Source organism: Spirillospora sp. NPDC052242 (genome assembly GCF_040679555.1).
Classification (GTDB): Bacteria; Actinomycetota; Actinomycetes; order Streptosporangiales; family Streptosporangiaceae; genus Spirillospora.
In genome coordinates this window covers 1-56,989 of sequence record NZ_JBFAUZ010000021.1, presented here as the reverse complement: position 1 = coordinate 56,989, position 56,989 = coordinate 1, and the positions used below count along the sequence as shown (strand labels likewise).

Annotated in this window: 48 protein-coding genes, 1 tRNA gene and 2 pseudogenes (1 of these 51 cut by a window edge); 29 read left to right on the top strand and 22 right to left on the bottom strand. The window is 72.4% G+C overall.

Annotated elements, in window-relative coordinates; translation table 11 throughout:
* Positions 1-2,595: the 5' portion of an indolepyruvate ferredoxin oxidoreductase family protein gene (locus AB0L25_RS18730; RefSeq protein WP_500173673.1), read on the bottom strand. It extends 939 nt beyond the left edge of the window; the window shows 2,595 of its 3,534 coding nt (coding positions 1-2,595); its start codon is at positions 2,593-2,595; the stop codon falls past the left edge of the window.
* 102 nt (positions 2,596-2,697) lie between these two features.
* Between AB0L25_RS18730 and AB0L25_RS18725 the strand changes: the two genes are divergently transcribed.
* A complete protein-coding gene (locus AB0L25_RS18725) occupies positions 2,698-3,198 on the top strand; it encodes an Lrp/AsnC family transcriptional regulator (RefSeq protein WP_500173671.1) in 501 nt (166 codons plus the stop codon).
* A 3-nt stretch (positions 3,199-3,201) separates the two neighbouring features.
* Here the strand turns inward: AB0L25_RS18725 and AB0L25_RS18720 are convergent, their stop codons facing one another.
* Positions 3,202-4,035 (bottom strand): phosphatidylinositol-specific phospholipase C/glycerophosphodiester phosphodiesterase family protein, encoded by an 834-nt coding sequence (locus tag AB0L25_RS18720; protein WP_500173669.1) that lies wholly within the window; start codon positions 4,033-4,035, stop codon positions 3,202-3,204.
* A gap of 234 nt (positions 4,036-4,269) precedes the next feature.
* On the opposite strand from AB0L25_RS18720, the gene AB0L25_RS18715 reads away from it, so the two are divergent.
* The 3 genes from AB0L25_RS18715 to AB0L25_RS18705 all read left to right on the top strand — a co-directional run bounded on the left by AB0L25_RS18715 (position 4,270) and on the right by AB0L25_RS18705 (position 6,226).
* Entirely contained in the window at positions 4,270-5,337 is a 1,068-nt protein-coding gene (locus AB0L25_RS18715; protein ID WP_500173667.1) for a beta propeller repeat protein, read from the top strand.
* 108 nt (positions 5,338-5,445) lie between these two features.
* The gene (locus tag AB0L25_RS18710; protein ID WP_500173664.1) at positions 5,446-5,814 is read left to right on the top strand and encodes a nuclear transport factor 2 family protein; all 369 of its coding nucleotides are present in this window, start codon (positions 5,446-5,448) and stop codon (positions 5,812-5,814) included.
* A 64-nt stretch (positions 5,815-5,878) separates the two neighbouring features.
* Positions 5,879-6,226: a DUF1330 domain-containing protein gene (locus AB0L25_RS18705; RefSeq protein ID WP_500173662.1), complete on the top strand. Its 348-nt coding sequence runs from the start codon at positions 5,879-5,881 to the stop codon at positions 6,224-6,226.
* 25 nt (positions 6,227-6,251) lie between these two features.
* Here the strand turns inward: AB0L25_RS18705 and AB0L25_RS18700 are convergent, their stop codons facing one another.
* The 3 genes from AB0L25_RS18700 to AB0L25_RS18690 form a co-directional block, all read right to left on the bottom strand.
* Positions 6,252-6,551 (bottom strand): cupin domain-containing protein, encoded by a 300-nt coding sequence (locus AB0L25_RS18700; RefSeq protein ID WP_500173660.1) that lies wholly within the window; start codon positions 6,549-6,551, stop codon positions 6,252-6,254.
* A gap of 54 nt (positions 6,552-6,605) precedes the next feature.
* The gene (locus AB0L25_RS18695; RefSeq protein WP_500173658.1) at positions 6,606-9,350 is read right to left on the bottom strand and encodes a helix-turn-helix transcriptional regulator; all 2,745 of its coding nucleotides are present in this window, start codon (positions 9,348-9,350) and stop codon (positions 6,606-6,608) included.
* A gap of 89 nt (positions 9,351-9,439) precedes the next feature.
* Complete coding sequence (locus AB0L25_RS18690) at positions 9,440-9,808, bottom strand: hypothetical protein (RefSeq protein WP_500173656.1); 369 nt, start codon at positions 9,806-9,808, stop codon at positions 9,440-9,442.
* 150 nt (positions 9,809-9,958) lie between these two features.
* Here AB0L25_RS18690 and AB0L25_RS18685 point away from each other — a divergent pair, with 150 nt between their 5' ends.
* The 3 genes from AB0L25_RS18685 (at position 9,959) to AB0L25_RS18675 (ending at position 15,203) form a co-directional block, all read left to right on the top strand.
* Positions 9,959-12,346 (top strand): Hsp70 family protein, encoded by a 2,388-nt coding sequence (locus tag AB0L25_RS18685; RefSeq protein WP_500173654.1) that lies wholly within the window; start codon positions 9,959-9,961, stop codon positions 12,344-12,346.
* 27 nt (positions 12,347-12,373) lie between these two features.
* Positions 12,374-13,390: a TIGR03617 family F420-dependent LLM class oxidoreductase gene (locus AB0L25_RS18680; protein WP_500173652.1), complete on the top strand. Its 1,017-nt coding sequence runs from the start codon at positions 12,374-12,376 to the stop codon at positions 13,388-13,390.
* Between the two features lie 184 nt (positions 13,391-13,574).
* A complete protein-coding gene (locus AB0L25_RS18675) occupies positions 13,575-15,203 on the top strand; it encodes a serine/threonine-protein kinase (protein ID WP_500173650.1) in 1,629 nt (542 codons plus the stop codon).
* Positions 15,204-15,349: 146 nt separating this feature from the next.
* On the opposite strand, the gene AB0L25_RS18670 is transcribed toward AB0L25_RS18675, so the two are convergent.
* Positions 15,350-15,775, bottom strand: a complete 426-nt coding sequence (locus AB0L25_RS18670) for a hypothetical protein (RefSeq protein ID WP_500173648.1) — start codon at positions 15,773-15,775, stop codon at positions 15,350-15,352.
* 246 nt (positions 15,776-16,021) lie between these two features.
* Here AB0L25_RS18670 and AB0L25_RS18665 point away from each other — a divergent pair, with 246 nt between their 5' ends.
* From AB0L25_RS18665 to AB0L25_RS18655, 3 genes are all read left to right on the top strand, one after another.
* The gene (locus AB0L25_RS18665) at positions 16,022-16,393 is read left to right on the top strand and encodes a YciI family protein (protein ID WP_500173646.1); all 372 of its coding nucleotides are present in this window, start codon (positions 16,022-16,024) and stop codon (positions 16,391-16,393) included.
* The gene (locus AB0L25_RS18660; protein ID WP_500173644.1) at positions 16,390-17,628 is read left to right on the top strand and encodes an RNA polymerase sigma factor; all 1,239 of its coding nucleotides are present in this window, start codon (positions 16,390-16,392) and stop codon (positions 17,626-17,628) included. The genes AB0L25_RS18665 and AB0L25_RS18660 overlap by 4 nt, the downstream gene beginning before the upstream one ends.
* An 85-nt stretch (positions 17,629-17,713) precedes the next feature.
* Entirely contained in the window at positions 17,714-18,211 is a 498-nt protein-coding gene (locus tag AB0L25_RS18655) for a hypothetical protein (RefSeq protein WP_500173642.1), read from the top strand.
* Between the two features lie 369 nt (positions 18,212-18,580).
* Here the strand turns inward: AB0L25_RS18655 and AB0L25_RS18650 are convergent, their stop codons facing one another.
* From AB0L25_RS18650 to AB0L25_RS18635, 4 genes are all read right to left on the bottom strand, one after another.
* On the bottom strand, positions 18,581-18,667 hold the full coding sequence (locus tag AB0L25_RS18650; protein ID WP_500173831.1) for a DUF4287 domain-containing protein: 87 nt from the start codon (positions 18,665-18,667) through the stop codon (positions 18,581-18,583).
* Between the two features lie 8 nt (positions 18,668-18,675).
* Positions 18,676-19,536, bottom strand: a complete 861-nt coding sequence (locus tag AB0L25_RS18645) for an alpha/beta fold hydrolase (protein ID WP_500173639.1) — start codon at positions 19,534-19,536, stop codon at positions 18,676-18,678.
* An 80-nt stretch (positions 19,537-19,616) separates the two neighbouring features.
* The gene (locus tag AB0L25_RS18640) at positions 19,617-20,294 is read right to left on the bottom strand and encodes a DUF998 domain-containing protein (RefSeq protein ID WP_500173637.1); all 678 of its coding nucleotides are present in this window, start codon (positions 20,292-20,294) and stop codon (positions 19,617-19,619) included.
* Positions 20,295-20,335: 41 nt separating this feature from the next.
* On the bottom strand, positions 20,336-20,569 hold the full coding sequence (locus tag AB0L25_RS18635; protein WP_500173635.1) for a hypothetical protein: 234 nt from the start codon (positions 20,567-20,569) through the stop codon (positions 20,336-20,338).
* Between the two features lie 115 nt (positions 20,570-20,684).
* Here AB0L25_RS18635 and AB0L25_RS18630 point away from each other — a divergent pair, with 115 nt between their 5' ends.
* From AB0L25_RS18630 to AB0L25_RS18620, 3 genes are all read left to right on the top strand, one after another.
* Positions 20,685-21,332, top strand: a complete 648-nt coding sequence (locus AB0L25_RS18630) for a winged helix-turn-helix transcriptional regulator (RefSeq protein ID WP_500173633.1) — start codon at positions 20,685-20,687, stop codon at positions 21,330-21,332.
* 375 nt (positions 21,333-21,707) lie between these two features.
* Positions 21,708-22,946, top strand: coding sequence for an MFS transporter (locus tag AB0L25_RS18625; RefSeq protein ID WP_500173631.1), 1,239 nt, complete (start codon positions 21,708-21,710; stop codon positions 22,944-22,946).
* Between the two features lie 162 nt (positions 22,947-23,108).
* On the top strand, positions 23,109-23,843 hold the full coding sequence (locus AB0L25_RS18620; protein WP_500173629.1) for an alpha/beta hydrolase: 735 nt from the start codon (positions 23,109-23,111) through the stop codon (positions 23,841-23,843).
* 36 nt (positions 23,844-23,879) lie between these two features.
* On the opposite strand, the gene AB0L25_RS18615 is transcribed toward AB0L25_RS18620, so the two are convergent.
* From AB0L25_RS18615 to AB0L25_RS18590, 6 genes are all read right to left on the bottom strand, one after another.
* Entirely contained in the window at positions 23,880-25,097 is a 1,218-nt protein-coding gene (locus AB0L25_RS18615; RefSeq protein WP_500173627.1) for an FAD-dependent monooxygenase, read from the bottom strand.
* A complete protein-coding gene (locus tag AB0L25_RS18610; protein WP_500173625.1) occupies positions 25,094-26,494 on the bottom strand; it encodes an MFS transporter in 1,401 nt (466 codons plus the stop codon). The genes AB0L25_RS18615 and AB0L25_RS18610 overlap by 4 nt, the downstream gene beginning before the upstream one ends.
* Positions 26,495-26,643: 149 nt before the next feature.
* Entirely contained in the window at positions 26,644-29,133 is a 2,490-nt protein-coding gene (locus AB0L25_RS18605; RefSeq protein ID WP_500173623.1) for an ABC transporter permease, read from the bottom strand.
* Positions 29,130-29,957, bottom strand: a complete 828-nt coding sequence (locus tag AB0L25_RS18600) for an ABC transporter ATP-binding protein (protein WP_500173621.1) — start codon at positions 29,955-29,957, stop codon at positions 29,130-29,132. Before AB0L25_RS18600 ends, AB0L25_RS18605 begins: the two co-directional genes overlap by 4 nt.
* Before the next feature lie 123 nt (positions 29,958-30,080).
* Positions 30,081-30,752 (bottom strand): response regulator, encoded by a 672-nt coding sequence (locus tag AB0L25_RS18595; protein ID WP_500173618.1) that lies wholly within the window; start codon positions 30,750-30,752, stop codon positions 30,081-30,083.
* Positions 30,749-31,963: a sensor histidine kinase gene (locus AB0L25_RS18590; RefSeq protein WP_500173616.1), complete on the bottom strand. Its 1,215-nt coding sequence runs from the start codon at positions 31,961-31,963 to the stop codon at positions 30,749-30,751. Before AB0L25_RS18590 ends, AB0L25_RS18595 begins: the two co-directional genes overlap by 4 nt.
* A gap of 50 nt (positions 31,964-32,013) precedes the next feature.
* On the opposite strand from AB0L25_RS18590, the gene AB0L25_RS18585 reads away from it, so the two are divergent.
* The 6 genes and pseudogenes from AB0L25_RS18585 to AB0L25_RS18560 form a co-directional block, all read left to right on the top strand.
* Positions 32,014-32,646 carry a TetR/AcrR family transcriptional regulator gene (locus tag AB0L25_RS18585; RefSeq protein ID WP_500173614.1) on the top strand — a complete coding sequence of 211 codons (633 nt, stop codon included), beginning with the start codon at positions 32,014-32,016 and terminating at the stop codon, positions 32,644-32,646.
* 191 nt (positions 32,647-32,837) lie between these two features.
* Positions 32,838-32,975: a hypothetical protein gene (locus AB0L25_RS18580; RefSeq protein ID WP_500173612.1), complete on the top strand. Its 138-nt coding sequence runs from the start codon at positions 32,838-32,840 to the stop codon at positions 32,973-32,975.
* Positions 32,976-33,403: 428 nt separating this feature from the next.
* Positions 33,404-35,785, top strand: a complete 2,382-nt coding sequence (locus AB0L25_RS18575; RefSeq protein WP_500173609.1) for a helicase-associated domain-containing protein — start codon at positions 33,404-33,406, stop codon at positions 35,783-35,785.
* 496 nt (positions 35,786-36,281) lie between these two features.
* The gene (locus tag AB0L25_RS18570) at positions 36,282-37,199 is read left to right on the top strand and encodes an MBL fold metallo-hydrolase (RefSeq protein WP_500173607.1); all 918 of its coding nucleotides are present in this window, start codon (positions 36,282-36,284) and stop codon (positions 37,197-37,199) included.
* Positions 37,200-37,585: 386 nt separating this feature from the next.
* A pseudogene (locus AB0L25_RS18565) lies at positions 37,586-37,972 on the top strand (dihydroxy-acid dehydratase); the annotation flags it as partial.
* 62 nt (positions 37,973-38,034) lie between these two features.
* A pseudogene (locus AB0L25_RS18560) lies at positions 38,035-38,577 on the top strand (SDR family oxidoreductase); the annotation flags it as partial.
* A gap of 146 nt (positions 38,578-38,723) precedes the next feature.
* Here AB0L25_RS18560 and AB0L25_RS18555 read toward each other — a convergent pair.
* The gene (locus AB0L25_RS18555) at positions 38,724-39,509 is read right to left on the bottom strand and encodes an IclR family transcriptional regulator (protein ID WP_500173605.1); all 786 of its coding nucleotides are present in this window, start codon (positions 39,507-39,509) and stop codon (positions 38,724-38,726) included.
* Positions 39,510-40,329: 820 nt separating this feature from the next.
* Entirely contained in the window at positions 40,330-41,463 is a 1,134-nt protein-coding gene (locus tag AB0L25_RS18550; RefSeq protein WP_500173603.1) for a hypothetical protein, read from the bottom strand.
* Between the two features lie 310 nt (positions 41,464-41,773).
* Here AB0L25_RS18550 and AB0L25_RS18545 point away from each other — a divergent pair, with 310 nt between their 5' ends.
* The gene (locus AB0L25_RS18545) at positions 41,774-42,091 is read left to right on the top strand and encodes a hypothetical protein (RefSeq protein ID WP_500173601.1); all 318 of its coding nucleotides are present in this window, start codon (positions 41,774-41,776) and stop codon (positions 42,089-42,091) included.
* Positions 42,088-42,258 (top strand): hypothetical protein, encoded by a 171-nt coding sequence (locus tag AB0L25_RS18540; RefSeq protein ID WP_500173598.1) that lies wholly within the window; start codon positions 42,088-42,090, stop codon positions 42,256-42,258. Before AB0L25_RS18545 ends, AB0L25_RS18540 begins: the two co-directional genes overlap by 4 nt.
* An 858-nt stretch (positions 42,259-43,116) precedes the next feature.
* On the opposite strand, the gene AB0L25_RS18535 is transcribed toward AB0L25_RS18540, so the two are convergent.
* On the bottom strand, positions 43,117-44,223 hold the full coding sequence (locus AB0L25_RS18535) for a hypothetical protein (protein ID WP_500173596.1): 1,107 nt from the start codon (positions 44,221-44,223) through the stop codon (positions 43,117-43,119).
* Between the two features lie 123 nt (positions 44,224-44,346).
* Between AB0L25_RS18535 and AB0L25_RS18530 the strand changes: the two genes are divergently transcribed.
* The 5 genes from AB0L25_RS18530 (at position 44,347) to AB0L25_RS18510 (ending at position 50,176) form a co-directional block, all read left to right on the top strand.
* Positions 44,347-45,420 (top strand): barstar family protein, encoded by a 1,074-nt coding sequence (locus tag AB0L25_RS18530; RefSeq protein ID WP_500173594.1) that lies wholly within the window; start codon positions 44,347-44,349, stop codon positions 45,418-45,420.
* Positions 45,421-45,804: 384 nt separating this feature from the next.
* Entirely contained in the window at positions 45,805-47,091 is a 1,287-nt protein-coding gene (locus AB0L25_RS18525) for a DUF4241 domain-containing protein (protein WP_500173592.1), read from the top strand.
* A 157-nt stretch (positions 47,092-47,248) separates the two neighbouring features.
* Complete coding sequence (locus tag AB0L25_RS18520) at positions 47,249-47,626, top strand: hypothetical protein (protein ID WP_500173590.1); 378 nt, start codon at positions 47,249-47,251, stop codon at positions 47,624-47,626.
* Complete coding sequence (locus AB0L25_RS18515; protein ID WP_500173588.1) at positions 47,550-48,926, top strand: hypothetical protein; 1,377 nt, start codon at positions 47,550-47,552, stop codon at positions 48,924-48,926. Before AB0L25_RS18520 ends, AB0L25_RS18515 begins: the two co-directional genes overlap by 77 nt.
* Positions 48,927-49,549: 623 nt before the next feature.
* Positions 49,550-50,176: a tyrosine-type recombinase/integrase gene (locus AB0L25_RS18510; protein WP_500173585.1), complete on the top strand. Its 627-nt coding sequence runs from the start codon at positions 49,550-49,552 to the stop codon at positions 50,174-50,176.
* Positions 50,177-50,458: 282 nt separating this feature from the next.
* Here the strand turns inward: AB0L25_RS18510 and AB0L25_RS18505 are convergent.
* From AB0L25_RS18505 to AB0L25_RS18495, 3 genes are all read right to left on the bottom strand, one after another.
* Positions 50,459-50,534: transfer RNA gene (locus tag AB0L25_RS18505), tRNA-Lys, on the bottom strand.
* 120 nt (positions 50,535-50,654) lie between these two features.
* On the bottom strand, positions 50,655-50,963 hold the full coding sequence (locus AB0L25_RS18500) for an ADP-ribosylglycohydrolase family protein (RefSeq protein ID WP_500173829.1): 309 nt from the start codon (positions 50,961-50,963) through the stop codon (positions 50,655-50,657).
* 263 nt (positions 50,964-51,226) lie between these two features.
* On the bottom strand, positions 51,227-53,839 hold the full coding sequence (locus tag AB0L25_RS18495; protein WP_500173583.1) for an AAA family ATPase: 2,613 nt from the start codon (positions 53,837-53,839) through the stop codon (positions 51,227-51,229).
* A 101-nt stretch (positions 53,840-53,940) separates the two neighbouring features.
* Here AB0L25_RS18495 and AB0L25_RS18490 point away from each other — a divergent pair, with 101 nt between their 5' ends.
* The 3 genes from AB0L25_RS18490 (at position 53,941) to AB0L25_RS18480 (ending at position 56,942) form a co-directional block, all read left to right on the top strand.
* Complete coding sequence (locus tag AB0L25_RS18490) at positions 53,941-55,017, top strand: alkene reductase (RefSeq protein WP_500173580.1); 1,077 nt, start codon at positions 53,941-53,943, stop codon at positions 55,015-55,017.
* A 101-nt stretch (positions 55,018-55,118) separates the two neighbouring features.
* Positions 55,119-56,444: a family 1 glycosylhydrolase gene (locus AB0L25_RS18485; RefSeq protein WP_500173578.1), complete on the top strand. Its 1,326-nt coding sequence runs from the start codon at positions 55,119-55,121 to the stop codon at positions 56,442-56,444.
* A 102-nt stretch (positions 56,445-56,546) separates the two neighbouring features.
* Positions 56,547-56,942: an SCO5389 family protein gene (locus AB0L25_RS18480; RefSeq protein ID WP_500173576.1), complete on the top strand. Its 396-nt coding sequence runs from the start codon at positions 56,547-56,549 to the stop codon at positions 56,940-56,942.
* Positions 56,943-56,989: the final 47 nt, after the last annotated feature.

Genomic DNA, 56,989 nt, shown 5'->3' with positions numbered 1-56,989 from the left:
GGCGAGCGCGAGGGCGTCGAACGCGACCAGGCGGGCGGCGTCGGTGCGGTCCGCGATCCGCCGGACGAGCCCGGCGCTCGGCGGCAGCGCCGCCGACGTGTCGGTGATCATGCGGCCGGTCGGCACCTCGCTGGTCGACACGACGGCGGCGGTGCGGCCCGGCGCGCAGCGGCGCAGGTTCGCGTCGGACGTCCCGGCCAGCGCGTCGAACACGAGGTAGGCGTCCGCGCCGCCCGCGCCGACCATGCCGGGACGGTCGCGGCCGGCGTCCCCGATCCGCAGGTGCGACACGACCGCGCCGGCCTTCTGGCTCAGCCCCGTCTGGTCGAGCGCGCGGGCGTGGCGCCCGTCCAGCAACGCCGCCATCGCGAGGACCTGGTTGACGGTCACGACGCCCGTCCCGCCGATGCCGACGAGCAGGACGTCCGCCGCCGCGGGACGCGACTCCGGTTCGGCGAGCGCCCCGATCTCCGGCAGGCGCGGCGCGGCCTTCGCCTTCCCCGGGACGACCGTCAGGAACGACGGGCAGTCGCCGTCGACGCACGAGTAGTCCTTGTTGCAGGACGTCTGGTCGATCTGCGTCTTGCGCCCGAACTCCGTCTCGACGGGCGCGACGCTCAGGCAGTTCGACTTCACGCCGCAGTCGCCGCAGCCCTCGCAGACCGCCTCGTTGATCAGCACGCGGGCCTGCGGGTCGGGCGCGAGCCCCCGCTTGCGCTTGCGCCGCGTCTCCGCCGCGCACGCCTGGTCGTAGAGCAGCACGGTCACGCCGGGCGTCGCGCGCAGCTCGCGCTGGACGGCGTCCAGATCGTCCCGGTGCCGGACGCGGACGCCCGGGGCCCAGTCCGTCCCGCGCGGGTACCGGGACGGGTCGTCCGCCACCACGACGATCTTCGCGACGCCCTCGGCGTGCAGCATCCGGGTGATCGCCGCCGGGTCGGCGCCGCCGTCGGCGTCCTGCCCGCCGGTCATCGCCACGGCCGCGTTGTAGAGGATCTTGTAGGTGATGTTCGTGCCCGCCGCGACCGCCTGCCGGATCGCGAGGCCGCCCGAGTGGAAGAACGTCCCGTCACCGAGGTTCTGGAACAGGTGCTCGGTGTCGCTGAACGGCGCCGCGCCGACCCACATCGCGCCCTCGCCGCCCATCTGCGTCGTCCCGATGGAGCGGTCGGTGAACACGGTCATCACGTGGCAGCCGATGCCGCTCGCGGCGATCGACCCGTCCGGGACGACCGTCGACCGGTTGTGCGGGCAGCCCGAGCAGAAGTACGGCGTCCGCGCCGCCCCCAGCAGCGTGATCGCGGGCTTGCCCGGCCGCAGCACGGGGTCGCGCAGGTCGACGTGCTCCGCGCCGATCCGGTCGGCGAGGAACCGGGCCAGCGCCCTGACGATCCGGTCCGCGTCGAGACCGCCGTCGAGCGGGACGAGCGCCCCGTCCGGCCCGGCCCCGGGGACGCGGGCCGCCGACTCCCCGTACGAGGCGGGCCCGCGCTTGCCGTACACGGCGGGACGGTCCGCCGCGTCGTACAGGACGTCCCGGACCTGCGTCTCGACGAACGCGCGCTTCTCCTCCACCACGACGATCTCGCGGAGGCCGCGCGCGAACTCCCGCACCCGGTCCGCGTCCAGCGGGTGGACCAGGGCGAGCCGCAGCAGCCGGACGCCCCGCCGGGCGAGCGCCGCGTCGTCCAGCCCGAGCCGGTCGAGGGCCTCGCGCAGCTCCAGGTAGGTGCGTCCGGCGGCCACCAGCCCGATCGCCGCGTCGCCGGTCGCGCCCTCGATCCGGTCGAGCCCGTTCGCCGCTGCGTACGCGGTCGCGGCCCGCAGCCGTCCCTCCAGCACCTCGGGCTCCAGGGCGACCGTGTCCTTCAGGTCGACGCCCGGCCGCCGCGTCGGCCGCCACGGGCGCCCCCGCCACGCGAACTCGGGGAGCACCGGGTCCGGCACCGGCGCGACGTCCACCACCTCGTGCGAGTCCGCGACGTCCGTGACGACCTTGAAGCCCGTCCAGGCGCCGCTGAACCGCGACATCTCGAACCCGTGCCGGCCGAGCCGCAGCACGTCCCCGACCGACGCCGGGACGAGCACCGGCATGAACGCCTCGGCGAGCGCCCCCTCCGTCGCCGACGGCAGCGTGGACGACTTGCACGACGGGTCGTCGCCCACCACCGCGAGCACCCCGCCGCGCGCGGACGTCCCGAGCCAGTTCGCGTGCTTGAAGGCGTCCAGGGACCGGTCCACGCCCGGCGCCTTGCCGTACCAGAGGCCGAAGACGCCCTCGTAGCGCGGCCCGGGCAGGTGCTCGGCGAGCTGCGAGCCGTAGACGGCCGTCGCCGCCAGCTCCTCGTTCACGCCGGGCACGAACCGGATGCCGTCCGCCTCCAGCAGCGCCGCGTCCCGCACGAGCTGCTGGTCGAGCCCGCCGAGCGGCGAGCCGCGGTACCCCGAGACGAACCCCGCGGTCTTCCAGCCGCGCCGGGCGTCCGCGCGCCGCTGGTCGAGCAGCAGCCGGACGAGCGCGTGGACCCCGCCGATCGCGATCCGTCCCCGGTCGAGTTCCAGCCGGTCGCGGAGCGGAGAAGCGATGGTATGCATGCCTGCATTAGCTCTCCGCGGTGAGCGTTGTGCAATATGGTCGGTCGATGGTTGAGCAGATTGCTCAATCCGGGGCCGGACGAACCGGGAAGGCTGAGCGCTGTGACCCGTACCACCCTCCTCGACCTGCAGATCCTGCGGCGGCTCGTCGAGCAGCCGCGGATCGGCGTCACCGAGCTGGCCGCGAAGCTCGGCATCGCCCGCAACACCGCGCACGCCCGCGTCGAGCGGCTCGAACGGGAGGGCGTCATCGGGCACCGCGGCCGGGAGGTCGACCTCGGCGCGCTCGGCTTCGAGCTCACCGCGTTCGTCACCCTGGAGGTCGCGCAGGGACGGCTGCGCGAGGCGGCGCTGGGGCTGGCCGCGATCCCGCGCGTCCTGGAGGTCCTCGGCATCACCGGCCAGGGCGACCTGCTGGTGCGCGCGGTCGCGCCGAACGGCAAGCAGCTCCACGAGGTGATCGACTCGATCCTCGCCTGCCCGGGCGTCCGGCGCAGCACCACCTCGATCGTCCTCACGGACCAGGTCCCGTTCCGCGTCGGCCCCCTGCTGGAGGACGAGGAGAAGCGGGCCCGGTCCGCGGAACGCAAACCGCGCGCGTAGCGGTCACCCGGTGAGGAACTCCCGCAGGCCGGGCAGGTCGTCGGTGTTGATGTGGTCCACGCCGGCCGCCCGCAGCTCCGTCCAGACGGCGTCCCGCGCGGGGCCCGGCGCGTCCGGGGTCGCCCAGAACCGGATGCGCTGCCCGGCCCGGTGCGCGTCGTCCACCATCTCGTGCAGCCGCGCGCGCTCGGCGGCGGGCATCGGGCCGACGCCGCGCCAGGTGAACAGGTTGTTCCAGTTGTCGCTGACCAGCGGCATCAGGCGGGCGTCGAGGGGGCCGCCGAGGTCGCCGGAGCGCCCGTCGTAGAACCCGTACCGCCGCTCGGCCGCCCGCATGGTCGCCAGCGGCCGGTTGCCGCTGATGACGGCCTGGACGGGCCCGCGGTGCACCTTCCCGCGCTGGTACCGGGCCAGCACCCGCCCGTGCTCGGCCAGTTCGGCCTCGACGGCGGCGTAGGTGGACTCGGCGTCGGTCTTGATGTCCACCAGCAGCTGGAACGTCCCGTTCCAGCCGGGGTACACGCTGCGGCCCTTGCCCTTGACCAGGTCGGTGAGCGGGTCCAGGTACAGGTCCTCGAAGGTGCCGGCCTCGGGCAGTTCCCAGGCGTCGTGCGCCACGAGCAGTTCGCCGTCGACGAGCCACACGTCGGCCTCGACGCTGGTGAAGCCGTGCTCCAGGGCGTCCAGCAACGGCCGCTCGTGGTGGTAGTCGTTGTGGGCGTGGGCCTGCGGCAGCGGGCTGCCGAGCTCGACGCCCGGCCGCGTCCCGGCCGCGGCGGGCGCCGTGAAGGCCAGGGCGAGCACGCCGGCCAGGGCGGCGGAGAAGAGCGAACGCATGCGTCCCTCCTTGATCACGATGGGGCGTCGTCGACCCCATCGCCCCCGGATGGACGCCAGGCGAACGGCTCGTCAGCGCAGCGCAGCGGGTGCGCGAACGGAGGCGGAGCCGTCCTCGACCGCCGGGTGTGCCTGCCCGCCCGACCGACTCCGGTAGGCCGCTACCGGACGGGCGGCCGCGATTTTCCCAGTGAACACTGGCATCTTTATGGGATGGACCGGATGATGTCCGGCATGAGATCACTCCCCGCCCGGCTCGCCGCCGCCGCCGTCGCGATCGTCGCCCTGGCCCCCGTGTCCGCCGTCCACGCGGAGGCCCCGCCCGCCGCGCTGAGAGACGTCCCGCTGCCGTTCCTCTGGCCCCGGGCCGGGGTGTCCAGCGTCGCCGCCGTCTCCGACACCGAGGCGTGGATCTCCGGCCGCCAGGGACAGATCGGCGAAAGCGCCGGCAACCCGGTGGTGCGCCGCCGGGTCGGCTCGCAGTGGAAGGAGTATCCGCTCGAGGGCTGGTCCGGCAACGGCGCCGTCTGGCAGGTCGTCGCGCACGGCGGCGAGGTCTGGGCCTGGGGCGTCCAGGACGACGAGCGCCTCTACCTGGCGCGGTTCGACGGCACCGCGTTCCGGCCGGTCGCCCCGCCGCCCGGCGTCGCCTACGCCTACGGCACCCGCATGTGGGCGGGACCGGCCGGGGTGTGGATCCAGATCGAGGTCCGCGGCGGCCCGGACGGCCGGCAGCTCCTGCCCGCGCTGTTCCGCCGGGTCGGCGACGCCTGGGTGGCCGACCCCGTCGCCCGTCCGCTGCAGGACGGGCTGGCGGACGTCCAGGCGCGCAGCGCCACCGACGCGTGGGCCGGGAGCTGCCGCTACGACACCGCCACCGCACGCATGGACTCGCTCGTCCTGCGCTGGAACGGCTCCGCCTGGACGACGCTGCCCCCGCTCCCCACCGAGCGGTGCGTCGCGAGCGTCGCGCCCGCCGCCGACGGCACGGTCTGGGCGCTCACCTGGGACGCCCTGTACCGCTGGGACGGCGAGACGTGGACCGCGGCGCCCCCCGCCGACGCCCTCGACGGCCACGGCGAGAAGGTGCGGCTGGACAAGGACGGCAACCCCCTCGTCGTCCTCGACCGCGCGAGCATCTACGGCTCCGCGCCGCTCCTGCGCTACGCGGGCGGCGCCTGGCGGACGTTCACCACCCCGGTCGAAACCTGGGTGCACGACGTCTCCGTCGCGCCGAGCGGACGGATCTGGGCGAAGGGAAGCACGATCATCAACTCGCCCGTGCTGCTCACCTCGCCCTGACCGGCGATCCGTGCGACGGGCGAAAGTACCTAAGCACGTCAGATTCCTCGCTCGTCCCGCCTCCCTAGCTTGGTGATCACAAGAAGAACACGCCCCAGGGAGAAGCACATGAGCGACATCACCGAGCTGGTCCAGCGCTACCTCGCCGCGTGGAACGAGACCGACGCCGCCGCGCGGCGGGCCATCCTCGCGGAGGTCTTCGCCGATGACGCCGTCTACACCGACCCGCTGGCGTCCGTCCGGGGCACCGACGGGCTCGACGCCACCATTGCGGCCGTCCAGGCGCAGTTCGGCGGGCTGGTCTTCAGCCTCGGCGGCGCGGTGGACGCCCACCACGACATCGCCCGGTTCACCTGGCACCTGGGCCCGGAGGGCGGCGAGCCTGTCGTCATCGGCTTCGACGTCGCGGTGGTCGGCGCGGACGGGCGGATCAGCCAGGTGCTCGGCTTCCTCGACCGGGTCCCGGCCGGAGCCTGACCACCGCCGGGGGGCGGGCCGGCATGCCCGCCCCCGCCGTCCACGCGAACCCAGAGGAGGAACCGTGACCGCCTACGTCATCGCCCATCTGCAGGACGCCCCTCCGCACCCGGAGATCGCGGACTACATCGAGCGCCTGCCCGGCACCTTCGCGCCGTACGGCGGCCGCTACCTCGTGCACCTCACCGCCCACGAGGTGCTGGAGGGCGGCTGGCCCGGAGCCGTCGTGATGATCGGCTTCCCCGGGATCGCCGAGGCGCGGGCCTGGTGGGACTCGCCCGCGTACCGGGAGATCGCGCCGCTGCGCTCGCGGCACATCGAGGGCGACATCATCCTGGTCGAGGGCGTCCCCGACGGCTACGACCCGGCCCCCGCCGCGCGGGCCATGCGGGACGCGCTCGGCGCCGAATAGCCCGGCCACCGGCCGGCGGGGCTTGTCAGGCGGGCACGTCGTAGTTGAACCCGAACGCGCGCACACCGGTCTCGGTGCGGGGCCGGTGGCTCGTCCCCGGACCGAACGCCACGTAGGTGCCCGGCCCGTGGACGAGGTCGCCCTCGATGAGCTCGCCGCGCACGACGAAGTACGCCTCGCCGTAGGTCTCGTGCACGTCGAGGTCCGGCCATTCGGCGCCGGGGTCGAGGTCGATCACCCACGTCCGGATGCCCGGCATGCCCGGGAGCGTCCGGGCGCGGACCCCCGGACCGATCTCGACCGCCGGGACCTCGTCGACGTCCACGGGAAGGATTTGTCCGGGAAGGACCTGTTCGGGAGCTGTCATCGGGGCAGCCTCTCACAGCCCCAGCCGGCCGGCGACGTCTTTCAGCTCGCCCCGGGAGGCGACGCCGAGCTTGGGATACGCCTTGTAGAGGTGGTAGCCGACCGTCCGGTGGCTGAGGAAGAGCCGCGCCGCGATGTCGCGGTTGGACAGCCCCTGCGCGGCGAGCCGCACGATCTGGAGCTCCTGCGGGGTGAGGACGGCGGCCGCGCCGCCGGCCCGCGCGCCCCGGTCCGGGACGCCGGTCGCGGTGAGCTCGCCGCGGGCGCGGTCGGCCCACGGGCGCATGCCGAGCCGGTCGAAGACGTCCAGCGCGTCCTGCAGCCGCCCCCGCGCCTCGGCCTTGCGCTTGGCCCGGCGCAGCCACTCGCCGTAGAGCAGCGCGGTCCTGGCGTACTCCAGCGCGCGGCCGTCCCGGTCGTGCAGGCTCAGGGCCTCGGTGTAGAACGACTCGGCCCGGTCGTCGGCGGCCAGCAGCCCGCGGCAGCGCAGCACGAGCGCGTCCGCCCACGGCCGCCGCACCGCCCCCGCCCACCGCTCGAAGCGCTCCAGCGGCTCCGCCGCGCGCTCCGGCGTCCCGACCCGGACGGCCGACTCCACCAGGTCGGGGGTGGAGCGGGTGGCGCAGATGTGATGGCGCATCGGCTCGCGGGTCAGCCGCTCGAACCGGGCGAGCGCCGCCTCGGCGCGGCCCAGCCCGAGGTCCAGCAGCCCGAGCGACCAGTGCGCCCACGGCGCGCCGGGCGACACGCCGCCGACGGCGGCCCCGGCGAACCCGTCCTCGGCGTTGCGGCGGCAGTCCGCCTCCTGCCCGCGCGCCGCGTCGAGGTAGGCGAGCACGCCGCCGAACTGGCCGACCCACTGCCGCTGCCCGGTGGCGCGGGCGAGCCCGAGGGCCTCGGACGCCGTGGCGAGCGCGTCCAGATGCCGTCCGGTGAACACCTCGCCCTCGGCCACGAAGAACAGCACGGTCGGCAGCCGTCCGGCGCCGCCCCGGGCGCGCTGCTCGGCGGCCAGCTCGGCGGCCAGCGCGTGCGCGTCGGCGTCCTGCCCCAGCGCGAGCGCCGCACCGCACAGGATCATCAGCACCTGGTCGGGGACGCCGCCCCGCCGCCGCACCTCGGCGACGGTGCCGCCCAGCCCCGGCGGCCGTCCCGCGCGGTCCCGGTCGAGGTGGGCGAGGAAGGGGCCGATCGGCGCGAACGGGCTCGCGTCGTCCAGCGGCAGCGCGGTCAGCCGGTCCAGCGTCGCCGCGAGCGCCGCCTCGCCCAGGTACCAGGACGGGTGGACGGCCTGGACCAGCAGCGCGGCGGCCCGGTCCGGGTCGGTGTCGCGGACGAGCGCGGCGCCGTCCAGCAGCGCCCGGTGGGCGGCGGCGTAGGACCCCTGCCAGAAGTCCGCGTGCGCCCGCACGGCGGCGGTCCGCGCCTTCGCGGCCGGGTCCCGGTCCGGCCGCCGGGACGCGCGCGTCGCCAGGGCCCTGGCACGTTCCAGGTCGCCCGCCTCCAGGGCCGACTCCGCCGCCAGGGCCTCGCGCCGGGCCCGGTCGTCGGGCCCGGCGCTCAGCCGCGCGGCCTGCTCGTACGCGGCCGCCGCCGCCTTGTGGCCGCTGCGTTCCCGGGCGCGGACGGCGGTGCGTTCGAGCGCCGCGGCGACCTCGCCGTCCGGTCCGGTGGCGGCGGCCGCCAGGTGCCACGCCCGGCGGTCGGCGTGCTCGGGCGCGTCGAGGGCGGCGGCGAGCGCCCGGTGCACGGCGAGCCGCCGCGCGAGCGGCGCCCGCTGGTACACGGCGGCGCGGACCAGCGGATGGCGGAAGCGGAGCACGCCCTCGGCGTCCCCGCGCAGCACCAGGCCGGCCCGCTCGGCGGGGGCCAGGGCCTCGACGGTCGCGCCCAGCGCGGCGGCGGCGCGCAGGATCACGGCCACCTCGCCGGACTCCTCGGCCGCCGCCGCCAGCAGCACGCTCTGGCACGCCTCCGGCATCCGGCCGATCTGGCCGTGGAAGGCCAGCCGCAGGCGGTCGGTCAGGGGGAGCGCGCGCGGCGCGAACGCACCGCCGCCCTCGGCGGCCAGGGCGACCGGCAACTCCAGCAGCGCCAGCGGGTTCCCGCCCGCCTCGGCGAGCAGGCGGTAGCGGAGGGCGGGATCGAGCGGGAACCGGTCGAGCAGGGCGGCCGCCGCCTCCGGGGCCAGCCCGGCCAGCCGCAGCTCCGGAAGGCCCGCCGCCGGGAAGTCGCCCTCGCCCTCCCGGACGGCGAAGAGCATCACGACGCCCTCGGCCTGCAGGCGCCGCGCGGCGAACAGCAGCGCGTCCCGCGAGGCCCGGTCGAGCCACTGCGCGTCGTCGACCAGGCAGAGCGCCCCGTCCGCGCCCGCGTGGTCGGTGAGGAGGGACAGCACCGCGAGCCCCACCAGCATCGGGTCGGCGCCGCCTCCCGCGCCGAGCCCGCACGCCGCCTCCAGGGCCGCGCGCTGCGGCGCGGGCAGCGCGGCGAGGCGTCCCAGGGCGGGACGCAGCAGCAACTGGAGGCCCGAGTACGGCAGCTCCGCCTCGAACTCGACGCCCGTCCCGCGGACCGTCCGGATGCCCCCGGCCGCCGCGGCGGCGTGGTCGAGGAGCGCCGTCTTGCCGATGCCCGGCTCCCCGCGCACCACCAGCGCCGCGCTCTCGCCGCGGCGCGCCCCGGCGAGCAGCTCCGCGACCGCCGCGACCTCCGGCTCTCTCCCGTACAACTCGACCGGCCCCGCCATGATGCGCATCGCCCCCTTTGTCCCCCTCTAGAGATACAGGGCTTCGCGCCTCCTCTCGGACGGGGGAGCACCACGGACGTCCGTGACCCGGAGCCCGCCTACGGCACGGTGTCGCAGGTCTCGCCCGGCCGGTCGAACTGCGTGTACCTCATGCAGACCTCGTCGCCGCTGACCAACTGCGCGGCGGGCCAGAAATCCCCGCGCAGGTAATTGGGGCCGGACACATAGGACACGTTGCCGGGCGCGTAGGCGCCGTTGACGGTGAACGACAGGGAACCGGTCGGCGGCGGCTGGAAGCGGAAGGTGTAGTAGTGGTTCCCGGGCTCGCCGGTGACGCCGGCGCACACCGGCGCCTCCGGAACGCACACCGGGAACGGAGGGGGAGCGGACGCCAGCGCCGGGGAGGCGGCCAGGGCCGTGACGGTACCGGCCGCGGCGAGGGCGAGAACACCGATGGGGGAGCGCATGGCCCCACGATCCGTGATCCCCCCGACCGGTGGAACTGCCCGACCGGTGAAACAGCCCTGTCCGAAGGTGGAGACGGACGGCGCCGCAGCGCAACGAGCCGGACGGTCACGCGGTTACCCTGGGGCCGAGTCGATGCGGGGAGGTGGCCGTTGGAGCCGCTGCGGCCTGACGATCCGCGGACGATCGCGGACTTCCGCATCGAGGGGCTGCTCGGCGAGGGCGGCATGGGCCGGGTCTACCTGGGACGTTCGCCCGGCGGCCGGCGGGTCGCGGTGAAGGTCGTCCGGTCCGAGTACGCCGCGGACCCCGCCTTCCGCCGCCGCTTCGCCCGCGAGATCGCCGCGATGAGACGCGTCCCGGGCATCTTCACCGCCCCGGTGATGAGCGCCGACGCCGGCGGCTCCCCGCCCTGGCTGGCCACCGCGTACATCGAGGGCGCGTCGCTGCACGAGCGGGTGCGGGCGGACGGCCCGCTGCCCGCACGGGAACTGCTCGACCTCGCCGTCGCGCTGGCCGAGGCGATGTCCGCGATCCACGCCGAGGGCCTGACCCACCGGGACCTCAAGCCGTCGAACGTGCTCCTCGCCGCGGACGGCCCCAAAGTGATCGACTTCGGCCTGGCCGTCACCCCGGACGCGACCCTGCTGACCGGCGCGCACCCGATCGGCACACCCGCGTACATGTCGCCCGAGCAGTGCCGGGGCGGACGGGTGGAGCAGCCCAGCGACGTGTTCTCCTTCGGCGGCCTGCTGGTGTACGCGGCGACGGGCCGGGGGCCGTTCGGCACGGGCGCCGCGCACGTGCTCGTCCACCGGGTCCTGCACGGCGAGCCGCGGCTGGGAGAGCTGGCGGGGCCGCTGCGGGAGATCGTGAGCGAGTGCCTGCGGCACGATCCCGCGGCGCGGCCCACGGCCCCGGTGCTGCTGGCCCGCCTGAGCGCGCTCACCGAGGCGGACGCGCCCGGGACGACCGGCGCGGACCCCCACGACACCCGCGCCTACACCCGTCCCTTCGGGACGGCGAAGCGCCGGGCGATCGGGATCGACCTGGGCTCCCGGACGTCGACGATCTGCGTGCTGGACGGTGGGCGGCCCACCGTCATCGCCGACGCGCACGGGCTGCGCGGCACACCGTCCGTGGTCGCCTTCGCCCCGGACGGCACGCTGCTGGTCGGCCGCGCCGCCGAACAGCAGGCGATCCTCCACCCGGAACGGACCGTCCGATGGGCCGTCCGCGAGATGGACGCCCCCCAGAAGAGAGGGATCGGCGGCGCGGACTTCGTCCCCCAGCAGATCGGCGCGTTCGTCCTGCGGAAGCTCAAGAGCGACGCCGAGGCCCGCCTCGGGGAACCGGTCACCGACGCGGTCCTCACTGTCCCGGCCCGGCTCTCCGAGAGCGGGCGCCGGGCCGTCACGGAGGCGGGGCGGATCGCGGGCCTGAACGTCCTGCGGCTGATCCCCGCGCCGTCCGCCGTCGCCTGCGGGCTCGCGCTGCGCCCGGACGACGCCACGGTCGTGGTCTTCGACCTCGGCGGCGGCACCCTGGACGTGGCGCTGCTGAACGTCGGGGACGGCGTGGTCGAGACCCTGGCGGTCTCCGGCGACGGCCGCCTCGGCGGCGACGACTGGGACGCCCGAATCGTCGCCTGGCTGGTGGAGAGGTTCGAGAGGGCCACCGGCGTGGACCTGTCGCGGGACGCCACCGCGCCGGCGCGGCTCCGCGAGGCCGCGGAGCGCGCGAAGATCGCACTGTCCTCCGCGCCGGAGACGCGGATCAGCCTGCCGCACATCGCCCGCGCCGCGGGCCCGCTGCACCTCGACGAGCCGCTCACCCGCGCCGAGTTCCAGCGGATGACCGCCGACCTGCTGGACCGCGCGGCGAAACCGTTCCACCAGGTGCTCGAGGACGCCGGGCTGGCGGTGAGCGACATCGACGAGGTCGTCCTCGCCGGCGGCGCGACGCGGATGCCGGCCGTCGCCGAGCTGATCAGGGGCCTGACCGGCGGCAGGGAACCCGACCGGAGCGTCAACCCCGACGAGGGCGCGGCCGCCGGCGCGAGCCTGCACGCCGGCGTTCTCGTGGGCGAGGTCGCGGACGTCCTGCTCATGGACGTCGCCACGGTGAGCCTCGGGATCGAGCGCGCGGACGGCGGCTTCACGAAGATCATCGAGCGGAACACCTCGATCCCGACCAAGCGGTCGGAGGCCGTCGCGTCCCTCCCCGCCGGCGGACGGCCGGGAACGGTGGAGGTCCGCGCCTACCAGGGCGAGCGGGAGACCGCCGCGTCCAACCGGCGGCTCGGCACGCTCGAACTCGGCGGCCCGCCCGCCGACGCCCCGGACGTGCCGTGGGCCGAAGTCTGCTTCGACGTCGACGCCAACGGCATCGTCCACGTCTCGGCAGAGAACCTGGTCACCGGCGAGCGGCGGTCGATGCCCGCGACGCCCGAATCGGCCCTGCCCGAAGAGGACATCGCCCGCATGACCCGCGAGGCGGAGCGAATGCCGTACGCCTTCACGTCCCACGAGACAAGGTAAAGGGCTCTACGGAACGGAGATCGGTCAGTGAAGCTCGATGTGCAACTGGACGGCCGGCCGGACGAGGCGGCGCGGCGCGCCCGCGAGCTGATCGCGGCCGGGGTGGACGGCCTGTTCACCTTCGAGGGCCCGCACGATGTGTTCCTGCCGCTGATCGTCGCGGCCGGCGCCCCGGACGTCCCGCCGACCGACCTGATGACCAACGTCGCGATCGCGATCCCCCGCAGCCCGATGAACCTGGCCAACATGGCCTACGACCTGCAGTTGCTCAGCAAGGGCCGGTTCCGGCTCGGGCTGGGCTCGCAGATCAGGCCGCACATCGAGAACCGGTACGGCGCGACGTGGAGCAGGCCGGCCGCCCGGATGCGCGAGACGGTGCTCGCGGTGAAGGCGATCCTGAACTCCTGGCAGGACGGCACCCGGCTCGACTTCCGCGGCGAGTTCACCAGGCACACCCTGATGCCCCCGACGTTCGTCCCCGGGCCGAACCCCTACGGCGTCCCGCCGGTCCTGCTCGGCGCGCTGGGCCCGGTGATGACCCGGACGGCGGCCGAGGTCGCCGACGGGCTGCTGGTGATGCCGTTCCACAGCCACCGGCATTTCCGCGAGCGCACGCTCCCGGCCGTGGCCGAGGGGCTGGAATCGGCGGGCCGCGAGCGGATCGACCTGTATCCGCAGGCGATCGTCGCGATGGGCGGCACCCCCGAGGAGATCGAGGCCGCGGCCTTCGGCGTGAAGGGGCTGCTCGCGTTCTACGGCTCGACCCCGGCGTACAGGCCGGTCCTGGAGATCGAGGGGTGGGGGGACCTGCAACCCGAGCTGAACGCCCTGTCGAAGACCGGCGACGTCATGGCCATGATCGCCCTGATCGACGACACGGTGATGCGCACTCTCGCGGTCGTCGGGACGCCGGCCGAGTGCGCCGCCGAGATCAAGGCCCGGTTCGGCGACGTGGCCGAGCGCGTCTGCGCCTACTTCCCCGGATCGACCCACCCGCGGGAGACGATCGCCGCCCTCGCGTCCGAACTGAGCGGAACGCCGTAAGCGCGCGGTCGTCCGAGCGCGCCGACCGCCTCGGCGGCGCCCTCGCTGTACCCTTATGGGAACATCGGTGTTCTTCTAACGGTTGCGCCGCCGGGCCGCCGCGACGCTTCGGCCCTCGTGCGTCCCCGGACGACCGGCGGATCGGTTCCGTCCCGGTCACCGGCGCGACGGGAGGGCGGACGGAGTGCCCAACGAGACGACGGAGCCGCTCCGGGCGGGCGACCCGAAACGGGTCGGCAAGTACCGGCTGGTGGCGCGGCTGGGCGCGGGCGGGATGGGCCGGGTCTACCTGGGCCGGTCGCCGGGCGGGAAACCGGTCGCGGTCAAGGTGATCCACCCGCACCTCGCGGGAGACCGGCGGTTCCGGCGGCGATTCGACCAGGAGATCGCGGCGGCGCGGCGCGTCGGGGGCGTGCACACCGCCCAGGTGGTGGACGCCGGCACCGACGCCGATCCGCCCTGGCTCGTCACCGAGTACATCGCCGGCCCGTCCTTGCAGGAAGCCGTCGACGAGCACGGTGCGCTGTCCGCGGCATCGGTGGCGGGCCTCGGCGCGGGACTCGCCGAAGGGCTGATGGCCGTCCACGAGCGCGGCGTGATCCACCGGGACCTCAAGCCCGGCAACGTCCTGCTCGCCGGGGACGGGCCCCGCATCATCGACTTCGGCATCGCCCGGGCGCTCGACGCCACCTCGCAGACCACCCGCACGAGCATCGTCGGCACGCCCGGGTTCATGTCGCCCGAGCAGTTCCGGGGACGCGAGGTCGGGCGGGCCGGCGACGTGTTCTGCCTGGCCGCCGTGCTGGCGTTCGCCGCCACCGGCCGACGGCCGTTCGGCGAGGGGCCGATCGAGGCCCTCGGCTACCGCGTCGTCAACGAGGAGCCCGACCTGACCGGCGTCCCGGAGTCCCTGCTCCCGCTGATCGCGGCCGGCCTCGCGAAGGACCCGGACGACCGGCCCGGCCTGGACGCGTTCCTCGAACGCTGCTCCGAACTGGTCGAGGGCGGGGAACCGCCGCTGCCGGACTCCGTCACCACGATGATCGCCACCCGGGTGGCGGAGACCGAGGCGCTGGTCCCGGCCCGGCGGGACACGCCGCGGATGCGCCTGCCCGCGGCCCCGAAGCCCGCGCCGGTCCTCGCCGCGGCCGCTGCGGCGGGCGTCCTGGTGGTCGCGTTCGCCGTCTGGGCCGTCGCCGACGGCCGCGACGAGCCGGTCTCGTCGGACACCGCCGCCGTGCGGACGACACCCGCCCGGACGTCCGCCGCGGCCCCCGCGCCCACGCCCAGCGCGTCCGAGAGCCGCAGCCCCACCCCGTCCCCCAAGCCCGACCCCGTCCGCAAGGCGTTCGAGAAGATCTCGGAGGGCGACTGCCTGAACGCGTACAGGTCCCCGCACGACGACGAGTGGACCGTGGAGAAGCCGAAAGCGGTCGACTGCTCGCGGGACGACGCCTACCTCAAGGTGATCGAGGTGGGGGACGGCTCCGCGAACTGCGGCGCCGAGCCCGGCGAGATCGACGGGTCCCTGTGGTGGCGCCACGGCGAGGACGGTGAGGAGATCGCGCTCTGCGTCGAGCGGCGACTCCGGGTGGGCGACTGCTTCCTGGGCCACGACGGCCCCGAGGACGACACGGTCGCCATCAGCAACGGCGACCTCATGACCTCCTGGCCGTGCGGCGCGAACTCCGTCCCGGGGACCTACGAGCACATCCTCAAGGTCACCGCGCTCACCAGGGGCGACTGCCCGCCCGCCGACAGATCCGTCGACTGGGAGTTCCGCGGCGGCAGGCTCTGCACCCGCATCGTCTGAGCGGGACCTCCCGACGAGATCGCCGAGCACTACCGCGCGACCACCCCGGCGTGAGGGGGGCGACCGGAAACGGCGGAAACACACAGCGGCGAGCCGTTCAGAACGGCTCGCCGCCGGCGCGTGTTCTCCCGGGACCGGTCCCTCGATCAGACGCGGGTCGAGGTGGAGGCGTACCCGCCGCCGCCGGGGTAGACCCACTCACCGGTGAGCGTGGTGTCGTCGGCGTCGAAGGTGCCCTCGAAGTAGGCCGGGCCGCCCTTGGCGCCGGCCCAGATGATCAGCTTGTCGCCCTCCAGTTCGTAGACGTAGTCGAAGGTGTTGCCCACCGAGTCGTAGTACCGCGACATCACGTCCGTCCCGGTCGGCTCACCGAACGGACGCAGGTTGCCGATGACCTCCATGCCGGTGACCGGCTCGCCGAACTGGGTGAGCTCGACGTGCTGGACCAGGAAGAACCGTCCGGGCATCCACTCGTAGCGCACGGTGCCCTCCGCGCCGCCGGTGACCTTCCAGGTACCGACCAGACGGTCCAGGGCCTTCAGCCCGGGGCTGGGCCGCTGGGTCTCGATCATGTCGTCCTCCTGTGCGGTGGTTGCTCGCCGGTACGTCGGAGACCCCCACCGGGCTTTGACGTCCCAGCGATGTGACCTGAATCACAGTCATCCGGCGTCAAAATCCCCGATGCGGGTCCGAGGTGGCGAGCGAGAACCACCGACAAGGGAGGACGCCATGACCGCCACCGCCAGGACGGGCGACGCCGCCCGCCGTGCTGAGCGCCGCCCGTAACGTAGCCTGCGACGACCGATAAGGGATTCACCATGAAATACCTGCTGCTGGCCTACACCCCGGCCGCCGCGTGGGACGCGGCCACCGCCGACGTCCCGTCCGAGGAGGCGCTGGCCGCTTTCGCGACCTACCAGAGGCTGGAGCGGGAGCTGATCGCCTCCGGCGAGCTCGTCGCCACCGAGGGCCTGGGCCACCCGGCGGTCAGCACCACCGTCCACCGCGACGGCGACACGGTGGTCGCCACCGACGGTCCCTTCGCCGAGCTCAAGGAGGTCCTGGCGAGCTTCGCCGTGATCGACGTGGCCGGCAGGGAGCGCGCCGTCGAGATCGCCGCGGGCATCGTCGAGGCGCTCGGCGAACCGATCGAGATCCGCCCGATCATGGGTGCGGACTTCGGGGCGTGAACCACGAGCTCGAGCACCTGCTGCGCACCGAGGCGCCGCAGGTGCTCGGCGCGCTGGTCCGCCGCTTCGGCCGGTTCGACATCGCCGAGGACGCGGTGCAGGAGGCGCTGCTGACCGCCGGGCGGACCTGGCCGGTCGAGGGCGTCCCGGAGAACCCGCGCAGCTGGCTCATCCGCGTCGGGTACCGGCGCATGGTCGACCTGATCCGCTCCGACCAGGCCCGCCACCGCCGCGAGCGCCTGGCCGGCGCGGCCGAACTGGCCATGCAGGAACCCGAGCGCCGGGCGCACCCCCCACGCGAGACCGACGACAGCCTGACCGTCCTGCTCCTGTGCTGCCATCCCGCGCTGTCCCCTACCTCCCAGGTGGCGCTCACGCTCCGCGCGGTCGGCGGCCTGACCACCGCCGAGATCGCGCACGCCCACGGCACGTCCGAATCCACCATGGGCGCCCGGATCAGCCGCGCCAAACAGCAACTCGCCCGCGCGGGGGCCCGCTTCACACCGCCCACCGACGCCGACCGCGACAGCCGCATGACCGCCGTGATGCGGGTGCTCTACCTGATCTTCAACGAGGGCTACACCGCCACCGCCGGCGACCGGCTCGCCCGCGTCGACCTGACCCGCGAGGCCATCCGGCTGACCCGCATGCTCCACGCCACGCTCCCCGGCGACGCCGAGGTGACCGGCCTGCTGGCGCTGATGCTGCTCACCGAGTCCCGGCGCACCGCCCGCACCGACGGCGGCGACCTGGTCCCCCTGGACGAGCAGGACCGCACCCGCTGGGACCGCGACCTCATCGACGAGGGCACCGCCCTCATCGACGGCGTCTGGAACCGCCACCGGCCGGGCCCCTACCAGCTCCAGGCCGCGATCGCCGCCGTCCACTCCGCGGCCTCCTCACCCGACCAGACCGACTGGGCCCAGATCGCCATGCTGTACCTGTGGCTCGAACGGCTCACCCCCACCGCACCGGTCCAACTCAGCCGCGTCGTGGCGGTGGCCCACGCCCACGGACCGTCCCGCGGCCTGGCACTCCTGGACGACCTCAACCAGCGCCACCACCTGGACCGGCACCCGCTCACCAGGCAGCGGGAGCACGCGGTCCGCGCCCACCTGCTCCAGATGACCGGCGACACCGCGCGGGCCGCCGCGCTCTACCGCCGGGCGGCCGACCTGACCGAGAACCAGGTCGAGCAGCGCTACCTCCTCGGCAAAGCCGGCGACCTCGCCTGACCGACGCCGCGATCACCCCTACGGGGGAGGAGGCCACCCGCGAGAGGGGAGGCCCGTGGCCGCACCGGACGGAAGACTCGCGGCCATGACGAGAGCCACGACGGCGGCCTGGGCCGGGGTCATCTCCCTGGTCCCCTACGTGCTGATGAAGACCTACTGGGCGTTCGGCGGCACGGCCGGGAAGCCCGCCGGCGACATGGCCGCCCGGCTCCAGCAGAACGGCGCGCCCGCCGCCATCGTGTGGATGGAACGCCACGGCCTGGACTTCACCGTGTTCGGGGCACTGGCGGGAATGCTCCTGCTGGCGGCCCTGGTCCTTCCCTGGGGCACCCGCCTGCCCCGCTGGACGCTGCTCCTGCCCGGCTGGACGGGCGCGATCCTGCTGACCCCGTACGGCCTCGCCACCATGATCGCCGCCCCGTTCGGCTTCAGCGTCGGCGACACCGAAGGCTGGTCGTCCTGGGTGGGCCTCGTCGGCGGCCTAGCCTTCGCGGGCCTAGGAACCGCCCTGGCCATCTGCACCCACACCCACCGCCACCATCGTGTGGGCTACGGCGATGATTTTCGGTCGGCTGTCCCGTAGACCAGGTCCAGCGCCTCGCTGAAAGAGCCGAATGAAGTGAGCGCAGCGGCACGTCCGCGCTCGCGGAAGCGATGGACGCGCTGATGGCGCCCGAGCCGCAGTTCGTACCCGACGGGGGGAACTCGTGCAGGTCCCAGCCGGTGTCCGGGCACACGTCCCGCGACGAGCCGACCTCGCCCGGTCTGGGACGGCGGTGGGTGACGAACACCGGGCCTCTGGCGAGGTTCTTCGGCAGCCGTGGCAGCAGCCGGTTCGAGCTGGGCCGAGTGCGAGTGGACAAGGTGCCGGTCCGGCGGATGAAGACCCTGGCCCGGTACGGGGTCCCGTGGGCGCCCGATGCGTCGGGCGCCCACGGGAGGAGCCGGCGGGCTATTTCCTGGCGGTGTGGGTGTGGGCGACCAGGACGTTGGCGTGTCCGAGTCCATGTTCGGTCTTGAGCCAGCCGACGATCTCCATGTGCCCGGTCAGCGGCGAGGAGTCGATGGGGTCGATCCGTCGAGGGCGGTGTGGACGATGTCGGCGCAGGCGGTGGGGGCGGTCGCCAGGCCCTGGTGGTCACCGGGAAACGTGATCGGTGCGACGCCGAGCCGCTCGCCCAGCACCCGGGCCGACTGGGCGGGGACTCCGTCGCCCGAGGTCGCCCCGACACCGATGGTGATCTGCAGGGAACGCGAGTTCAGCGCGGCGATGTCGGGGGAGAAGCGCAGCACGGGCAGCAGCACGTGGGACAGGAAGTGATCGAGGTTGCCCTGGATGCGGCCCATCATCTCCAGTGCCTCGGGCGGCATCCCACTCGGGTCGGTCATCTCGGGGGGCGCGTCGCTCGTCCCGTCGACGGTGCTGATGAACCTGCCCATCGCCGCGCCCGCCCCGTGGACGCGGTAGGTCTCGTACACGTCCTGGAACGCCGCCCGCCAGTGGTCGCGGTCGGGCAGCAGTTCAGGCAGCGGCGGCTCGTGCACGACCAGTGCGCGGACCTGCTCCGGGTGACGGGCCGCGAGGTCCAGGGCGGTGAGCGCGCCGCCGCTGTTGCCCAGCACGTAGGCCGGCTCGTCGCCCAGGGCGGCCACCAGCCGGTGGGCGTCGTCGGCGAAGACCGCGACGTCGGTGTCGGTGGGCGGGCCGGTGAGGACGCTGCGGGACAGGCCGCGCTGGTCATAGGTGACGACGGTGTAGCGGTCGGCCAGGCACGCCGCCAGGGCGGTCAGCGCCCCAGCGTCGGCGGGTGCGCCGGGGATCATCAGCAGTAGCGGGCCCGTTCCGCGGACCTCGTAGTGCAGGGTCGCTCCGGGAACCTGAAGCGTCCTGATCTCAGTGCCGTGCATCGGTGTTTCCATTCATTCCGAGGATGTGGAGGCGGGCCGGTGACATGCCCGCCCGCCGTGGGCGGTCGAAGGTTCGGCGGTCACCGTCCGGTCGACGGTGCGGCGGCGAGCCGCGCGGCGGTGGCGGTGAGCCACACCAGGCCCAGTGCCGCACCCGCGAAGAAGACCAGCACGCTGGCGGCCGAACCGGCGAAACCGGCCAGGACCGCCACCGGAACGATCCGGGAGACCGCGGCCCAGCCGCGGCGGCCCTGGACCGAGAAGTACCGGGCCAGCACCAGGAACGCCGCGCATAGTGCCAGGTAGCCGACCATGCCGCCGAACATGTGGACGGCGCCGCTCGCGCTGAGCGAGGCGGTCGGGCCCTCGGCGGCGCCGGGCGGGAAACCGGCGCCGGGGTCGGCGGGGAAGACCGCGCTGACCAGGAACGAGGCTCCGAACACGGCGATGAGCCTGGGCGCCCAGGTGCCGCCGGGCCCGCCGTCCAGCGTCCGCCGCACACCGGCCGCGCCGACGATGATCAGTACTCCGGTGAGCACGAAGCTGGTCTCCTGGATCCAGCCCAGGTCACCGAGGCTGAGCTGGCTGATGGCGTTGCGGGTGAAGTCGTAGCCGTCACGGAGCAGCCCCTGGGTCACGCCTGCCGCCAGGAACAGCGGACCCGCGGCCATCGCGCAGCCCAGCAGCGGCCGGGCCGCCGGGCGGGGGGCGTGCGCGGTGCGGACGGTGGCGGCCGGGGGATGGATCGTGTGGGTCATGAGAAGCTCCTTGGTCGGTGGGTTTCGGCCGGATGAACGGGTCAGGCCGGCTGGTAGGCCAGATCGAGCACGCCGGTGGCGAAGGCGACCGACCGGACCAGCTTCAGCGGCACGGGCGCGGTGCCGTCGGGGAACAGGCGCCGGCCCCTCCCGACCGCTGCGGTCATCTCCCTGTTCAGGTACGGGAAGTGCCACCGCTCCGGGGCCTCCACCACACCGTCCAGCGAGACGAACAGCCCGGCCGCGATCTTCCGCCCTGTCAGGCCATCGGTCATTGCGATCAACTCCTTGCCGGCACGCCGCGAATCCGGCCGGAGTGGCCGAACGAAAAGTAAGCTTGTTATTAGCAAGCAAGCTTTGTCAAGCGAAGCTCGCTATAGGATGTGCCTCATGACGGCTCGCAAGTACGGACAGTTCTGTGGCTTGGCCCGCGCGTTGGAGATGGTCGGCGAACGCTGGACGCTGTTGATCGTCCGCAACCTGCTCTCGGGCCCTCAGCGCTACACCGACCTGCGCAAAGGCCTGCCGGCCATCCCGACCAACATCCTGTCGGCCCGCCTCAAGCAACTAGAGGAGGCGGGCCTGGCCACCCGCCGCCCGCTGCCCCGCCCCGAGCGCGCGATCGTCTACGAACTCACCGACTACGGCCGCGACCTGGAACCGGCACTGATCGCACTCGGCCGCTGGGGGGCCCGCACGATGACCGAACCCCTCCCCGGCGAGACCATCACCGCCGAATCGGTCGCCATGGCCTTCCGCACCACCTACCGCCCACAGGAGGCCCAGGACACCACCGTCGGCTACGAGGTCCGCATGGGCGAGTTCACCCTCCACATCCAGATCACCGCTGGCGCCCTGACGGTCGGCATCGGCCCGCACCCGGCCCCTGACCTGGTCATCGAAAGGCAGAACGAGCAGGGAATCCACGCGCTGATGACCGGCGCCAAGTCCCCCGACCAAGCACTCGCCGATGGCAGCGTGCAGGTGGAGGGCGAACCCGAACTCCTTCACCGGTTCGTCCAGGCGTTCCGTTTCTGACAGCGGGACAGGCCCTTCCGGAGGCATCGGGTGGCTACCGCAATGCGGTCGGTGTTCGTTCGGTTGCCATGGGCGCGTTGCCGGCGGGTCGGCGCTGCTCGCTCCGGTGGATGGTGAGGAATTCGATCTGGTCGGCGACGAGCCGTTCGACCAGAGGCGGAGGGCAGAACGTCGTGCTGCCCCAGGTCCCACTCGACGCCCGGCTCGCACGACAGGCGGCTCGGCGGCAGTCGCCTTCTGGCCACTGTTCGTGGTCGCCGGTGCGTAACGGTCTTACAGACCTCTTGCTTGCGCAAGGTCCTCGGGCCGTCCTGTTGGGATGGTGACGTCGCATTACCGCCAGTGCTGGAGGAATCGTCTTCCTACGGTTGCCGGGTGCAGACTGACACCAAGGCAGAGGGCCCTGTTCCGCTCCGCAGTTCCGTGATCGTGTTCATGGCGGTCGCGGCCGCGCTGGGCACCTCGACGATCTACCCGATGCAGCCGGCGATCGCGAAGGTGGCGGACTCGCTGGGGGCTGACATCACTGCCGTCGGGCTGGCGCTCGCTTGCGGCCCCGTCGGCTACATGGTCGGGCTCGCGCTTCTCGTGCCGCTGGTCGACCGGCTCGCGCCGGGGCGCGTCCTCGCCGCTCAGTTCGGGGTCCTGGCATGTGGGCTCGTGGTCGGCGCCGCCGCCGGCACCGTCACACTCCTGGGAGCGGTGATGATCGTGATCGGAGCATGCTCGGCGGTGGGGGCAGGTCTGAGTTCGGTCGCGGGTCGACTGGCACACGCGCGGCGGCGCGCGACCGTTCTGGGGACGGTGACCGCCGGCATCTCGGTGGGAATCCTTGCCGGCCGAATCGTCGGCGGGTGGCTGACCGACGAGTTCGGATGGCGCGCGATGCTGCTCGTGTTCGCCGCTGCATGCGGACTCATCGCCCTGGGGTGCGTGCTGGTGCTGCCCAATGCGGCCAGAGGCACCGGGCGTGGATATCTCGCTTCCCTGCGTTCGGTGCCGGGATTGATCGTCCACCACCCGGTCCTGCGTGCCGCCGCTCTGCGGGGCTCGCTATGGTTCTTCGCCTTCTGCGCGGTATGGGCCGGTATCGCCGTAGCACTGTCCGAGCCCCCATATTCCTTGTCAGCCGAACAGGTCGGCCTGTACGCGCTGGCCGGCCTGTCGGGCGTCCTGGCCACGCAGGTCGCCGGGGCGTGGACCGACCGCGTGGGTGCTCGTCGAGTGATCTTGATCGGCCTCATGGTCGCCGGAGTGGCTGCGGTCGCCATGGGCTTCAGCCTGTCGAACACGGCCGTGACCTTGATCTGTCTCGCCGTCTTCGACGCAGGGCTGTTCGCCGCCCAGGTCGCCAATCAGAGCACCGTTCTGGCGATCGACCCATCTGCGCCGGCGCGCTTCAACAGCGCGTACATGCTGGTCTACTTCGTTGGCGGCAGTCTCGGAACCGCATTTGGAGCCGCGGCGGTCGAGTGGTTCGGCTGGCCCACGACCGCTCTGATCACCGCAGCGGCCATCGGAACAGCAGCGGTGACCACCGGCTTCGCGAGGATCGGCGACCATTGTCAGAAGCAGGTCGCAGAGAGGAACCATGACCGCTCGAAAACCCGTTAGCGGACCATGGCGACCACTGCTAACCTCTCGGTGGCCGTGCCGGAGAACGAGGAGGTGGTACCCGTGAACGCAGTATCGACATGGGTGCTCCCCTCTGGGGTCGCGGTCGGGCGATAGGTCGTCCGGGAGCGCCGTTCAAGAGCTCTCCCGAAAGGCACGACCATGCAATTCACCTCTGAGCAGCGCCTCGATGACGGCGTCCTCGAACACGAATTCACCCTCGGTGAGATCCCCGGCATCCTGTGGACGCCCGCTTCGGCGTCCGCACCGGTCCCGCTGATCCTGCTCGGCCACCCCCCGCTCGGAATGCGCAGGATGTACCCCCGGCTGGCGGCGCGGGCCCGGCAGTGCGTGGCCGACGGTTTCGCCGCAGCCACCATCGAGCTCCCCGGGAGCGGTGACCGGCCCCGCCTGCCCGGCGCCGAGCAGGCGGGCGCCGACCTGCGCCGGGCGATGCAGGCCGACGAGCCGGTCGGTGACGAGATCATCGACGCCCTCATCCTCCCGCTCGTCGACAAGGCGGTCCCGGAATGGCAGGCCACCTTGGACGCCCTCCTGGCGCTGCCCGAGATCGGCGGCCCGGTCGGGTACTCGGGGGGAGTGATCTCCATCGGCATCCGGCTCGCGGTGGTCGAGCCGCGCATCGTGGCCGCCGGCCTGTTCGCCGGGAGTTTCGTGCCGCGCACCATGTTCGAGCAGGCCCGGCAGGTCACCATCCCGCTGCATGTGCTGCTGCAGTGGGATGACGAAGGCAACGACCGGCAGGCGGCCCTGGACCTGTTCGACGCCTTCGGGTCCAAGGAGAAGACGCTGCACGCCAACATGGGCGGGCACACCGGTGTCCCGCAGTTCGCCGGAGCGGACGCGGCCGGGTTCTTCGCCCGGCATCTGCGCTAGCCGCGGGCCGGGGCCCCGCCGTCAGGCCGGCCCGGCTCAGATGGTGGGCGCGAACTCGGGGAGCGTGAGGGCCGCATGGGCCGGGCGGCCCTCCGACGGAGGCATGGTGCCGAGGCTGCGCAGGCTGCTGTTCCGCTGCTCCAGGGCCTGCTCGGTGGTCGGGAAGAGGGTGGCGCCGCCCTCGCCGACCAGCCCCTGATTGGCGGTGACGAACTTTCGGGTGTCGCGTTCGTAGGCGGTGAAGCCCGCGGCGTGATCCCGGTCGGCCAGGGAGCCTGCGAGCATGTACGCGCCGACCAGGGCGAGGCTCGTGCCCTGTCCGGTCAGGAACGAGGGCGCGTACGCCGCGTCGCCCACCAGCGCGACCCTCCCGCCGGACCAACGGGGCATGCGGATCTGGCTGACCGCGTCGAAGAACACGTCGTCCGCATCACGCATCGCGGCCAGCATGCCCGGGACCTCCCAGCCGGCGTCGGCGAAGACTTTGGTTACGAGGTCCTGCTGGGCTTCCGGGTCCGCGAACGCGTCGAACGGCGGCTCCGGCTGCGCAAAGTTCAGGAAGGCGTGCACGTCGTCGCCGTCCCCTGTCGCGTAGAGCGCCGCGGCCCGGCCCGGGGTGTTCCACATGATGGTCTCGTGGGAGAGGGCGAAGGTATTGGGCATCGTGAATACGGCGAAGCAGTAGCCGAGGTAGCGGTGGAACTGCTCTTCGGGGCCGAACACCAGCCTCCGGGTGCGGGAGTGCATCCCGTCCGCACCGACCACCACGTCGAACGTGCGCTCGCCGCCCCCGCGGAAGGTGACGTCGACGCCGTGGCCGGACTGGTCGAGGGTGTCGATCGAGTCGTTGAACACGAACTCCACGTCGTCGCGCACTGCCGTATAGAGGGCGTCCGTCAGCTCCCCGCGGGGTACCTCCAGGTCGTGTTCCGCGACACCGCCCGTGACGCTGTGCGGATGCAGCGAGGTCACTTCGCTGCCGTCCCCGTTGAGGAACGTCAGCCGACGCAGGTCGATGTGCGATTCCCGGAGCCGGGGCAGGACCCCCATCTTCCGGACGACCTCGAGTGCGGTGCCGCGTACGTCGATGGGGTAGCCACCGGCCCGTGGTGCGGCCGCCTTCTCCACCACCGTGACCGCGTACCCGTGGCGGACGAGCCAGTACGCGAGGGCGGGTCCGGCGATGCCGGCGCCGGAGACCAGGGCCGTGCGCCTTGCAGCGGTTCGGACGTCCGTGAGTTCGGTGCGGGTCATTTCTTGGTTCCTTCGCTCATGGTGCGGGTGACGAGAAGCGACAGCGCCGTGACGGCGCCGGCGATGACGAAGCCGGTGACGAAGGCCGATTCGGCCGGGACGTCCGATCCGGAAGGGGTCTGGGCGCTGAGGAGCGCGCCGCCGAGCTGCGCGCCCACGGCGAAGCCGACCACGCGGGTCACCAGGACCAGGCTGGTGGCGATGCCGGTGTCGCTCTGCTCCACGGACGTGGCGGTGCCGGTCACCATCGCGGTGACGCACAGGCCGTTGGCGAGCGCGATCAGCGCCTTGCCGACGACGATGTGCCATACCTCGGTGTGGACGGCCGCCAGGCCGAGCAGCGAGACGGCCATCAGCACGGCTCCGGACGTGACCACGGCGCGCGAGCCGAAGTGCCGCGTCCCGAGCCCGCCCAGCGGACCGGCCAGCGACGCCATGACGGCGCCGGGCAGCAGGAAGAAGCCGATCTGGGTGGCACTGGCGCCGAATCCGTATGCGTCGGTGGGCACCGCCAGCATCTGCGGGACGAGATAGACCGCGACCGCCGTGCCGACGCAGATCACGAACGTCAGCACGCACGACTTCCACACCGCGGGACGTGCGAGCATGTGCAGATCGATCACCGGCGCGGATACGCGGCGCTCGACGGCCACCCATCCCGCCACGAAGGCGGCCAGCAGCAGGACCAAGGCGGCGAGCACGAGCGGCTGCGCGGCGATGTCGGGCGCCACCGCGAGCGTGAGCATGAGCGTGACCAGCGCCCCGCCCAGCAGGAGCAGGCCGGGCCAGTCGATCCCGGCGTCGTCGGGCCGTCCGGGCGGATCGTCCGGCATCAGCCTGCTCACCAGCAGGACGGACGCGATGACCGCGGTGGTCGGCAGCGCGAACATCCAGTGCCGCGACAGCCCTTCCGCCACGGGCCCGGCCGCCAGGGTCCCCGCCATCGTGCCCCCGACGAACAGCCCGCTGACCACCCCGATGGCGACCTTCGCCCGTTCAGCGGGGAGGTGCTTGCGCACCACGATGAACGACAGGGGCAGCGCGCCCACCATCGCTCCCTGCAGTACCTGGCCGAGCAGCAGCACCGGCAGGTTCGGGGCGAGGGCGGACACCAGGCCGCCGGCCGAGACCACCGCCATCAGCCGGACGAGGACCCGCTTGCCGCCGTAGCGGTCACCGAACTTGCCGGCCACCGGGGTGATGAGCGCGCCCGTGATGAGGAGCACGATGCTGAGCAGCGCCCCTTCGGCCGGAGTCATGTCCAGCTCGCGTTGCAGGAGCGGAAGCGTCGGTGTCACCACCGACTCCAAGGCGCCGCAGGCGATCGCCAGCATGCCGAGCGCCCCGATGGCGATCTTGCTGATGGGGGCGGCCGGGGGAGCCGAGATCGTGGTCACGAGTGTCCTTTTCGTCGGTCCGGGCGAGGGAGGGGGCGGCCGTCCGCGTGCGCCGCCGTCTACAGTGCGCGCTGCGGCGCAGGCGGGCGGTCGATGGCGGGGGGCGGGGGGCGGGGCGGGAGCCGGTGCGGGTGCCCGTCCGCCTGCGCCTAGGTTCGCCGGCGTAGCACTCCCCGCGCGGGAAGCGTGACCGCGAGGAGCGTCAGCGCGCCGGCGGCGGCCGCGAAGGACCCGTACACCAGCGGCGGGACGTACGGTGCCTCGCCGGTCATGCCGCTCATCATCGGGACCAGCGTGGCCGCGGCGATCGCGGAGCCGAGGAGCACCCCCGCGGCCGACACCAGCAGGCCCTCCCAGCCGAGCATCTGCAGGACCTGCCGCCGGGTGGAGCCGACGAGGCGCAGCGCGCCCAGCTCGCGGCGGCGGTCGAGGACCGTCATCACCAGGGTGTTGACGGCGGCGATGGCGGCGAAGCCACCGAGAAGCGCGGCCATGGTGGTGTTCATCCAGGCGCCGGTCTTGGCGTCCAGACTCCGCTCGGTGGCGAACCCGGAGGCGTCGGTGACCTCGCCCAGGGCGGCGAGCGGCTGCCGCGAGCCGCCGCGTACGAGCAGCATGCCGTCGAAGCCGGAGGTGGTGTGCCCGGCCAGCGACGCCCGGTCCATCGTCACCGTGGCCAGGCCGAGCCCGCGGCCGTAGACCGCGACGACCTCGGGCCGGACCTCGGTGCCGTCCGGGAGGAAGAGCGGCATCCGGTCGCCTACGCCGACCTTCGCCGTGCCCGCCAGCGTCTTGTCGATGGCGATACGGCCCGCGCCCATCCGGTCGAGGCTGCCCTCCAGCACGTCCAGGTCCTGCACCTTCGCCAGCTGGGCGCCGGAGCCGACGCCCTGCGCCGCCGCGCCCTGCAGCGCCTTGAACTCGCCGGAACCGGTCGGCACCAGCACCAGCGTGTTGAGCACGCCGACGGCCGCCTCCACGCCGGGCATGCGGGCGGCCCGCTCCGCCGCGTCCACCGGGAGCCCGGCGGAAGCGGTGACCACGTGGTCCGCGGTGATGCCCGCGCGCCGTTGCTCGTCGGCGATGTGGCGCTCGCTCGTGTTCATGAAGACGAGCGTCGAGGCGAAGGCCATGGCGAGCGCGATCGGGGTGATCGCGGAGGCGAGGCGGCGGGCGTTGGCACGGGAGTTGGCGCCCGCGAGCCAAGCGGCGGGCCCCGCACCGCGCAGCGGCAGGCCGAACAGGCCCGCGCACAGCCGCGCCACCAGCGGGCCGAGCAGCCCGACGGCGAGCATGAAGCACATGACGACGCCGAGGGCGGCACCGGCGGCGCCGTCACCGGCCGAGCCCGCGGCGACGCCGGCGAGCGCCGCGCCGCCGACCAGGGCCGCCACGCCCAGGACGGTACGGACGGCGCCGGGCCGCACCCGCTCGACGGACGCCTCGGTGAGCGCCTGGCCCGGCTTGGTCTTCGCGGGCCTGCGCCCGGCGATCCAGCCGGCGCCGAGCGCGGTCAGCAGCCCCGCGCCGACGGCGGCGAGGAGGGGGAGGCCGGAGACGTGCACCCGTACGGCCTCGGGGATCGCGCCGCGGTCCTGCAGCTGTCCGAACCACCAGTGGGCGAGCCCGATGCCGGGCAGGGTGCCGAGGAGCCCGGCGAGCGGCGCGACGAGCAGCGCTTCGGCGGCGACCGCGCGGCGGACCTGCCGCGGGGTGGCGCCGATGGCGCGCAGCAGCGCGAACTCGCGGGCCCGCTGCCCGACCGACAGCGCCACGGTGCCGGCCGCGGTGAAGACGGCGACGACGGCGGCGATGCCGCCGAACGGGCCGCCGATGCCGAACAGGGTGTCCTTCGCGTAGGCGAGGCCCGGGTCCTCGACGGCGCCGCGGTCGTCGCCGGTGTGCACGTGGACGCCGGAGCCGGCCAGGGCCTTCTCGACGGAACCGGCGAGGGCGCCCGGGTCCGTGCCGTCCTCGGCCAGCACGGCGATGGCGTCCGCCTTGCCGGGGTGGCCCGCGAGCGCGGGCGCCTGGGCGTCGGCGAACCAGGCGGTGCCGCCTGCCGCGCCGGTGTCCGCCGCCGCGGCCTCGGCGATGCCGGCGACGCGGAAGGTACGCCGCCCGGCAGCGGTTTCGAGCGCGATGGCCCCGCCGACGGACGTCTTCGCGGCGCGGGCCGTCCCGGCGGCGAGCACGACCTCGCCGGGGGACGGCGCGGCGCCCCGGGTCAGCGCGGAGCCGGTGAAGGCGTGCGAGCCCCATCCGTGCGCGGTGAGCGGGGCGCCCCCGGCCAGGACCGGGAACGTGAAGTCCGGCACCGCCGCCCGCGCCCCCGGCACCCGGGCGGCCTTCGCCGCCAGCGCGGCGTCCACGCGTGCCGTGTCCGGCAGCGGCACCGCCTCCCGCTCGCGGTCCTCGCCGCTGCCCGTCACGACGTACTTGTACTGGTCGGCCGCGGCGACGACCGGCGCCTGCGCGTACCGCTCCGCCGGGACCGACGCGCGCAAACCGGTCTCGAGCAGGATGCCGCAGGCCGAGACGATCAGCGCGGACATCACCAGCGCGACGAACGTCCCCGCGAACGACGCGGGCCTGAAGCGGACGGCGGCGCGGGCCAGTCCGTTGGGTTTCCACCTCATGCCGCCGCCCCCGCCATCGCGCCCGCGTGGGCGGTACGGGCCGGGAGCGCGGTCATTCGCGCCGCGATCTGCTGCGCCGAGCCGCGCTCCAGCCGGTCGGCGAACGCGCCGTCGGCGAGGAAGAGCACGCTGTCCGCCCAGGCGGCTGCCGCCGGGTCGTGGGTGACCATGACGACGGTGGCGCCCAGCCGGTCGACGGCGTCCCGGAGCAGGCCGAGCACCTCGGCCGCCGTGCTGGTGTCGAGGGCGCCCGTCGGCTCGTCGGCGAAGATCACGTCCGGCGACGTGACCAGGGCGCGGGCGACCGCGACACGCTGCTGCTGGCCGCCGGACAGCTCGGCGGGCCGGCGCCGCGCCTTGTCGGCGAGGCCGACCCGGGCGAGCACCTCGGCGGCGCGGCGGCGGTCCCGGCGGCGGCCGGCGAGCCGCATGGGCAGCAGCACGTTCTCCTCAACGGTCAGCGACGGCAGCAGGTTGAACGCCTGGAAGACGAAGCCGAGGCGGCTGCGGCGCAGCTCGGTGAGCTCGTTCTCGTTCAGGCCGGTGATCTCGGTGCCGCCGAGGCGGACGGATCCGCCGGTGGGCAGGTCGAGCCCGGCGGCGCACTGCAGGAAGGTGGACTTGCCTGACCCCGACGGGCCCATCACCGCGGTGAACGTGCCGCGGGGAAGGGCGAGGTCGATGCCCGCGAGGGCGTGCACGGCGCCGCTGCCGCGGCCGTAGCTCCGCCGGACGTCGCGCAGTTCGACGGCGAGCCCGGGGCCGGCGTCCGGGGCGTCCGGTCGCGCGTCCGCCGTGCGCCGCTTGCCACTGCGTAGCTTCATGTTCACGCCTTTCGTGATCTTCATGTGCCGATGCAGTGGAGTGTGCGGCGGCGGTTGCGCGCCGTGCGTCATACCGGGGAGCCGATGTCCACCCCTACGGGCGTAGGGGGCGGCGGAATGCGGCTACTCGCCCGCGGTCACCAGCCCCGACTCGTACGCGAAGACCACCGCCTGGGCGCGGTCGCGCAGGGCGAGCTTGGTGAGGACGCGGCTCACGTGCGTCTTCACGGTCTGCTCGGCCAGCACCAGCGTCTCCGCGATCTCCGAGTTGGACATGCCGCGGGCCACCAGGGTGAGGACCTCGGTCTCGCGTTCCGTCAGGGCTTTCAGCCGCAGCGCGGGCCTGCCCTTGGCGGGGGGACGCCGCCGGGCGAAGTCCGCGATGAGGCGGCGTGTCACGGAGGGGGCCAGCAGCGCGTCGCCCGCGGCGACGACGCGCACCGCCGCGATGAGGTCGGCGGGCGGCGCGTCCTTCAGCAGGAAGCCGCTCGCGCCCGCCCGCAGCGCCTCGTAGACGTAGTCGTCCACGTCGAACGTCGTGAGCATCAGCACGCGCGGAAGGTGCGCCACGCCCAGCGAGGGCGTGAGGAGGCGGCGCGCGCCCTCGAGCCCGTCCATCTCGGGCATGCGGACGTCCATCAGCACGACGTCGGGACGGGTGCGCCGGCTCAGCTCGACGCCCTGTGCCCCGTCGGGGGCCTCGCCCACCACCTCGATGTCGCTCTGGGCGGCCAGCAGCGCGGCGAAGCCGGCCCGCACCATGGCCTGGTCGTCGACGATGATGACGCGCGTCACGTGGGGTCCCTTTCGTTCAGCGGTAGGTGGGCGGCCACGCGGAAGCCGCCGTCAGGCAGCGGTCCCGCCTCGAGCGTGCCGCCGACGAGGCGGACCCGTTCCCGCATGCCGACGATGCCGTGCCCGGTGCCGCGCTCCTCCAGCGGCGCGGCGGGCGGTGCGGGCGGGGGCCCGTTGACGACGAGGACGGCGAGCCGCCCCCCGTTCTCCGCCACCGCCACCCGCGTCGCGGCGCCCGGCGCGTGCCGTACGACGTTCGCGAGGGCCTCCTGGACGATGCGGTACGCGGAGAGCCCCACCGCCTCGGGCACGTCGGCGTCGCAGGAGGCGAACTCGACCGGCACGCCCGCCCGCACCGTCGCCTCCACGATCTGCCCGATCCGCGTCAGGTCGGGCTGGGGCGCGAGCTCGCCGTGCGTCTCCTCGTTGCGCAGCACGCCGAGGAGCCGCCGCATCTCGCCGAGCGACTCGCGCGCGGTCGCCGCGATGGACGTGAACTCCTCCCGCGCGTCCGGCGGCAGCCCGTCGAGGCGGTACACCGAGGTGTCCGCCTGCACCGTGATGACGGACATGTGGTGCGCCACCACGTCGTGCAGCTCGCGCGCGATGCGGGCGCGTTCCTCCAGCAGCGTCCGGCGGCCGCGCTCGGCCTCGCTGATCGTCTCCTGCTCGGCGAGCCTGCGCTGCGCCTCGTACCGCTCGCGGAGCGCGGCGCCGAGCACGAGGGCGACGCCGCCGAGAATCGTGAGCAGCGTGTCCCGGGCGCCCGTGCCGTGGGGGGCGACGAACCCGAGGGCGACACTCGCGCCCGCCGTCGCCAGCCACACCGCCAGCAGCGTCCGGCGCGACTCGCGCAAACCGAGGGCGAGGCAGAGGCCGATGTACCCGACGATCTCCATGGGCGGGAACGGCCAGAGGAGCCGATCCTCGAAGTCGACGGTGAGCAGGGCGAGCGCCCCGGCGACGTCCGCGGCGAAGACCACGCACCAGGCTCGCAGCGGCCGGACGACGGCGAGCAGCAGCGGCGCCGACTGCGCGACGGCCAGTGCGCCGGCGACGGCTCCGTTCAACCCGTAGTCGGCGCTGAGCACCGTGATCGTCGTGGGCAGCAGGGCGAGGAACAGCACGAACGCCACGGCCCAAGGAAGCAGCCGCACCCACCGCCGCGGAGCCTGCGCGAGCAGTGCGCGCGGCTTTTCCACTGGCGTCATGAACCCAGACTACACTGCACGGTGCAGTGTAATCAGGATAGAGTGTGCCCATGCCGACCACGAAGACCCTGCGTGAGGGGTCCGCGCAGAAGCGGGCCGCCATCCTCGCGGCGGCCCGGGACCTGTTCCTCGCCGACGGTTTCGACCGCTCCAGCGTCGACGCGGTCGCCGCCCGGGCCAAGGTGTCCAAACGGACGGTCTACGACTATTTCGGCGACAAGCGCACGCTGCTCAAGGCGGTCGTCGACGACATCGGCCAGTCGCTCGTCACGACCGTCCAGCGCACCCTGGACGACACCCTCACCGACCGCACCCAGGCGGCCGACCTCGAGGACGCCCTGGTGACGTTCTCGATGCGCATCGCCACCGACATGCTCGGCTCGGCCGAGTACGCGACACTGCAACGGCTGGTCCGGACGGAGTCCGGCCATCTCCCGCGCCGCGGCTACAGCTCCATGGCCAACACCCCCGACGAGGAGCTCGCCGAGCGGCTCGCCGCCTTCGCCGAGGCCGGGCTGCTCGACGTCCCCGACCCCCGGCTCGCTGCCGACCAGTTCATCGCGCTGACGTTCGGCGTCGCGCTGGACCGGTTCGGTTCCGCGAACGCCGCGGAGGACACCCGCGTCCAGCCCCTCGTCGTCGAGGGCGTCCGCACCTTCCTCCGCGCCTACCGAACCACGTAGACGAACCGGTGCGCAGAGGGCCTCCGGCGCCTCCACCCTGCACGCCGGTGCCTCGCTGAGCGAGGGCCATCTGTCGGATATCGCGCGTGCCGGCCTCTGGTGGCTCCGGCAGTACCTCAGCCAACCAGAACCCGATCTCTCCTGGGAGGCTTTCGACCAGCGCGTGCGGCCCTTGGTCGCCAAGGTCGTCCGTGGCGGCCACCGACCGGATGAGCGAAGACCCCGGACTCCAACAGAAACTCATCTGGGTCCTCCGGCAGTCGTTCGAGCTGGTCGAGTGGAGCGACCTTGCAGAAATGACAGACGAACTCGGACGGCAGACCGGCTGACATGTCTTCCCAGGCGATCATTGCGTCGCCCAGTGCGCTCACTCAGACCCGGTTCCAGTAAGGGCGTAGACCGCCAGCGAGACACACGAGAGCGAGCTGGCCGACGGGTGACGCAGGCGTTCGGGCTCTGAGGCAGGACGCGCCGCCGAAGCCCAGGGCGACGCTTGGGCAGGCGCATCCTGGCTCTGATGAGGCTGAGGAGCCACACTCAGGTCCGCCTGCGGAACGCCCAGCGCGTGGAGTCTCATCCCCGCGATCTCCAGCAGGTCCCGCGAAGGGCTGGTTCCCGACAACCGCAAGCTCGGTGAGACTTCTATCGCGCCTGCCAGGAACTCTCCACCGCCCAGGAAAGGGTCGATTGCCGGTCGGCTTGGTGCGGACCTGTTGTTCGGTTCGCCGACGGCTGCGCGCGGTGGCATCGTGGGCGGGTGGCGCAGAAAGAACGAGGTGTGACGGGTTCGTTCGGCACGTGGCTGGCGGGGTTGAGCCGGGAAGAGTTGGCCGGCCTGCTGACCGAGCGGCCGGACGCGACGGCCGACCCGGAGCCGTCGACATTGGGTGAGCTCGCGGAACGGCTGTCCGGCCCGCGCGGGGTCATGGCGGCATTCGCCGCCTGCGATCTGCCGTTGGTGCAGTTCGCGGAGGCGCTCGCGGCCCTCGGCGGCACTGCGGCGAGGCCGGACGCCGAGGCGTTGCTGGGCGCCGCGCCGGACGACTTCGCGAGGGTGCTGGACGCACTCGTCCGGCGCGGCCTCGTATGGCCGGCGGATGGTCTGCTGCATCTCGCGGAGCCGTTGAGGGAATGGCCGATCGGGGACGGACCGCTCGGTTTGGGGCCCTCGGCCGCCGTTCTGCTGCCGCACCTGAGAGCCGAGGATCTCCGCCGGATCGTCCGCGGCCTGGGAGTCGAGCCACCGGGCAAGCGCAAGGCCGAGCTGCTGGAGGCGGCTCTCGCGGGCCTGAGTGACGCGGAACGGGTGCGGCGGGTCGTGGCCGCCGCGCCGCAACAGGAGCGGCGCCTGATCGAGAAGGTTGCGCGCGTCGGCCGCGTGGACGACAACCAGGGCATCTACCTGTTCGGCCAGAAAGGCCCGTATGCCTGGGCGCTGGCGCGGGGACTGCTCGTCCAGCCCGACTGGCTGGAGCCGCTCATGCCCGCGGAGGTGGCGCTGGCGCTGCGCGGCCCGTCCTATCGAGCGCCTTTCACACCGGCCGCGCCGTCCGTCGGCACGGCCGCGGCGCCGGAGGCTACGGTGACGGCGGAGTTCGCCGCGGCGTCGGCCCGCGCCGTGGAGCAGATGGAAGCGGTTCTGCGGTCCTGCGCCTCGGAGCCGCCGACCCGCTTGAAGTCCGGTGGCCTCGGCGTCCGGGAGCTGCGGCGGACGGCCAAGCGGACAGGAGGTTCCGAGGACGCCGTCCGGCTCTGGCTGGAGCTGGCCGCGGCCGAGGGGCTGCTGGACTGGCGCGACGGCGCGCTCGTTCCGACGGCCGAAGGCGGTGATCCGCTGCCGGCCGCCGAGCGCTTGGCGTCCATGGTGCGTACCTGGGCGCACATGCCGCGCCTCCCTTTGCTGGACGACCCGGAGGAGGGTCGTGGCGCTTCGCTGGACACTCGGGCGTACGATCCGGCGGCGCCCCGGTTGCGCGCCGCGGTGCTCGGAAGCCTCGCGGGCCTGCCCGGAGGACGCGGCGCGACCGGACCCGAGCAACTGGTCGCGGCGGTGACATGGCGGTCCCCGCTCCTGTTCGAGGACGCCGAGCCGGCACCGCCTTACATCGCGGCCGTCTGGCAGGAGGCGGAACTGCTCGGTGTGCTCGCCCATGGCGCGCTCACTGCGACCGGACGCGTACTGGCGGGCGCCGAGGCTCAGACAACGCTGGCCGAGGCCGCCGTGGACGCGTTGGAAGCGGCGTGCGGACGGGTACTCCTGCAAGGCGACCTCACAGCCGTGGTCCCCGGGCCGCCCGCGCCGTGGCTGGCCGGGCTCCTGGATCTGGTCGCCGACCGCGAGTCTCGGGGCACCGCCTCGGTCTGGAGGTTCGGCCTGTCCAGCGTGCGGCGCGCCCTGGACGCGGGCCGCTCCGCCGAAGGGATCCGCTCCGACCTGGAGGCGGCGGCGGGCACCGATCTGCCGCAGCCGCTGGCGTACCTGATCGACGATGTCGCCCGCAGGCACGGCGAGGTCACCGTCACCGCGCTCGCCTGCGCGATCTGCTGTTCCCGTCCCGCGCTGCTCGCGGAGATCCTGGCCCATCGAGGGCTGCGCCGGCTGAAGCTCCGGGAACTGGCGCCCACGGTGCTCGCCAGCGCCGAGCCGGTGGACCAGACCCTCATGGCTCTCCGGGCGGCCGGTTACGTACCGGTCGGCGCGGGCGACTCTGGCGCACCCTTGATCGAACGCGCACCGGCACGCCCCTCACGCCGACCGTCACGTCCCTCACGCCACGGGAGGCGTCCGACCGGGAAGCACGAGGCTTCCCGGCCGCGCACGCCGATCGGCCTGGCCGACCGGCTGCACGGAACGTCACCGGACCTGCCCGCCGAAACCGACGGCGTCGGGGCCGGCATGGCGGACCTTGCTCCGCACCTGTCGGTTTCCGAACGGCGCATGCTGGTCCACGCAGTGCGGACGGGCACTGCCGTCGGCATCGACTACGTCAACACCGAGGGCAATCCCACCACCCGTGTGATCGAGAAGATCCGGCTCGACGCCCCCTTCCTCACCGCCTGGTGCCGGTTGCGTGACGACGAGAGGGTCTTCCACATCGGCCGCGTCCAGGCCGTGACCCCGGCCGTTCTCATGACCTGAGGACCGGTCATCGGCGCATCGCCGCAGAGGCCCGCGATGCGGGGCCGCCTCCGGGGGCCGCGACGCGGGGAGGCTTGGCTCGTGTGATCGAGAAGATCCGGCTCTTCCCCTCCTCATTGCTTTCAGCTACCAAACGACGGAAACGGCGCCGAGATTCAAGCGGCAGAACAAGGGAAATGGGTTCATTTCCGGCGTTATGGGCGGACGCTGAAGAAATCTCGGTGCTGGTTCAGGCCGCGTTTCGGTATGTAGCCTCAGGTTTCGATGAAGGGGTCGACGTACAAGAGGTGTAAATGCCGTGGTGCGGACCGAAAGGAACTTGCTTCCCGCTGTCCGCAGCTGCGTCGTTCATGGCGGACGCCGCGCTGCGCAACTGGCCGCGCTCCTGAAACCGTCTCGGCCGAAGTACCGATGAACGGCACCGGGCGGTGGCGCGCGGCTCGGGGCCGCCTCATGCTGTTCGGCCGACGATGCGGCGACTATCGAGGACGGACCGATGACTTTCACGATCACAGTGGGCGGGGCGACCATCACCCAGATCACCGAGGTGGCGCGCTGGCCCTTCCCTCCGCGGGACATGTTTCCCGCCGCCACCGGCGAGGACGTCGCGCGGACGGCCGCGGAGTTCGGGCCGGGTGCCGTGGACGCGGTCACGGGCGATCTCGTGCTGGCCATCCACACCTATCTCGTGCGGCTCGGCGGTACGACGGTCGTCGTGGACGCGGGCAACGGGAACCACAAGGAGCGGCCCAACCTGCTTCCGCACCATCGGTTCGACACCGACTTCCTGGGCCGTTTCGCGCTGACCGGCACCACCGTCGAGGACGTCGACGTCGTCGTCAGCACGCATCTGCACCCCGATCACTGCGGCTGGAACACCCGGCTCGACGGAGACCGCTGGCGCCCGACGTTCACCGAGGCGACGTACGTGTTCGGACGAGCGGAGCTGGAGAACACGCAGGCGCTGGCCGCGTCGGCTCCGGCCGAGGGAGCCGTCGCGGATCTCGTGCGCATGTACGACGACAGTGTCCGTCCCGTGTTGGAGGGCAGCCGGTGGGAGGTCGCCGACGACGGCCACCTGCTGGCCGAGCACGGGGACACCCGGCTTGTCCTGCGGGCGGCTCCCGGCCACACCGGCGGGCACGTCGTGGTCGAGATCCAGTCGCCGGACGGCGGCGCGGTGCTCTCCGGCGACGTCGTCCACCATCCGGTCCAGCTGCTGAACCCGGAGCTGAGCCAGTCCGGGGATGCCGACCCGGCGCTGGCGCGGCGGACGCGCAACGCTCTGCTGGAGCGCTGCGCCCGAGAGGGACTGCTCATTCTCCCCTCACACTTTGCTGCCGACCATGCGTTCACCGTGGACCGCGACGGCGACGCCTTCCGGCTGTCACCGGCCGCCGGAGCGCGCTCCTGACGCCGCGTCGTAGCTGCGCGCGATGTCCTCTACGCGCGAGGAGGGCATGCCGATGGTCGATGAGGGGCCGGAGAAGTTCGGGTACCCGTCACCGGCGGCAGCCGCGGACCGGCCGAGGCGAACGACGCTTCGTCGCCGCGGGCGCGGCCGTGCTGACCACCTCCCGCGGCAGACCTGCTGAGGACACCGGAGCCGCGTTCGTCCCGGCGGACCTCTGGACCTGAACCTCCTCAGCGTGCTCCGCCGGGACCGGGCCCTGCGTCGGGATGGTCGACCGGGGGCCGCCGACGACCTGCACACGCATTCCACTGGGCGACAGTCTCACCGCCTGGAAATGATCCGCCTCGCATCCGTCCGATCGGTGAACCGCTGCCGCCCGGGCCCGCATCACCGTCCTGCGCGGCGACCTCGCGCCGTCGGGCGCCGTCGTCAAACCGGCGGCGGCCTCGCCCCACCTGCTGCGCCACACCGGCCCGGCGCTGGTGTTCGACGGCATGGACGACCTCAGGGCCCGCATCGACGACCCGGACCTCCCGGCCGACGAGAACACCGTCCTGGTGCTGCGCCACACGGGGCCGCGCGGATATCCGGGGATGCCCGAGGTCAACGACCTCCCGCTCCCGAAGAAGCTGCTGGAGGCGGGCGTCACCGACATGGTCCGGATCTCCGACGCTCGCATGAGCGGCACGGCGTTCGGCACGGTCGTGCTGCACGTCGCGCCGGAGGCAGCCGCCGGCGGCCCGCTCGGCGCCGTCCGCGACGGCGACATGGTCGAACTCGACGTCGCCGCCGGCACGCTGAACCTGCTCGTCGACGCCGACGACATCCGGCGGCCATCGCCCACGCGCTGCTCGACGCCGGCCACACCGTCGTCCTGGCGGGCCGGACACGGGCGTCCCTGCACGAGACGGCCGCGAACCACCCGCGCGCCCACGTCGTCGTCGCCGACGTCACCTCCCCGGCGTCGGTCCGCGCGCTGTTCTCGTCGGCGCGCGGACCGCGGGGCCGCATCGACGTCCTGATCAACAACGCGGGGATCTCCGGAGGGCAGGGTGCCGTCGACGAGATCGAGGACGAGACGTGGCACGACGTGCTCGCCGCCAACGTCACCGGCTCGTTCCTCTGCGCCCGCGAGGCCGTGCGCGTCATGAAGCGACAGCGGCCACCGGGCGGCCGGGTCATCAACAACGGGTCGCTGTCGGCGCACGTTCCCCGGCCCCGCAGCGTCGCCTACACCGTGAGCAAGCACGCGATCAGCGGCCTCACCGCGTCGATGAACCTCGACCTGCGCGACCAAGGGATCGCCTGCACGCAACTGGACGTCGGCAACGCCGCGACGGCGATGACCGCCGACATCGGCGTGCGGGCACTCCAGCCCGACGGCACCAGACGCGCCGAACCCGCGATCGACCCCGCGCACGTCGCGCGTTCGGTCGTCCACATCGTGTCGCTGCCGCTGGAAGTGAACGTCCCGTCCATCACGGTGATGGCGCGGACGATGCCCTACGCGGGCCGCGGCCGACGTCAGCGCCGCCGCAGGACCGGCCGGACGATCGAGCGCGCCCGCTCCAGGTCGCGCGAGATCGTCATGGCCGTCGTCCGCACGGCGGTCTCCATCCGGGCCGTGTCGATCCGTCCGACGACACCGGACATCGACACGGCCGCGAGGACCTCCTCGTCCGGGCCGATGACCGGAGCGGCGACGCCGACGATCCCCTCGATCGCCTCCTGCCGGTCGAACGCCGCACCCCGCCGCCGCACACGTCGCAGCTCGGCCCGCAGCTCCCCGCTCTCCACCGCCGTGTACGGCGTGAAACGCCGCAGGTCACCGGGGATGACCACCATCTCCGGAGGCATGAACGCCAAGATCGCCTTGCCGGACGCGCTCGCGTGCGCGGGGGACCGACCACCCGAATGCTGAGGCAGCCGCGGCCCCTCGACACTGCGGAAGACGTCCAAGTGCACGACGTCGAAGCCGTCCAGCACCGCGAGCCCGACATTCTGCCGGGTCGCCTCGTGCAAGGTCATCAGATGCCTCTTCGACGCCTCGCGCAGGTCCCGCTGCTGCGGCAGCTTCTCCCCGATCTCGAAAAGCAGCAGGCCTGGACGGTAGTCCCGCCCGTCTCGCTCCAGCAGACCGACCCGGACCAGCTCCCGCACCGTCCGGTACACCGTCGTCTTCGGCAGCCCCGTTCGCTGCGCCAGCGCTGCCGCGCTCAACGCGCCCCGGCTCCGCGCGAACTGCTTCAAGATCTCGGCGACACGGCCGACCGAGGTGACCTCCCCGGTGGCCCGATGGGCGGGACTCATCCCGAAATTCTCCCCGCGAATCCCGCGAATGTCCAGGTCACAGAGCCCGCACCGCGCCCTCGGCAACCGGCTGCCAGCCCCGCGCCGGCACTGGAACCTGACCACCGACACACAGGAAACCAGGCGCCGCAGAACCACTCGCCGCGAGCCTTGGTAGCCGTTCTCCTCGACGGCGATGACCCAGTCACCGACCCGGCGCACCGGTGCCTGCCGAAAATCACGTCCGTGCAGGTGAGACGTGCAAGGAGTGGGTTCTGGTGCGCGGCTTGATCGGTTCGCAGGGACGGGGCATGGCGAGGCGGTCGACGGACACCTGACCTGAGGTCACCGGCGACCATCAGGAAGGATGTCCGCCATGCCGTCACCGCACCCGCCCGAGTTCCGCCGCCGAGCGGTCGAGCTGGCCCGCCAGGGCGATAAGTCCACGGTCCAACTGGCCAAGGACCTGGGCATCAGCTGATCCTGCCTGCAGAACTGGGTGAGCCAGGCCGATGCCGACGACTAAAGCGCAGGCGGGAAGGGCGGCAGCGACCGCTTGAGCACCGCAGAGAAGAAGGAACTGGCCGAACTGCGGCGGCGTAACCGGCAGCTGGAGACCGAGAACGCAGCGGCATCTGGCCGACGAACACGGCATCGACCGCCGCAAAGTCAAATAGATCCTCGCCAAAGGCCAGTCCGCTGCTCCGTCCTGACCTCCTCGGCGTCTTAAGCCGGTACTGCACATCGGGTGTGAAGCATCGGTGAAGGCGCGGAGTTCAAGCCTGGTCGGCGATAAGTTCTCGGCAGGGTGTGAGAAGGGCCGGCTGGACCGGCGGCACCGTCAAGGACGCCTGACTCGGCCGTCCGCGAGTCGCCAGCGGAATAGCTCGTCGGCGTCGTCATCGCGGCGAGCGCCCGTCAGCCACGTACCGTCCCCGAGGGCGTTGACGACGAGGTCCTCGGACACATCGCCGAAGGGGTAACGCACAGGGCCCAGCCGGCTCAAGTCCGACGCGCTGACCAGCACGTGCTCTGCCCGATTCGCCTCGTAGTCCACCAGCGGAACGAGCACGCGATCGTCATCGACGAATCCGGGGAGCAGTTCGATGGTCTCCGCCTCTCCCAGTTCGAGAAGGGGCCCAGGTTCGCCGGGCGGGAACGTCTCGCGGCGCATGCCGCCGAACTCGTCCAAAGCCACGTAGTGCTCGCCGTTCGGAGACAGCGAGACCAGCAGATCGAGACCCTCCCGTTGCGGCAGGTCGACCACCTCGACACCGGATCCGGTGAATCGGCCGTACACACTGGCCTCACCGCCCAACTCGATGGTGACGTGCTCTCCGTCGGGGTGCAGGCGATGTACCGAACCGCGCTCGGAGCAGTCGGTCAACCAGTACGCCAGCAACCGGCCGGTCGCCGCGTCGATGACCATCCAACTGGTCTGGTCTCCGCCCTCGGGATGGCTTCCCGGGAGGCCGTAGACGTGCGCCCAGACACGTGCGGCATCGGCGGTCACCGCGCAGGACCCCTGCTCGGGCCCCCACCTCGAAAGCTTGTACGGCACCTCCCACAACGTCGTCCCCCGCCGGTCCACCGCCCGCACCCGGTCACGGCCGCCGAACACGGCGAACCGCAGATCGGGACTCACCGCGCTGGCCTCGTCATCGAAGTCGGGCCAGGGACGCGGGAACACCGCCACCGGGCGCGGCGTCCCGTCGAACCCCTCGTCCAAGTCGTAGACGGTCAGGTCTTCGGACCCGCGAACCCTCCCGAACAGCTTCCCCGGCCACCGCTGGCACAAGTCCGGATCGAAGGCCAGCCGCCCGATCCCGGGCGCTCGAACCCGACACACCTCAATCGCCGCGAACATCGGCCCATCTTCCCAGCCCTGCGAGGCCGTCGGGTACTGCCGAACGCACCGCTCGCGCGGGTCACTGAACCGCGCGGCCGCTGCGCTGTCGCGGACGGCCAGGACCACCGGGCGCCCCTTCGCCTGCACCGAACACCGGTCTGCACCGGGTCCTGCTGGACGAACTCGACGCCGCTGGTGAGCTGGACTAGTTCTCAAACTGCCGGAGGTTGTGGACGGTTGCGTCCACGGAGGTGGGGTACGAGTTCGACCAGGTCAAGTGGCATGGCGTCGTGACGTGAGACGGCCACCGCGTGAATCCTTCGAATCGACCAAGATCAGGAGGAAGGAACGCGATGGCCGCCGAGAACAGTGTGGACCCCGCCGAGTGGATTGCCGAGCAGATTGGAATTTTTCAAGTCCGGAATGACGGACTTCGATGGTGCGTTCGGTAAAGATGGTGGCGTCGCGGCTGGCGCACGTGCCCGAAAAGCCGGTAGAGACCGGCGAAACCAGTACCCAGCCCGTGCTAGGAACCATCACCGGCAAGGGCGACAAGAACCTGGTCCGGATCACCGTCGCTGACGACGCCCCAAGTTTGCGCTTCGCAATGGTAGAGAAGACTGGTGCCAGCCAGGCTCTGATCGAGGAATCCAACACTGGCGTCATCATCGCCACCGATAATCACCCATTCTATTGCTTTCGGGTGGTCGACGTCATGCCGGTCACCCCCATTATGTACCTCCGCCCGGCGTGACCAAAATGCCGACCGCGCATCGTCGGATCAACGCCTGGACCAAGGCGGGGCTGCGGCCCCGGTTGCACCATGCCGTGCTGAACGAGTTCAGCGTGCGCGGTCAGGTGGACTGGGCGTCGACAATTGTGGATTCCGCCGTACGGGCGAAAAGGGTGGGCGCGCTGTGATGTGATTGTCCTCGACCAGGAAGGCCGCGTGCCCGCGCTGGATGGGCAGTGCATCGGCGGTAACGACCACGTCTTGCAGAGCCAGGGGCTCAAGCAGATCACGAAAGCAGCCGATCTCGTTGGTCTTGACGGGATACGAATCTGCGCGCTCACCTGCCCGTTCCCGGTCATCGCGGCCAGCAGGTGCGCGGCCGGTGCACCGTCGTGGCGGGAACCGCGCGGACTTGCCGTCCAGGGCCAGGGTGTCGGCGGGACCGGCGCCGGTCAGGGCGGCCGGTCCTTAGGGGCGCACCTGCTCGATCATCCGGCGGAGGGTGGACGGGGCATCGCGGGTGTGGCGTGGGTGCGGCGACCAAACGATCGTGTCCGACCGCTGGGGGCGTTGGGACGTTACGTAGGTGCTGGACGACGGTTGAACGCCTACGGCATCGCGATGTGTTGCCGACCGCAGACGGTGCGCCGTCGTCCGGGCGTCGGCTGTGCTGAGGGATGCCTGCCCGCATGTCGTCGGGCGGCCTGGGCATCGAGGAGGGTAAGGCGGGACCTGCCTGGAGGGCGGGAGGCGACCGACGAGCGGACTTCGAGCGGACACGGGGACATACCCGGACGGAACCGGCGGGGGCAAACCGGGGCGAACGCGCGTTCGCCCTGGTGGGGGTGGTGGGTCGCGTGGGACTCGAACCCACAACCTACGGATTAAAAGTCCGGAGCTCTCGTATCAGAGCGGCGCTCTCAGAGTTGCCATGTACCAGTCTGTCCGCATCCAGCACCATCTCCATGCCGCCACATCCCGCTACGTGCCGCCCCGGTTTAAAACCGCCGAGCGAACAACGAGCGAACACGGCCGTTGTTGGGCGTTCAGCCGTCGAAGCGTGTCCATGGGATGTCGAGGTCTGCGAAGGGGCGGAGGACGCTGTGGTGCGCGGCGCCGGCGGAGATCTGGCACTGTTCGTCTTCGGGGTCGTCGGTGGTCTCAATGATCAGTCCGGGTGCGACGTAGAACGAGGTTTGGAACAGCGGCCACATCCATGTTCGGAGCGGTACGCGGCGCAGCGTGCCCGTCAGCCGGTGGGCGACCGGCCACGGGACCCAGTCCGTCCAGGCCCGGTAGGAAGAGCTCATCACGGCCTCGTACAGCGAGAACTGGATGAGGAAGCCGCTCAATCGCTCGCGTTCGCGATGTCGGCATGTGGGGTCCTCAATGGTCCACACGACCGGATCGTCCTCGCTCGTGTCCAGTGCCCAGACGAAACCACCCTGGCTCTCGAGGCCGAACTTCAGTAGGCCTTCGTGGTCGGTGCGCAGTTCGCCCGGGGGACGGATGGAATTCTGGACGCCCAGGACGTGCGGCCGTCCGTGGGCGAGCCGGTAGAACTCGGCCAGAGTCGTCGGGACATCGGTGACCGTGGAGGGTTCGGGCTTGCTGAAGGGGGCCGGGTGCCAGCCTTCGGTGAACATCTGCAGAGCGGCGGCGCGGTCGCCGTCGAGGTGGTCCAGCCACTCCAACCCGGGCAGTGCGGTGGGCGTGCTGGGTGGACGCACCCGGTCGAGCACATCGAAATCCAGCGGCGGATCGATCGCCAGGTGGCAATCTTCGAGCGTGCGCTGATCGCGGTTGCTATGGGCCCGCGCGTACCGTCCTGTGCCGAGGTACAGCAGCCCCTCTGGTATTCGGACGAATAGATGTACCGGGTGCGACTCCCAGCGGGTCCGTGACCATGGGGTGACGCCCCAATTGCTCAGGAGCCGGTCTGCGACATCGCCTGGCACGGGGCCGACGAGTGTGAAGGTGTCGCGGTTGCGCACTCCGCTGGCGTCCAGATCGTCTCCGGCGTTCGCGACGATCACGGTGCTGTCCGGTCCGTCGGCGACATCGGCGCCTCCGGCGGTGAACCTATCCGCCCCGGGCCCTGCAAGCCCCAGCACGTCACCGTCGTCGGTTACAGCCAACCGGGTCAGCGGCATGCACCGACTGTAACGGATCCCTCGGACGCTGAACTTCGAGTCGCAGGCGGGACCGTCCAGTGACTGGACGAGCCCCCGGAGACGTGCTTTGTCGCGAAGGCACGTCCGGGCATGATTCGCACCATGGAGCATCGCGGGCACGGGCGGTTCGCACTGGTAGATACGGACGACGACCACGTCTTGGGCATGTGCGCCGCGGTGGACGGTCTGTTCGGCAAGCCCGAATGCGGGACGTACGAGCTGTTCGGCTGGGCCCCGGAAGGCGCCGAAATACAGGGCTGGGTCGGTGACCGGGTGTGGCTGCTGCCGGACGACGACGCGTTCGGCCCCTGGCTGCTGGAGGACGCCCGAAGTCTGGGAGGGCACCCGGGGACGGGCAGTCTCGTGCTCACCGGCCTCGACGATTACGAAGGCCCGCCCGAGGGGTATCGGGGCCGCGTCCGCGTGCACGACGAGTACCGGTGGCTCGGCTTTTGTGTCGAATTCGCTCAGATCCTGCCGCCCGAACAGATCACGCCTCCGCTCGTCCTGCGGGGGCTGGCCCCCACTGGCCGGTTGCGGGCGGCGCTGGCGAAGGGCACCCGGCGGGCGCTGAACCTGGAGGAGATCGCCCTGGAGATACGGGACGACCAGGGAGAGTTGCTCACCGACCGGGTGCAGAGGGCCAAGGTCAAAACCTGGCACCCATCCTCCACCGGAACGGACTTGATCGACCTGGAACTCGACGGAAGGGGCTTCACGCCCGTTCCCGAACACCTTCGGCCCCTTTGGGAGCGGTGGTTCACCGGACCGCCCGACACTCCGAACACCTGGGCCGACCTCGACACCCGGCACCGCGTGGCCTGGCTCGATCTCGTCCGAGGACGAGGCTGTCGGCTCTCTCACCGCGATCGTCCGGCCGGTCACGCCTACGAACTCGACGGTCGGGACGTCACAGACGAACCGGGCCTCTTCCTGGCGCTGGGCGAGGCGGTGAACGGGCCGGGCGGCTACTTCGGCGGCTGCCTGGCGGCCCTGGACGACTGCCTGGGCGGCACCTTTGGATACACCGCCCCCGCGACCCTGCTCTGGCGAGACGCCGCGACCGCACGTGAGCACCTGTCCCAAACCCTGACACCCGACGGCGAGTCCTGCGACCTGTTCGCTGGGGTCCTCGACGTCCTGGCCGAGGGCGGCATGCACGTCACTATGGCGTAAGCCGCAAGTCGCCCGGGCGGCATGCACCTATGCAGCCAGGGGGCGGGATTACGACGCCCCCTGCCGGGCTCGCTCAGTCGGCGGACGTCAAGAGCGTCAGCCGCGGGTGCCCCGTCGACGTGTACACATGCCAGGCCTGGAGACCGTTGCCTCCCGGGGCGATCTCCAGGTGGATGGTCTGGCCCGGCTCCAGGGTGAACTCGATCGGCGGACTGCCACGTTTCTCAACGCTACGTAGTCTCCTTGCGCGTGAGTCCCGCCCGTAACGTCCGGGCGGAGCCCGTGCCGTGCTGTCACGGGGAGGTGCCCGGTGTGGCAGGTTTCCCTAAATGTCTCAGCAGGTCGGTAGCGTCCACGGCCACACCCCACGAGACGGGAACCTGCATGAACGTGGCTGAACTCGACGTCTTCTACTGCGAGGGCTGGGACCCGGCGACCCGTACGGCGGTGGGGCCGCTGTCGACGAGCCGGGCCCGGACGCGGGACCGCGCGGGCGAACAGTACGCCGTCCTGCTGTCCTCGGCCGACGGGCCGGTCGCGGTCGTCGAGATCGCGTGGGCGGAGCATTACTGCTCGACCTGGCTGCTGGACGAGGAACTGCGCCGCGACTTCCAGGTCGAAGGGCGTCTGCTGGCCGAAGGCCGCTTCTTCATCCAGCGGATGCGCTCGTGGACGTACGCGAACGCCGAGCAGCCCGAGTTCGACGGGAACGCGGCGCGTCGGACCTGGGTCGTCCACCTGGACGGGCGGATGTGGCTGCAGGACGAGCCGGGCGGTGACGCCGGCGGCCGCTGTGACACCGGCAGCGAGATCGTTCCGGAGGACCACTGGGTGGACGTCCCCGAGTTTGGCGACTGGAGCTGTTTCGCCGCTCTCCTGAGCGATGGCGACTGGAAACTCGCCGAAAAACCGGTCTTGCGTGATGTTTCCCCGGCCGAAGGCGACGGGCTCCCTGCCGAGGAGCGGCCCTGGCGGCCGCCCCGCCCGCTGGCGCCCCGGAACCTGGACCGGGTCCTCGTCCACGGCTCGCGATTCCGGCTCGATTCCGGCGACGCGGTCACCGTCGAGGTTCGACGGGCCGGGACACTGCGGATGCCGTCCGGCAGGGTCGCGGCCGCCGACCCCGGTTGGCTGGAGGGCGGCGCCGAACCGTTCACAACGGCGATCCCGCCGGGCGAGTACGACCTGATGCTGTCCTGGGTCCGTCCGGACGCCTGGCCGGAACACCGGCGGATGGCCGCGGCCAGGCTCGCCGTCCGCGACGTGCCTGTGACGAGCTGGGAACTCGCGCTGCTCGAAAGCCAGGACCCCCGCACGCTGGGCGAGAAACAGTTCTTCGGCTTCGGCGTCGATTCCGGGCTCGGATGCTTCGTGGACGCCGCAGCCGTGGAGGCCCTGGCGAGCATCGCGGACAAGGCCTTTGAGGAGAAGTTCGGCCCTGACGAGGACGACGAGACCCCCGAATTCACCGACCCCGCGACGGGCGCCAATCTCATCGTGTTCCCGGCCGGGTGGGGCGACGGATCTTACCCGACCTGGATCGGCCGCGGCGCGGACGGCGAGGTGGCCGCCCTCGTCGCCGACATGCTCATCGTCAACCGCGCCGAGCCGCTGGACCCCCAGGAGCCGGGTCAGGACGGCGACAGATACCCGCTCGCCGAGCCTCGGTAGACCATGAGTGAGGGCCCGCGGGTGAAGCTACCGGCTCTGGCGAAATCCGCAGGTCGGCGTTGTCAAGAGCCCCTCAATTAGCGGATGACACAGCGACGACGTCAGTGCGCTGAATGGGCCTCAACCACATCCGAGGCGGAGGCTAGGGTGCACGTCCATGGATGCCGCTGATCTTGATTACAAGACCAGGACTTACGCTGCTTGCATTCCTCCGCACCTGGTCTCGCGGCTTATCGAACTCGGCCATACCGATGAGGTGGAGTTCCAGGCCAGCCGTGGGGAGTGGTTCTGCGCTCGAGAGCAGGCACGGCTGCTCGCCGAACAGGGGCGGCGAGTAGAAGCGTCGGAGGTCCTCGCCCCGTATGTCGCCACGGGATGGTGGAAGGCCGTCGAGGCCATGGCGGCGATGTTGGAGGAGTGGGGTAGGGGCGACGAGGCGATCGTGCTGGCCCGTCCGCATGCGGAGGCGGGAGAGCGTTCGCGTTCGGCGCTGGGGGTTCGTCGCGCGTCTGCTCGCGCGGCATGGCCGGGCTGATGAGGCGTTCACTCTACTGCGCCCGCATGTCGAGGATGCGTGGCTGGCCGCCGTCCTGGTCGACGTCGCCGAGGCTGCGGGCCGGGGCGAGGACGCCGCCGCGCTGCTGACCGCCTGTATCAATGCGCCCCGGAGTTGCGACGATCCGTCGTGCAGCCGCCGCAGGATCGAACCCTTCAACGCCGTCGACCTGCTCGCGGCGATCCGTGAACGCCAGGGCCGCGTCGAGGAGGCGATCGCCTTGCTGCGCACCCGGGAAACCACCTCGGTCAACGGCCGAGACCAGCTGGCCGACCTGCTGGCCCGGCATGACCGGCTCGAGGAACTGCGTGAGTACGCGGTGGCCGAGTCCCTCGGGACCGCCGCGCAGTGTCTTGCGGAGGTGCTGGAGGAGCGCGGTGACGTGGAGGGCGCGATCGCGGTGTACCGGCAGCCGGGGCGTTCAGGGTTCGGTAGGAACCACGTGGCCGTTCGTCTCGTGGAGCTGTTGGTGCGGCACGGGCGAGGCGAGGAGGCGACGGAGGTGCTGCGCTCGCTCGCGGACTCGCCCGGCGGGGAGGAGGACTGGATCGTCGACATGCTGTGCACCCACTATGTCGACCAGGGCCGTCCCGAGGACGGCCTGGCGTATCTCGACGCCCTCAAGGCGCGCCGTGGCCGGGAGGAATGGGAGTTCTTCCGGATACGGCTCCCGTTGCTGGTCGCGTGCGGCCGCCGCGAGGAGGCGATCGACCTGGCCATGGCACACCCTGAGCGCGACACCTGGGCCATTGCCGAGCTGCTGGCCGACGCCGGACGCACCGAGGAGGCCGTTGCCCTCCTCGAACAAGACGATGGCGGCAGCATTCTGGCCGACTACCTCATCGACCTCGGCCACATCAAGGACGCCGTGGCGATCCTCCAACACCCCAAACCCAGCTCGACCAGCTGCTGCAGGTTGACGAACCCACTGAAGAGCCCCCGTTCTGAAACCGTGTCACAGCAGTCAGCCGGCCCGCGAGAGCCGGTGAGCCCCTGCGCATTGAGGTGGTTGTCGCAGATAAGGCGGAGCAGCGTCCTGATCGTTCCGTTGCGGCATGCCTGTTCTGCTGAGGAGGTTGGCAAGAAGCTCACAACGATCTATGTCTTCGGTGTACGAAGCGTGCATGGCGATTACGAAGAGTGTCGGTGGGGTCTACCGGCGGTGCGGGTGCGTGGATCCCCGGACGGGGAGAGCGTGGGGCGACCGCTGCCCGAACATGGCTGCCGGCCGGCGGCATGGGAGTTGGTATCTGCGGGTGGAGCTGCCGGTTGGCGCTGATGGCCGTCGTCGGCGGATCCGCCGCGGCGGCTTCCCCACCAGAAAAGCCGCCGAAGAAGCTCTCGCCCACCTCCGAACGCCCTTGAATTCGGGCGGTGAGCTCGTCACGGTGGGCGAGTGGCTTACGCACTGGCTGGCCACCCGCACCGGTGCGGCGTCCACCGTCAGCGGATATGCGAGCCACGTCCGTCTCTACCTCGCCCCGTACCTGGGCACGGTGGCGCTGGCCGAGCTGTCGGTCTCGCACCTGCAGGCGATGTTCGCGCGCATCTCCCGCGACCACGAGCGTCAAGGAAGGCCGCTGACGGCGGCCACCCTGAAACGGATCCGGGCGACGCTGCGCACCGCCCTCAACGCCGCGCTCCGCCGGGGCCTGATCTCCGACAATCCAGCCGCGCGGGTGGAGTTGCCGCCTGCCCGGCGTCCGCGCGCGGTCGTGTGGACCGCAGCGAGGGTCGAGCACTGGCAGCGGACGGGGGAGCGTCCATCGGTCGCGGTGTGGACGGCGGCGCAGACCGCCGAGTTCCTCGACGCCATCGGTGACCACCGCCTCTATGCGGCGTATCACCTGATTGCCCTGCGCGGGCTGCGGCGCGGGGAGGCGGCCGGGCTGCGCTGGTGCGATGTGGACCTGGAGCAGGGCGTCGCGGTCATCTCGCAGCCAGATCCAGCAGCATCAAGGACATCTGACGGCGTGCCCGCCCAAGACCGCCTCGAGCGCTCGTGTCATCGCCCTGGACCGCACGACGGTCTCGGCCCTGCGCGCCCACCGCGATGTCCAGCAGAAGGAACAACAGCAAGCGGGGGAGGCGTATCGGGACAGCGGTTACGTCTTCACCCGACCCGGCGGCGGTCCCCTGGGGCCGGACCGACTCAGCTGCATCTTCCGCACGCTGATAGCCGAGCACGGGCTGCCGCCGATCCGGCTGCACGACCTGCGGCACGGTGCCGCCACCCTCGCCCTGGCAGCCGGTGTGGAGCTGAAAGTGGTACAGGACATGCTCGGGCATTCCAGCATCGTCCTCACCGCCGACACCTACACCTCCGTCCTCCCCGAGGTCGCCCACCGCGCCGCGGAAAAGACCGCCGCTCATGTCATGAAAGCGCGAGGTGTCATTCCTGGCACCAACCGGACCCGCCGCCAAGCACCCACCCGCAAGAAGCGCCGCCGCGGCCGGAAGACGGCATCGCGACCGGGCGCCTCCTCGGCCCATCCCGCGCGCCAGATAGGTCGCCCTCAGCGCCCCTAAACGCCGGCGTCAGGCCATGACCGCGCACTTCTAGAGCCTTTTGGCTCCCTCGTTCCCCGTCGTCGACGTTTGAAGGGCTAACTGAATACGCCACGCGTGTCACCCATCCCAGGGGCGATGCGGTGATCAGTCATGCCCGGCGGGGCGTCGAGCCGTTGGCCGGGTTGGAGGCATGAAGGCTGTCCGGTGTGCCCGGAACGCCCGGGACCCAGGATGGCCTCAGTGCGGCCCCAGGCGGGAGCGGCCAAGGCCGCCGTAGACGGCGTTTGCCCTGGTCAGGGGTGGTGGGTCGCGTGGGACTCGAACCCACAACCTACGGATTAAAAGTCCGGAGCTCTGCCAATTGAGCTAGCGACCCGTTGAGCAAGCGTACCTAGATCGGTGCCGGGTTCGCGACGGGGTTACGGCGGGGAAGGGTGATCGTGGGGGTCGGGGCGTGTTGAGCGGGTTGGCGGGGCGTTCGATTTGACGGTGTGGGCTAGGGGCTTGGGCCGCGGATCTTGCTGGGGCGTGCGGTCCGGTGGGGTTGCAGGGGGAGGGGTTCGCATTGGGCGCGCCAGTGGGTGGGGGGATCGCCGACTATGCCGCCGACGATGGCGCAGTTGGTGTCGATGTCGCCTCCGGCGGCCGCGGTCGTCCAGAAGGCGCGCTCGTAGTCGTCCTGGTTGCGGGCCGCGGCCCAGAGGACGAACGGGACGGTGTCGTGCGCGGCGACCCGGCGTCCGTTGCCGAGGACCGATGACGCGAGGGCCGGGTCGCCGAGGGGGAGGAGGCGGCGGGCGTCGATGATGCCGGCGCGGACGTTCGTCGGCGGGGTGCAGTCGATGATCGTGTCGAGGAACGCGCCGGGGGTGGTGCGGGGGGGGGGCGGCCGCGACGGCGACCGCGATCGCGCCGGCGACGGCTTCGGGGTGCGGGTGCGTGACCTCGGCGGAGAGGGCCGCCTGGCGGGCGGCGGTGGCGGGGTCGCCGAAGTACCAGGCGCCGACGGGGGGTGCGAGCCGAGCGCGTCGCCGACGGCGAGGGCCTGGAGGGTCGCGTAGGCGCGGTTCACGCGGGCTCCAGGAGGTTCGAGAGTTCCTTGCGCGAGGAGATGCCGAGCTTCGGGTACGCCTTGTACAGGTGGTACTCGACGGTGCGGGGGCTCAGGAACAGTTGTGCGGCGATCTCGCGGCTGCTGGTGCCCTCGGCGGCGAGGCGGACGACCTGGAGTTCCTGCGGCGTCAACCGATCGAGCGCGTTGGGTGCGGCGGGCGTCGCGGCGGATTCGCCGGTCGCGCGGAGTTCGGCGCGCGCCCGGTCGAGCCACGGGGCGGCACGCAGGCGTTCGAAGGTCTCGACCGCGGAGCGGAGCGGCACGCGGGCGTCGGAGCGTCGTCGTGAACGGCGGAGCCATTCGCCGTAGAGGAGTTCGGTTCGGGCTCTTTCGAACGGGCGCGTGGACTGTTCGTGCAGCTCGGCTGCGAGCTTGAAGGGTTCTTCCTCGTCGGTGAGGAGGGCTTCGCAGCGTGCGGCGACTGCGAGCGCCCACGGCTGGTTCGCGGCGCGGGCCCAGGCGCGGAAGCGGTCGTGGGCGGGGCGCGCGAGGTCGGGGGCGCCCGCGCGGACCGCGGCCTCGACCTGGTCGGCGGCGGACAGGATGGCGTGGCTGCCGTGCCGGCGGGGGCCGCCGGCGATGTCGTCGAGGCGGCGGAGGGCGTCGTCGTGGCGGCCGAGGGCGAGGTCGAGGAGGGCGCGGGCGCTGTCGGCGAAGCCGCCGCCGGGGGGCGGGGCGTCGGCGGCGAGGTCGCGGAGGCGGTCCTCGTCGCCCTCGATGGCGGCGACGCGGGCGAGGGCGGCGCGGAGCCGTCCGGCGCGGCGGGCGAGGCCGGTGTCGCGGGCGAGCGCGACGGCCTCGGCGACGGACGCCTCGGCGTCGGCGTGCAGGCCGAGCATGATCTGCGCGTGGGCCTGCGTCTGCAGGACGTTCGGGAGGGCGCCGACGAGGCCGTGCCGGCGGCAGCGGGCGGCTTCGGCGGCGGCGAGGTCGAGGACGGCGCGGTCGTCGCCGACGATGATGGCGAGCTGGGCGGCGCGGATGAGGTCGCCGGGGCGGTCCAGGAGGCCGGCGAGGAGCGGCAGGCCGCGGTCGTGCTCGTCGCGGACCTGGTGCGCGAGGCCCCGCACGTACGGGTCGTCCGAGGTGGCGGCGATGCGCAGGACGGACGGAGCGTCCCCGCAGGTCCACGCGTAGTTCGCGGCGTCGCGGAGCATGGCCGTGCGGTCGTCCGGGCCCGCGTGGGCGGCGTGCTCGATGAGCATGCGGACGGCGGCGCGGGGGTCGCCGCGTTCGAACTCGACGGTCGCGTGGACGCGGCCGAGGCGGGCGCGGGCGGCGGGGTCGGTGAGGAGGTGTTCGGCGGACGCCGAGAGCTGTTCGGCTTCCTCGACGTTGCCCGCCTGGAGGGTGAGGTCGGCGGCGGCGGCGAGGCGTGCCGCGCGCGCTTGGGTGTCGGGTGTGAGTTCGGCGGCCTGCTGGTAGAGGACGGACGCCGTGGCGTAGCCGGTGCGGTTCCGCGCGCGCTCTGCGGCGTCCTCCAGTTCCTTGGCGACGTCCTCGTCGGGGACCATCGCGGCGGACGCGCGGTGCCGCACCCGGCAGTCGACGTCGTCGGCGCTGTCGGCGAGGGCCTGGTGGACGGCGATGCGCTGGGTCGCGACGGCGCCCTGGTAGGCGGCCGTGAGGATCAGCGGGTGCCGGAAGGCGACGGACCGTCCGGACACGTCGACGAGCCCGGCGCGTTCGGCGGCGGCGAGGTCGGTGAGGTCGGCGTCGAAGCGGCGGGCGGCGCGCAGCAGGGCGGGCATGTGGCCGCGCCCTTCGGCGGCCGCGATCAGCAGCATGACCTGGGTCTTGTCGGGGAGTTCGGCGATGCGTTCGCGGAACGCGGCGGTGACCCGGTCGGCGACGGGGAGGGGGTCGGGGTTGCACGGCGCGCGCTGCCCGGCGGCGGCGAGCTCGCGGAGGGCGAGGGGGTTGCCCTGGGATTCGCGGATGACGCGGGGGCGGGCGGCGCGCGGGACGTCCCGGTCGGCGAGCATCCGTTCGGCGTCGGCGGCGTCGAGGCGTTCGAGGAGCAGCTCGGGCAGGCCGGTGCCGGCGAAGCCCGCGTCGCGGGCGGCGAACAGCATGACGACGCCGTCGGCGGTGAGGCGGCGGGCGGCGAACAGCAGGGCCTGCGCGGTGGCGCCGTCGAGCCACTGGGCGTCGTCGACGAGGCAGAGGGCGGGGCCGTTCTCCTCGGCGAGGTCGGCGAGGAGGGTGAGGACGGCGAGGCCGGCGGTGAACCGGTCGCGGTGGTCGGTGGGGGCGCCGGGGTCGTCGAGCGCGGTGCGCAGCGCGGCCGACTGGGCGGCGGGCAGCGCGTCGAGCCGGTCGCGGACGTGCCACAGCAGCTGGTTCAGGCCCGCGTAGGCGAGGTTGGCCTCGGCTTCGACGCCGACGGCGCGCAGGACGTGCGTGCCGCCGGACGCGCGGAGCGTCGACGCGGCGTCGTCCAGCAGCGCGGACTTGCCGATGCCCGCCTCGCCGCGCAGCAGCAGCGCGGCGCTGCGCCGGTGGTCGCGGGCCTCGGCGAGGAGGGTGGAAATGCGCGTTCGTTCGGTGTTCCGCCCGTAGAGCACGTGTCCAAACTACGGGGCCAGGTACCGAAACGGTACGGATGCGGCCCGTGTGCGGGGGTTCGTAGGTTCGTGACCATCGGAAACGCCGCTAGGAGGACGTGATGGACGAGCTGTTCGAGCCGGTGTCGATCGGGAAGCTGGAGCTGCCGAACCGGTTGGTGATGGCCCCGATGACGCGGAGCCGGGCGTTCGACGACGGCAAGGTGTCGGAGCTGACGGCGGAGTACTACCGGCAGCGGGCGGGCGCGGGGTTGATCGTGAGCGAGGCGGTGCAGCCGAGCGTCCGGGGCCAGGGGTACATGTGGACGCCGGGGCTGCACGCGGACGCCCAGGTGGCGGCGTGGCGGAAGGTGACGGACGCGGTGCACGCCGCGGGCGGGCGGATCTTCGCGCAGCTCATGCATTCGGGACGGGTCGGGCATCCGGTGCTGTACCCGGACGGGGGCCTGCCGGTGGGGCCGTCGCCGATCGCCAGCGGTGACAGCATGTTCCACCCGGACGGGATGCTGGAGCATCCGGTGCCGCGGGAGATGACGGTGGACGACATCGCGGAGGCGGTCGCGGCGTTCGCCGCCGCCGCGCGCAACGCGATCGACGCGGGCTTCGACGGGGTCGAGATCCACGGCGCGAACGGGTACCTGATCCACCAGTTCCTGGGCGACGGCAGCAACGTCCGGACGGACGGGTACGGCGGGTCGGTCGAGAACCGCGTCAGGTTCGGGACGGAGGTGGCGCGGGCGGTCGCGGACGCGATCGGGCCCGAGCGGACGGGCTTCCGGGTGTCGCCGGGGAACGGCGCGGGCGGGGTGACCGAGAGCGACGTGCCGGAGGTGTACGGGGCGCTCGTCGCGGCGCTGGCCCCGCTGGGCCTCGCGTACCTGCACGTCATGGAGCTGGGCAACCGGGACGTGACGCGGCTGATCCGCGACGGCTGGCCGGGCGCGCTCGTCCTGAACCCGCACCCGGTCGCGGACGGGTCGCCGGCGAGCCCCGAGGACGGCGCGGCGGCGCTGCGCGACGGCGTCGCGGACGCGATCGCGCTGGGGCAGCTGTGGCTGGCGAACCCGGACCTGCCGGAGCGGATCCGGGCGGGCGGCCCGTACAACGAGGCCGACGCGGCGTCGTTCTACGGCGGTGACCACCGCGGCTACACCGACTACCCGGTGCTCGCCGGCTGAAGCCCGCGGGGGCGCGCCGGATGTGGCCGTCCGAGGGGATTGACGGGAACCTCCCAGGGATCTGTAGTCCGAGAAAGACTCATGTTCCTCGGAGGTTCCCCGTGCCCGGCAGATCCCGTTGCGCACGTCTCCTGGCCGTCCTGGTGCTGCTCGTCGCGGCCGGGACGGCGCTTCCGGCCGCGGCGGACGCCCGCGGCACCGTCAGGTTCCCCGCCGACTTCCTCTGGGGCGTCTCCACGAGCGGTTTCCAGAGCGAGGGCTCGTTCCCCGACAGCAACTGGACGCGCTACGTCGAGAGCCGCGCGGGCGAGGTCGAGGACCCGTACCACGACTCCGTCGACTTCCGGCACCGCTACCCGAGCGACATCGGGCTCGCGCGGGGCCTCGGCGTGAACGTCTTCCGGACGTCCGTCGAGTGGGCCCGCCTCGAACCCCGCCGCGGCCACCGCGACCCGGACGCGATCGCCTACTACGACGACCTCGTCCGCCGGATCCGCGCCGCCGGGATGCGGCCGATGCTGACCCTCGACCACTGGGTGTACCCGGGCTGGGTGGCGGACCAGGGCGCCTGGGACGACCCCCGCACCCAGCAGGACTGGCTCCGGCACGCCGAGTTCGTCGTGAACCGCTACAAGGACATGGACGTCCTGTGGGTCACGTTCAACGAGGCCAGTTCGTACATCTACCGGGAGTTGGCGCACCGCCCTCTGGACCTGGGGCAGGTCCTCACGATGCAGAAGGCGCTCGTCAAGACCCACAGGGCCGCCTACGACATGATCCACCGCATCGACCCGGGCGCCATGGTGTCGAGCAACGTCGCCTACGGCACGGTCGTCAACGGACTGTTCGACGCGGCCCTGTTCAACGAGGCCACCGACAAGCTCGACTTCATCGGCCTCGACTACTACTACGGCGCGAACCTGGAGAACATCAGCGCCGCCCACGCGCTGACGGGCGAGCTGTGGAAGATCGACCCCGCCCCCGAGGAGCTGTACTACGCGCTGAAGCAGTACCACCTGCGCGTGCCCGACCTGCCGATCTTCATCGTGGAGAACGGCATGCCCATGGACGACGGCAAGCCCCGCCCGGACGGCTACACGCGCTCCGACCACCTGCGCGACCACATCTACTGGATCCAGCGGGCCATGGCGGAGGGCGTGCCGGTGATGGGCTACAACTACTGGAGCCTCACCGACAACTACGAGTGGGGCAGCTACCGGCCGCGCTTCGGCCTCTACACGGTCGACGTGCTGACCGACCCGTCCCTGACCCGGCGGCCCACCGAGGCCGTGCCCACCTACCGGTCGCTGATCGCCCGCCGCGGCGTCCCGTCCGGGTACGTCCCGGTCCGGAAGCCGGGCTGGTGCTCGATCGGCGACCCCCTCGGCAGCTGCTTCGGCAGGCCCGCGACCCCGCCCGCCTCGTAGCCGTTCGTCCGGAAACTCCCAACCTCGCGCCACTGGAAATGACAACCGTTTCCATGTGAGAGTGGAGGCGTCCTGCCCACCCCGCACAGAGGGAGTGCGTTCATGTCGCTGACCGTCGACGACCGGCTCATGGAGACCGCGATGAAGGGGGAGGTGGACGACGCGTCGTTCGTCGCGTGCGTGCGCGCCTCGCTGCCGTACGCGTGGGAGGTGATCAGCGGCGTCGTCGAGCGGATGCGCGACGGCGGCGAGGGCTTCGCCGACAACCAGACCCCGCCGCCGGACGAGCGCGCCCGCGGCGAACTGCTGCGCGCCCTCGCCAGCGACGCGATGCGCGGCGCCCTCGAACGCCACTTCGGCGTCCGCCTGGCGTTCCAGAACTGCCACCGCGTCGCCGCCTTCGACCCGCGCACCGAAGGCGCCGCCGACCGCTACGACCGCTTCGTCTCCCCGAGGGCCCAAATCCTGAACCAGTCCCCCGAACTGATCGACTGCTGACCAACCAAGGAACAAGGCGGCGGCCTGGCCGGGGCCCTGGGGGCCCC

Excerpts from the sequence above, each read along its gene's own strand:
- AB0L25_RS18620 (WP_500173629.1), top strand. The coding sequence starts at position 23,109 with ATGCAATTCACCTCTGAGCAGCGCCTCGATGACGGCGTCCTCGAACAC.
- AB0L25_RS18635 (WP_500173635.1), bottom strand. The coding sequence starts at position 20,569 with ATGACCGATGGCCTGACAGGGCGGAAGATCGCGGCCGGGCTGTTCGTC.
- AB0L25_RS18670 (WP_500173648.1), bottom strand. The coding sequence starts at position 15,775 with ATGATCGAGACCCAGCGGCCCAGCCCCGGGCTGAAGGCCCTGGACCGT.
- AB0L25_RS18555 (WP_500173605.1), bottom strand. The coding sequence starts at position 39,509 with ATGAGTCCCGCCCATCGGGCCACCGGGGAGGTCACCTCGGTCGGCCGT.
- AB0L25_RS18600 (WP_500173621.1), bottom strand. The coding sequence starts at position 29,957 with ATGAAGCTACGCAGTGGCAAGCGGCGCACGGCGGACGCGCGACCGGAC.
- AB0L25_RS18640 (WP_500173637.1), bottom strand. The coding sequence starts at position 20,294 with ATGACCCACACGATCCATCCCCCGGCCGCCACCGTCCGCACCGCGCAC.
- AB0L25_RS18530 (WP_500173594.1), top strand. The coding sequence starts at position 44,347 with ATGGAGCATCGCGGGCACGGGCGGTTCGCACTGGTAGATACGGACGAC.
- AB0L25_RS18585 (WP_500173614.1), top strand. The coding sequence starts at position 32,014 with ATGCCGACCACGAAGACCCTGCGTGAGGGGTCCGCGCAGAAGCGGGCC.
- AB0L25_RS18605 (WP_500173623.1), bottom strand. The coding sequence starts at position 29,133 with ATGAGGTGGAAACCCAACGGACTGGCCCGCGCCGCCGTCCGCTTCAGG.
- AB0L25_RS18665 (WP_500173646.1), top strand. The coding sequence starts at position 16,022 with ATGAAATACCTGCTGCTGGCCTACACCCCGGCCGCCGCGTGGGACGCG.
- AB0L25_RS18535 (WP_500173596.1), bottom strand. The coding sequence starts at position 44,223 with ATGCCGCTGACCCGGTTGGCTGTAACCGACGACGGTGACGTGCTGGGG.
- AB0L25_RS18490 (WP_500173580.1), top strand. The coding sequence starts at position 53,941 with ATGGACGAGCTGTTCGAGCCGGTGTCGATCGGGAAGCTGGAGCTGCCG.
- AB0L25_RS18710 (WP_500173664.1), top strand. The coding sequence starts at position 5,446 with ATGAGCGACATCACCGAGCTGGTCCAGCGCTACCTCGCCGCGTGGAAC.
- AB0L25_RS18590 (WP_500173616.1), bottom strand. The coding sequence starts at position 31,963 with ATGACGCCAGTGGAAAAGCCGCGCGCACTGCTCGCGCAGGCTCCGCGG.
- AB0L25_RS18480 (WP_500173576.1), top strand. The coding sequence starts at position 56,547 with ATGTCGCTGACCGTCGACGACCGGCTCATGGAGACCGCGATGAAGGGG.
- AB0L25_RS18715 (WP_500173667.1), top strand. The coding sequence starts at position 4,270 with ATGAGATCACTCCCCGCCCGGCTCGCCGCCGCCGCCGTCGCGATCGTC.
- AB0L25_RS18515 (WP_500173588.1), top strand. The coding sequence starts at position 47,550 with ATGCGGAGGCGGGAGAGCGTTCGCGTTCGGCGCTGGGGGTTCGTCGCG.
- AB0L25_RS18520 (WP_500173590.1), top strand. The coding sequence starts at position 47,249 with ATGGATGCCGCTGATCTTGATTACAAGACCAGGACTTACGCTGCTTGC.
- AB0L25_RS18525 (WP_500173592.1), top strand. The coding sequence starts at position 45,805 with ATGAACGTGGCTGAACTCGACGTCTTCTACTGCGAGGGCTGGGACCCG.
- AB0L25_RS18570 (WP_500173607.1), top strand. The coding sequence starts at position 36,282 with ATGACTTTCACGATCACAGTGGGCGGGGCGACCATCACCCAGATCACC.
- AB0L25_RS18615 (WP_500173627.1), bottom strand. The coding sequence starts at position 25,097 with ATGACCCGCACCGAACTCACGGACGTCCGAACCGCTGCAAGGCGCACG.
- AB0L25_RS18510 (WP_500173585.1), top strand. The coding sequence starts at position 49,550 with ATGTGGACCTGGAGCAGGGCGTCGCGGTCATCTCGCAGCCAGATCCAG.
- AB0L25_RS18655 (WP_500173642.1), top strand. The coding sequence starts at position 17,714 with ATGACGAGAGCCACGACGGCGGCCTGGGCCGGGGTCATCTCCCTGGTC.
- AB0L25_RS18720 (WP_500173669.1), bottom strand. The coding sequence starts at position 4,035 with ATGCGTTCGCTCTTCTCCGCCGCCCTGGCCGGCGTGCTCGCCCTGGCC.
- AB0L25_RS18545 (WP_500173601.1), top strand. The coding sequence starts at position 41,774 with ATGGTGCGTTCGGTAAAGATGGTGGCGTCGCGGCTGGCGCACGTGCCC.
- AB0L25_RS18695 (WP_500173658.1), bottom strand. The coding sequence starts at position 9,350 with ATGCGCATCATGGCGGGGCCGGTCGAGTTGTACGGGAGAGAGCCGGAG.
- AB0L25_RS18645 (WP_500173639.1), bottom strand. The coding sequence starts at position 19,536 with ATGCACGGCACTGAGATCAGGACGCTTCAGGTTCCCGGAGCGACCCTG.
- AB0L25_RS18690 (WP_500173656.1), bottom strand. The coding sequence starts at position 9,808 with ATGCGCTCCCCCATCGGTGTTCTCGCCCTCGCCGCGGCCGGTACCGTC.
- AB0L25_RS18630 (WP_500173633.1), top strand. The coding sequence starts at position 20,685 with ATGACGGCTCGCAAGTACGGACAGTTCTGTGGCTTGGCCCGCGCGTTG.
- AB0L25_RS18650 (WP_500173831.1), bottom strand. The coding sequence starts at position 18,667 with ATGGAGATCGTCGGCTGGCTCAAGACCGAACATGGACTCGGACACGCC.